Origin of the sequence: Thermodesulfobacterium hveragerdense DSM 12571 (genome assembly GCF_000423845.1) — a bacterium.
GTDB lineage: Bacteria > Desulfobacterota > Thermodesulfobacteria > Thermodesulfobacteriales > Thermodesulfobacteriaceae > Thermodesulfobacterium > Thermodesulfobacterium hveragerdense.
This window is the reverse complement of the sequence record NZ_AUIT01000014.1, coordinates 1-46,109: the sequence shown is the minus strand read 5'-3', so window position 1 is coordinate 46,109 and position 46,109 is coordinate 1. Positions and strand designations below refer to the sequence as shown.

The window sequence follows — 46,109 nt, the reverse complement described above, 5'->3', positions numbered from 1 at the left end:
TAGATTAGTTTCTGGGAGGGTAGTCAGGTTGTTTAACGTGATAGATGTTTTTAGTCGAAGAGCCTTTGAGCCGCTGGTTGATTATTCACTGACTGGGAGAACAGTTGCTGAGTATTTGGACAGGCTTTGTGAGATTTATGGGTCACCGAGGATTTTTAGGCGGGATGATGGGCTTGAGTTTAGGGAGAAGGAGTTTAGCAGGGTGATTAAGAAGTGGAGGATTGAGGAAGAAGTGATACCGCCGGGGCAACCTTTTCACATGGGCATATAGAGAGTTTTCATCGGAGCATGAGGGAGGAATTGCTTGATAGGTAGAAATTTGTGAGCCTTGAAGAAGTTCGGGAAATAGTGAAGAAGTGGGTGGAGAACTACAACAAGCAGCGTCCTCATTCAGCTCTTGAATATAGGGCACCAATGGAGGTGTGGCATGTTTCAGAGGAGTAGTGACATAAAAGGTGTCTCAAGATGGGGACATCTCAAAAAATACTCCTCATCACTAAATAAATCCAGCTGCTTTTTCTTCTGCCTCAACACCACAAGCCTAAACGCTCCCTCCCTTTTGTTCATCACATGTACCGTCTCCCCTATCTCCCTTTCTGTCTTTATCCCATCTCTATCCCTGTATGGCCTCCATTCCCTTATCCTCTTTATCGCCTTCCTTACCGCTCTGTCTAAATCTGCTACTATACAAAATGTTACCCCTCTTTTCATCAAATAATTTAGCACCGAAGAACTGTAATACTCAGAATCAAGCGATGGATGCACTATCCTCTTGCCCTCAGGCAAAACCTCAAAAGCTGCTTATATCGCCCTTACATGTCCGTCATGCCTATTGCCTTCCTTAAACTCATGATAGACTATCAAAGGTATCTCTTTAAATGCCGTAATCATGGGTCTATATTCACGAAATCTCTTGCAAGTCATCTTGGCTGTCTTTTTTTCTGCTTGTATATTGCCAGGCGGTGTAAACTCTGTTTGAACCAGGTAAAGGCATCAACAAAAGCAAGCCCTGAACGAGAGGTTAGGTTTTCGTTAGTTCTAAGTATTTTGAAGTTAAGAGAGTTTTGAGGCATAACGAAATCCTCTTAGGTTTAGGGAATTTTCACCTAATGGGTGATATTATAAATCGTTTAGACAGATTGGAAAATGGGAAAAACATGAAAGGAAATTTTTATCGGCAAATTAGGGACTGGTTCAAGTTGTTGCAAAGGGCTTAAGTTTGACTATAATAACCAAAATTATCTAAAAATTTTTTATAAAAGGTCATGGATACAGCCTTTCTTATTTTTTCCTTTACATATTTATTGATGGCTATAGGACAACCTCCGTTATTTAGGATTGACCGCACAGGAGCAGCTATCATAGGTGCCTCTCTTATGGTAATCTCTGGGGTTTTATCTGTATATGAAGCTTATGAAGCCATAGATTATAAAACCATTTTAATCCTCTTTGGGATGATGATCTTGATCGCTAACCTAAGGTTATCTGGATTTTTTAACCTTGTGTTATCTTTTTTAGCCCAAAGAGTACAAAACCCTTCAAAACTACTTTACCTTTTGATTTTTACTTCAGGCATGTTATCTGCTTTTTTTATAAACGATACGGTTTGTTTAATCTTTACTCCTTTTATCCTTGTGTTAACAAAAAAAATGAACCTAAACCCTAAACCTTATCTTTTAGCCCTTTGCATGTCAGCTAACATAGGTAGTGTAGGTACCATCACAGGAAACCCTCAAAACATCATAATCGGAGCGGCTTCAGGTATCTCCTACAGTAAATTCTTTTTTCATCTATTCCCAGTAGCTTTAGCAGGACTTTTTATCTGTGCTGGGGTAATCCACTGGTTTTACAAAAAAGATTTAACCTCACCAGTAAAAACCCCCGAAGAAACCTTAAAATATAGATACAATAAGCCTTTGGTTATAAAATCTTCTTTGGTAGCCCTGATCACAGTAATTCTCTTCTTTTTAAACGTACCTATGGAAATTGTTTCTATAGGTGTAGGTTCCTTTCTGTTGATTACCAGGAGGGTTAAGCCTGAAAAGGTGTATAACCTGATAGACTTTAGACTTTTAATCCTTTTTATAGGGCTTTTTATCGTTATAAAAGGAGTTGAAAAATCTGTAGTTTTTTATAGGTTGGTAGAACATTTTCAGATGTTAGTAACTGCCCCTCTATCTTTGGTATTTTCTTCTCTCTTACTTTCTAACGTTGTAAGCAACGTTCCTGCGGTTTTGATCTTTAAGCCCCTTATAGTTAATTACTTTAACGACGAAAAAGCCTGGTTTTTCTTAGCGATGTCCTCGACTTTTGCAGGAAATTTAACCATCCTTGGGTCTATCGCTAACATCATCGTTATCGAAGGAGCCTCTCCAAAAGTAAAGATTGGCTTTTTTGAATACCTAAAAATCGGGCTTCCGGTAACCCTACTGTCCGTTTTAGTTGGACTTGTGATTTTAAGCTTATTTTGATTTTTACCTCTTGTTTAAAATCAATTTTTTAATAATATAGTCTTATATGAGTCGGACAGAAAAATGGGAAAAAATTGAAGAAGCGAGAAGGATTTTAAACCTACCTAAAAAAACTACAAGAAGGGAAATCAAAGAGGCTTACCATCGTTTGGTTAAAAAACACCATCCTGACGTTGGAGGAGATAATTCTACGATAAAAAAATTAAACGAAGCCTATACCCTTCTTATGGAATATTGTGATAATTACTTGATAAATTTAGAACCTAATGATAATATACTTAATCCAGAGGATTGGTGGTTTGAACATTTTGGAGAGGATCCTATCTGGGGTAAAGGGAGGTAAAATATGTTAATAGTTCAAAAATACGGTGGTACCTCGGTAGCCAACATAGAAAGGATTAAAAAAGTAGCAGAGAGGGTAATCAAGTATAAAAGAGAAGGGCATGACCTGGTGGTGGTAGTTTCTGCGATGGCAGGAGAAACAGACCGGTTGATCAATTTAGCCAAAGAAATCACCCCAACTCCCCCTTTAAGGGAATTAGACCTTTTGGTTTCGACAGGAGAACAGGTTACTTCCTCTTTACTGGCCATAACCCTTCAAAGCATGGGGTTTGACGCGGTAGCTTTCTTAGGTTACCAAATACCTATCTACACCACCAACCTTTTTACCAAAGCCAAAATAAAGGACATCAGGGTAGATAAACTAAAAAAAGAACTCAACCAGGGTAAAATCGTAGTAGTAGCAGGGTTTCAAGGAGTTACTGAAGAGGGAGATATAACAACACTTGGAAGGGGTGGTTCTGATACCACTGCAGTAGCTTTAGCTGCTGCACTAAAGGCTGACCTTTGTGAGATTTACACAGACGTTGAAGGTGTATACACCGCTGACCCACGTATAGTGAGTAACGCCCGTAAGCTTAAGAAAATATCCTATGAAGAGATGCTTGAGATGGCAAGTAGTGGGGCCAAGGTTTTAGAAATGCGGTCTGTAGAATTAGCCATGATCTATAAAGTAAATTTAGTAGTAAAATCAAGTTTTACAGAAGCAGAAGGAACCTTAATAACCGAGGAGGATGAAGAGATGGAAAAGGTAGTGGTATCAGGTATAACCTATAGTAGAAATGAAGCGCGTATAAGCATCTACGGGGTTCCAGATAAACCAGGCATTGCAGCTCAGATCTTTGGCCCTATAGGCGAGAAAGGTATTATTGTAGACATGATCATTCAAACTGTACACCCTGACAATAAAGCTGATATAACTTTTACTGTCCCAAGAACAGACTATACTCAAGCCTTAGAAATAGTAAAGGAGGTGGCTAAAAAACTCAAGGCTGAAAGGGTAGAAGGGGATGATAAAATCGCTAAAGTTTCTATCGTCGGAGCTGGTATGCGTACCCATTCAGGGGTAGCAACCAAGATGTTTGAAACTTTGGCCAAACATGGTATTAATATTATGATGATTTCTACCTCTGAAATCAAGATCTCCTGCGTGATCGACGAAAAATATACCGAACTTGCGGTGAGAACTTTACACGAGGCCTTTCAATTAGACCAAGAGCATATAAAAGAGGAAAAAACTCCTAAAAAAAGACCTAAAAAAACTAAATAAACACCATGAAACGGGTTGAAATATACGACACTACCTTAAGAGACGGCAGTCAAGCTGAAGAGGTTAATTTTTCTTTAGAAGACAAAATAAGGGTAGCCCTTAAACTTGATGAGTTTAAGATAGACTACATAGAAGGGGGATGGCCTGGTTCCAACCCCAAAGACTTTCAGTTTTTTAAAGAGATAAAAGACTATAATCTTAAACATGCCAAGATAGCGGCCTTTGGAAGCACTTACCATCCTAAAAAATCTCCAGAAACAGACGAAATATTTAAACAACTTTTACAGGTGAAAGTACCTATAGTTACCATCTTTGGTAAATCCTGGACTATACACGTAAAGGAAGCCTTAAAGATTTCTTTAGACCAAAACTTAGAGCTTATCTCTAACTCTATCAAATACCTTAAATCTCAGGTAGAGAAGGTTTTCTATGATGCGGAACACTTTTTTGATGGGTTTAAAGCAGATCCTCAATATGCCTTAGCTACTCTTAAAAAAGCAAAAGAAGCAGGGGCAGATTGTTTAATTCTTTGTGATACCAACGGAGGTACTCTACCCCATGAGATTGTAGAAATTATCACCCAGGTAAAAAAAGAATTAGGCGAGGATTTAGTTTTTGGGATACATGCTCATAACGATTCTGAGTGTGCCGTAGCCAACAGTTTAGAAGCTGTAAGATTAGGGGCCACCCAAGTTCAAGGGACGATAAACGGTATAGGAGAAAGGTGTGGTAACGCCAACCTCTGCTCTATCATACCTAACTTAGTTCTTAAGATGGGATATAGCTGTAGCTGTGCTGAAATGCTTTATAAACTTACAGAGGTCTCTAAATATGTCTTTGAAATGGCGAACCTTTCTCATCCTTCAAGACTTCCTTTTGTAGGGCGCTCTGCTTTTGCCCATAAGGGAGGGGTACATGTTTCTGCAGTTTTAAAGTCTCCTGCAACTTATGAACATATAGACCCGGTGCTTGTGGGAAATACCAGAAGAGTCTTGGTTTCAGAACTTTCTGGTAAAAGCAACATCATCTACAAAGCCAAAGAACTTGGGATTGACTTAGAATTAGATAGTCCACTTTTAAGTAAAATAGTAGAGGAAATCAAAAAATTAGAGGCAGATGGATTTGAGTTTGAAGCTGCAGAAGCCAGTTTAGAGCTTTTAATCTATCGTTTGATGGGAGAGCCTAAACAGTACTTTGAGCTTTTAAGTTACAAAGTGCTTGACCTAAAGTCTCACAACCAAGAGGCTCAGTCTGAAGCTACAGTGATCGTAAGGGTCCCACCTGGAGTAGGAGAAGTAGAACATACTGCAGCCTTAGGCAATGGACCTGTTAACGCCCTTGACAACGCCTTAAGAAAGGCCTTGGAAAGGTTTTATCCTCAAATCAAAGAGATGGAGCTTGAAGACTATAAAGTAAGGGTACTTCCAGGACTTCCTGGTACCTCCTCTAAGGTGAGGGTGTTTATCCTTTCTAAAAGTAAAGACAAAAAGTGGGGGACTGTCGGGGTATCAACAGACATTTTAGAGGCAAGCTGTCAAGCTTTGATAGACTCCTATACTTATAAACTTTTCCTTGACAAAAGAAAAAGATAAAATGTCTATTAAAATTTCACTGGTAGGTAAAGGAGGAACAGGGAAAACCACCGTCTGTGCTTTGCTTATCAATTATTTGATAGAAAAAAACTTTACTCCCCTTTTAGCCGTAGATGCAGACCCTAATTACAACCTAAACGAACTCTTAGGAATTAAGAGTTTTAAGACGTTAAGTGAAATAAGAGAAGAGGTGCTTGCTCATAAAGTACCTGAGTTTATGTCTCGTCATGAATTTGTTGAGATGAAAATAAACGAAATTTTAATAGAAAACCCAGGCTTTGACCTTTTAGTAATGGGTTATCCTGAACAAGCAGGTTGTTATTGTCCTATACACTCTTTTCTTTCGCAAGCTTTAGGCAGGTTGTTTAAAAACTATCCATACGTGGTTATAGACAACGAAGCAGGCATGGAGCATCTTTCCAGGTTAAACCTAACTCAAATGGACCATCTTATCATCGTTTCAGACCCAAATCCCCGAGGAATACTTACAGCCGAAAGGATTTGGAAGTTGGTGCAATCTCTTAAGGTTGAAGCAAAAAAAATCTGGTTATTAATAAACAAAGCGTCAACCAACATGGAAGAAGAGATAGAAGAATTGGTTAAAAAAAACATAAAAGATCCTCAAATTAGGCTATTAGGATTTTTGCCAGAAACAAATACTTTGATTGAATATGAGTTAAATTCTTATCCTGTTTTTGAATGGGATCAAAATTTTAAAAACCAAGCCTACAAAATTTTTGATAACCTCTGGGAGCACTGAGATGAAAGAAAAAACCTTAAAACTTTACAACACGTTAACCAAAAAATTGGAGGAATTTTCCCCTTTAAACCCCCCAAAAGTAACGATGTATGTGTGCGGTATCACTGCATACGATTCTCCTCATTTAGGACATATACGATCTGCTGTGGTTTTTGACGTTTTGACTCGAGTATTAACCTATTTAGGATATGAAGTAGTTTATGTAAGAAATATTACAGACATTGACGATAAAATCATCAATCGATCCAACCAGGAAGGTATCTTCTGGAAAGATTTGGTAGAAAAATATGTTAAAGAATATGAAACAGCCGTTGAAAAACTGAATTTATTAAAACCTACCTATACCCCTAAAGCCTCAGAACATATCCCAGATATAATAGCCATTATACAAAATTTAATAGACCGGGGATTAGCTTATAAAAGTAACGGAGATGTTTATTTTAGGGTAGAAAAATTTCCTTATTATGGAAAGCTCTCCGGGCGAAAAACTGAAGAATTACTTTCTGGGGTAAGGATCGAGGTTTCAGAAAAGAAAGAGAATCCTTTAGACTTCGCTTTATGGAAAGCCGCCAAGCCAGGAGAACCTTTCTGGGAAAGTCCTTGGGGATTAGGCCGTCCAGGATGGCATATAGAGTGTTCTGCCATGGCCTTAAAATATCTTGGAGAAACCATCGACATACATGGAGGTGGGCTTGATCTAATTTTTCCTCATCACGAAAACGAGATAGCCCAAAGCGAAGGGGCTACAGGAAAACCTTTTGTCAGATACTTTGTCCATCATGGATTGATCACCATAAACGGAGAAAAAATGTCTAAAAGTCTTGGAAACTTTGTAACGATGGAATGGCTTTTTGAACGTTTCCATCCCGAGGTCATCAAAACCTTTCTTCTTTCTATGCATTACAGAAGTCCCTTAGACTATTCAGAAGAAAGCCTGAAAAATATAGAAAAGGCTGTATATGGATTTTATGAAACTTTATACTGGGCTGAAAAAGTTCAAAGCTTAAAGGAAGGACTCCTTTCAGAAAAAGCAAGACGCTTAGAAAAAACATATCAAGAGTTTAAAGCCAAATTTATCTCTGCCCTTTTAGAAGACCTAAACACGGCAATGGCCTTGGGATATCTGTTTAACCTGGAAAAGGAACTATACAACTTTGTAAGTAAAACTCCTCAACTTACGTCTGAAGAAGAACTTCTGATTAAAACCTTCGCGAAAGACCTAAGAGAGGAGGCTTATAGAGTTTTAGGTCTTTTCCAAACTGACCCTACTTTTTTTTGGAAAACTGAAAGACAAAGGAAACTTAAACCTTTAGGTTTAACCTTAGAAGAAGTAGAAAGATTAGTAAGAGAGAGAGAAAAAGCAAGAAAAGAAAAAAACTTTGAGCAAGCAGACCTTATAAGAGAAGAGCTACAAAAAAAGGGCATTATTCTAAAGGACACAAAAACAGAAACCTTTTGGTGGGTAGAATAAAATGATATGGTTTGACTATGTAGCCTTAGCTATTTTGAGTTATTTTACGCTAAGAGGTTTTTTGTCAGGTTTTGTAAAAACCATAGCTTCTCTTTTAGGGATGGTGGTAGCCTTTCTTTACTCAGGATGGCTTTCTATAAAGATAGCACCCTTTGTAGGAAGTATCACCACCTCAAACTCTAAGGTTCTTCCGGTCCTAAGTTTTATCTTATCCTTTGCGATGATATATCTTAGTTTTGTGTTAGGAGGGTTTCTCCTAACAATCTTCTTGGGAAAATTGCATCTTACGTTGGCAGATAGAATTTTAGGAAGTCTATTAGGCCTTATTAAAGCCTCTCTTTTTATTACCTTTATCTATCTTCTCTTAGTAATTCCCTATCCAGCCTCTAAAAACATCTTAAAAACCGCTTTAACCTACCCTATCGTAGAAAAAACCCTAAAATTTTCTTCTCCCTTTATTCCTGAGAGCTGGAAAACCTTTCTTAAAAAAAGAGAGGTGTTAACTTAAAGGATACCTTTGGTGGAAAATACCTCTTGAGAAAGAGGGCTTAAAGCCTTTCTAAAAGCATGAGCTAAAGCTTTAAATACACTTTCAGCTATATGATGAGAATTTTTACCATAAAAATTTCTTACATGAAGAGTGAACCTACCGTTTACAGCTAAGGCCCTTAGGAACTCTTCTATAAGCTCTACATCAAAACCTCCTATCTTTTCAGTAGGAAAGTTAACCAAAAAAACAAAATAAGGTCTCTTAGCAAGGTCTATTACCACCTGAGTTAAAGCCTCTTCCATAGGGATGGTTGCTTCTCCATAACGGGCCATGCCACGTCTATCTTCCAAAGCTTCATCTAACGCTTCTCCTAAGGTAATTCCTATGTCTTCTACGGTGTGATGGTAGTCTACCTCAAGGTCTCCTCTTGCTTCTACTTGAAGTTTTATCCCTGAATGGTAGGCAAAAAGCTCAAGCATATGGTCTAAAAACCCTATCCCTGTGTTGATTACGTTTTCCTCTAACCACTCTCCGGTTAAATCTAACTTTATTTCTACTTCAGTCTCTAAAGTATATCGCTTCTTTTCGACGGTTTTCATGTTTAACTCCTTATACAGATTAGATTTTAACCTCAAAAGAAGGATAACTCTCTAACACCTTAACGTCAAGATATCCAACTTTTTTTAAAATCAAACCCTGAGGAGGAGCTGGAGGTGGTGCTACTTTTCGATCTTTTGCGTTAAGGATGTTTTCAAAATCCTCTACCGTAAGACGACCTTTTCCTACTTCAACCAAAGCTCCTACTAAGTTTCTCACCATATAACGCATAAAACCCCTACCCTCTATCGTAAAAACTATCATGTTAGGATTTTCTAATGATCTTTCTAAGGTTGTCTGATAAATCGTTCTAACCGTAGTTTTAACCTCAGTTCCAGCCTTTCTGAAACTGGCAAAATCTTTTTCTCCGATGATTAAAGGCAAACAGCTTTTCATGGCTTCTAAATCAAGTGGCTCCGGAACCCACCAAGAATAAAGTCTTAAAAGAGGATTTTTTATAGGATAATTATAGATCTGATAGACATAAGTTTTTTTATATGCATGCTTCTGTGCATGAAACTTAAAATCAACCTCCTCTACCTTCCAAACAGAAATGTCCTTAGGCAGGAGACTGTTTAAAGCTTTAAAGATTATCTCTAAAGGTCTGTCTGAGGTAGTCAAAAAATGAGCGACTTGATGAAGGGCGTGAACTCCCGCATCTGTTCTACCTGAAGCCTTCAACGTTACTTTATGTCCGAGGATCTTAGATAAAACTTCTTGGATGACTCCTTGGACTGTTGGCCCCTTAGGTTGTACCTGCCAACCTAAATAGTTAGTCCCATCATAAGCTATAAATAACCGAATATTTCTTATGTTGACCTCAGCCATTTTTAAACAAACACAGAAGAAAAAGGCAGTCCAGTTTCTTCAGGAAAACCAAACATCAGGTTAAAATTTTGTAAAGCCTGACCACTTGCACCTTTAACCAGGTTATCAATCACAGAGGTGATTACCACAAAACCTCTTTTTCTGTCTTCAAAAAGACCTATTTTGCAAAGATTGGTGCCTTTAACCTCTTTAATCGTGGGGACTGTGCCTTCAGGAGTTAAACGTACAAAAGGTCTATTTTGATAAAAAGTTTGTAAACAATCTCTTAAAACTTTTACCGGATGTTTAGCCTTTACATAGATCGTAGAAAAAATCCCACGGTTTATAGGTAAAAGATGGGGAGTAAAAACCACCTTTACCTGTTTTTTGGCAAACAAAGAAAGTTTTTCTTCTATTTCTGGATTATGTCTGTGAGAAGCTATCTTATAAGCCTTAAAATCTTCGTTTACTTCACAAAAACTGTAATAAAGGTCTGCCTTTCTTCCAGCCCCTGAGGTTCCACTTTTTGAGTCAGCTATGATGAAATCGGTCTCTATAAGTCCTTCCTTAACCAAAGGGATTAGGGGTAAAAGAATAGAGGTTGGATAGCATCCTGGGTTTGCCACCAAATCTGCCTTTTTAATGTCCTCTGTAAAAACCTCGCACAAACCATAAACTGCTTTATCGTTAAGTTCTGGATAGACATAAGGCAGTTGATATGTTTCTTCAAACAATGACGTATGTTTAAACCTAAAATCTGCTGAAAAATCGATAACTCTTACTTTATTGGTTAAAAACTGATAAGCTAACTCTTGAGCCTTACCAGCAGGAACACATAAAAAAGCCACATCTACCTTAGAAGCTATGTTTTCTACCACAGGAACTTCAAATACAAGATCTTTGTATTTTCCACTCCAACGGCAAACTTCTTTTAAAGATTTACCATGATTTTCTCGAGAGGTGATAACCTCGATCTGAAGTCCAGGATGTTTTTCAACTAACCTTAACAGTTCAAGCCCTGTATATCCTGTAGCCCCTACAATAGCTGCTTTTATCATAAAAGATAGTTTGAATTTTAAAAATTTTAAAGGGGCTACCTCAGGTAGCCCCAAATAGCCCTTAACGTTTGGAGTACTGTTGACCTCTTCTGGCTCCTCTCAATCCATATTTCTTTCTTTCTTTTTCACGTGGATCGCGGGTTATAAAGCCGGCTTTCTTAAGCACTACTTTCAACTCAGGTGAATATAGGACCAAAGCACGGGCTATTCCATGTCTTATGGCCTCAGCCTGAGCAGCCTTTCCTCCACCTTCTACCGTACATTTCACATCAAACTTGCCTAACAGATTGGTAATTCTAAAAGGGGCAAACAACACATCCTCTGCTACGATATGGTCATAGAAGTATTCAGTATAAGGTTTATCATTTACAATAATCTGTCCTGTACCAGGATAGATCCATACCCTGGCTATAGAGGTCTTTCTTTTTCCGGTGGCGTAAATTCTTTCCATGTTATACTACCTCCTTAAAGATCCAAAGGTTTAAAGTTTTGAGCTACATGAGGGTGGGTGGAACCAGCATATATTTTAAGTTTTTTAAGCAGCTTATTTCTCATCCTGTTGCGAGGAAGCATCCTTTTTACCGCAAGAAGGATAACCTTTGCAGGATCCTTAGCTAAAAGCTGCTTAGCTGTCTCCAATTTTAAACCACCCATATAGCCAGTATGACGCCAGTAAACCTTCTGATCAAGTTTTTTACCTGTAAGTTTAACCTGTTCTGCATTGATAATAACTATAAAATCAGCCTGGTCTACATGGGGAGAATAATCTGGACGATTTTTCCCTTGCAAAAAAGTAGCTATTTTACTGGCTAATCTACCAAGCACTTTGTCTTTAGCATCTACTAAATACCATTCTCTTTTTACCTCTTCCTTTTTTACCCAAGGAGTTTGAGGGGTTAATACTGAAGACATACTTCTTGCCTCCTGCCTTTAAAAATTAAAAATGTAGTTTTATAACTTTATGCCAAAAATTCATTTTGTCAAGCAAAGCTTGAGATTGTTTAACAAAATTTTTCTCTTTTTAGAAATGAGTTGCCAATACAAACCTTTTACTTTTGATGAAGCTCTCTATCCTTTCTTACAGGTTGATCTTTTTCTATAATTAAGCTTTCCTAATCCTATAATTTCTAACTCTCAGGGACATAGAATTTGATTTAACTTGGAGACATTTTTGATCGAATGTGCACCCTTGACCTTTTAATATTTTTACTAATAATTTTAAAGTATATATGATTAAAAACTGGTGCCTCAATTTTATCGATCCTTTATTCAACGCCTTTTATCTTAACCTTTATAAAGTCTTTAAACCTTTTATCTGGTTAAATGTTTTACCTTTAAACCTTAAAAAACCAAAAAACAGGAGGGTACTATGAGTTTTACGTTAATCTTTATTGTGGTTTTGATCTTACTGTTTTTACAAACCTCAGTAAAGGTAATTAATGAATATGAAAGAGCAGTTGTTCTTAGGTTAGGTAAATTTTTAGCGGTTAAAGGTCCAGGACTTATTATACTCCTTCCAATAATAGATAAAATGGTAAAGATAGACCTAAGAACAGTAACTTTAGATGTTCCTCCGCAAGAGGTTATTACTAAGGATAACGTTTCTATCAGGGTAAGTGCCGTAGTATATTATAGGGTTTTAGACCCAGAAAAATCATTTCTTCAAGTAGAAGATTATCATTATGCTACCAGTCAATTAGCCCAAACCACCTTAAGAAGCATCTGTGGTCAAGCAGAACTTGATGAGGTGTTAGCCGAAAGAGAGAAACTTAATCTAAAAATTCAAGAAATCCTTGATGCAGACACAGAACCTTGGGGGGTCAAGGTTTCCAAGGTAGAGATCAAAGAAATAGACCTTCCAGAAGAGATGAAAAGAGCTATGGCTAAACAAGCTGAAGCTGAAAGAGAAAGGAGAGCTAAGGTGATCAGCGCTGATGGTGAGTACCAAGCTTCTAAAACCTTACTCGAAGCTGCCCAAATCATGGCACAAAATCCAATAACCATTCAACTAAGGTACCTACAAACCCTTACAGAGATTGCAAGTGAAAAAAATTCCACAATACTCTTTCCTTTACCTATTGAGATGTTAAAAGCCTTAACCAACAACCCTAAATAAACCGACACAATGAGGTACAAATCCTTGGGTTAAAGATTTTTTTCACATGATATGTTTTTTAAAAATATACCTATTATCCTTTAAAAGGAGGGAAGGAAGATGGACAAGGAACTGGTTAAAAAATTTTCCGATAAGTATCCAGAAATCAGCGAGCTTCTTGAGAAACATCAGGAGATGGAAAACAAAGTAGCTGAACTTTCTCAAAAAGCTTATCTTACCCCAGAAGAAGAGGTTAAACTTAAGGAACTTAAAAAAGAAAAACTTTATATTAAAGAAAAAATATATAAAATAATAAAAACAAACGAAGGGATAGAGATAGACTAAAAATCTCTATCATTTAGAAAAAATTTTAAGGTTATACACTCTTTAGGGGGGATTGCTTTGAGTGAAGTTATGACTGGTGCCAAAATGGTGATAGAGGCTTTAAAACGTGAGGGAGTAGAGGTTCTTTTTGGATATCCTGGTGGGGCAATCTTAGATATTTATGACGAGCTTTACAAAGCACCAGAACTAAAACATGTATTAGTAAGACATGAACAAGGAGCTACTCATGCTGCCGATGGTTACGCAAGGTCTACAGGTAAGGTAGGGGTAGTTTTGGTTACTTCAGGGCCTGGGGCTACCAACACGGTTACAGGAATTGCTACCGCTTATATGGATTCTATTCCGATAGTAATACTAACCGGCCAAGTTCCTACCAGATTAATCGGAAATGATGCCTTTCAAGAAGTAGATATTACCGGGATAACCAGGCCTATTACCAAGCATAATTTTTTGGTAAAACGTATAGAAGACCTTCCTACCATCATAAAAGCAGCCTTTTACATAGCCAAAACAGGCAGACCTGGACCGGTTTTAGTAGACATACCGAAAGACATACAACAAGCCAAAGGAGAGTTTAATTATCCTGAAGAAATAAAACTAAGAAGTTACAACCCTGTTTATGAACCTCATATAAAGCAGATAGAAAGGGCTTATCAACTTTTAGAACAAGCAGAACGACCTATCTTGTTGTTAGGAGGAGGGGTAATTTCATCTAACGCTTCTGAAGAAGCGATAAAATTAGCGGAAAAATTAAAATTACCGGTGGTTATGACCCTGATGGGGCTAAGTGCTTTTCCTGGCGACCACGACCAGAGTTTGGGAATGTTAGGAATGCACGGTACCTATTATGCAAACATGGCAGTAGCCAACTGTGACGTACTTTTAGCCGTGGGAGTACGGTTTGATGACCGAGTAACTGGCAAAGTAGATGCCTTTGCACCTGGGGCAAAAATCGTTCATATAGATATAGACCCAAGTTCTATTCAGAAAAACGTAAAAGTTGACGTTCCTATAGTCGCAGACTGTAAAAAGGCTTTAAAACGGTTATTAGAGTTTGTAAAACAAGGAGGAAAAGATAAGAAATACTGGGAAGAAAGATTTACTGATTGGTGGGAACAGATTAACATCTGGAAAAGACGATATCCCTTGGTCTACAAACAAGAAGGAGATTACATAAAACCTCAGTTTGTGATAGAAAAACTATGGGAACTTACTAAGGGAGAGGCTATCATTTCCACCGAGGTAGGACAAAATCAGATGTGGACTGCCCTTTTTTATAAGTTTAAACATCCTCGGTCTCTTATTACCTCAGGTGGATTAGGAACGATGGGATTTGGGTTCCCGGCTGCGATCGGAGCCCAAATGGGTAACCCTGGTAAGTTGGTAATAGATATAGCAGGAGATGGTTCTATTCAGATGAACATTCAAGAATTAGCAACCGCTGTAGAGCAAAGGCTTCCTATTAAAATCATCATCCTAAACAACGGATTTTTAGGAATGGTCCGTCAATGGCAAGAACTTTTTTACGGTAAAAGATACTCTTCAGTTAGATTTCAGGTTATCCCTGATTTTGTTAAGTTAGCTGAGGCTTATGGGGCTGTAGGAATGAGAATAACCCGACCAGAAGAGGTTGAGCCAGCGTTAAAAAAAGTTCTACAAACGAATTCTCTGGTAATCCTTGATGTCCATATCGCTCCAGAAGAAGGGGTCTTTCCGATGGTACCTGCAGGAAAGGCCACCACAGAAATGATACTTTTATAACCTGGAAAAGGGGGAATTTATGCAAGAAAAAAGATATACCCTTTCAGTCCTTGTAGAAAACACCCCAGGAGCTCTTGCCAGAATAGCAGGACTCTTTAGCGGAAGAGGTTTTAACATAGACAGCCTTTGTGTGGCCGAAACTTTAGACCCTACCCTTTCTCATCTTACCTTAGTAACCCATGGAGACGATCAAATATTAGAACAAATCTTAAAACAATTGAGAAGGCTTATAGACGTTTATAAAGTGGTTAACGTAACCGAAGAAGGAGATCACGTGGAAAGGGAAATGGCCCTTATTAAAGTAAAGGCTGAAAAGGAAAATCGGGACGAAATCTTTAGAATATGCGAAATTTTTCGTTGTAAAATAGTAGACGTAAGCCCTAAAACCTATGTAGTAGAAGTCACAGGAGATAGAGACAAGTTGGAAGCAGTGATAGAATTACTTAAACCTATGGGAATCAAAGAAATCGTAAGAACAGGGGTTATAGCTATCAGAAGAGAAAAAAAATCTGCTTAAAAATTAAGTCTTTCCTCTTGATTTTTCCAGGTCTCAAGTTATAAATGTTAAATCAATTTTTATGGTCGAGGTGTAAACAATGCTTAAAATCGACGTAAAACAGAAAAGTCTTACTGAAGAACAGATAAAATGGTTTGAAGAAGCTTTTAAAAGATGTGCTAAAAGAATTATACTTTCTACCACTTTGGCAGGATGTGGACATCCAGGTGGGTCTCTTTCTTCTTTAAGTTTACTTTTGGTGGTCTATTCCTTAGCTAAGATTAACCCACAAGATCCTAGGGCTTTAGAAAGAGATAGAGTTGTTATTAGCCATGGACATATAAGTCCTGGAGTTTATAGCGTGCTTTGTGAATACGGCTTCTTTCCTGAAGAGCCCTTTCTGATGGAATTCAGAAGGGCTGGTTCTGCTTTCGCAGGGCATGTAGAACAATCTGTACCCGGGGTAGAATGGAACACAGGTAACCTTGGTCAAGGCCTTTCAGCGGCTTGTGGTATGGCTCAAGCCTTAAAACTTAAAAATCTTCCTAATCTTGTGTTTTGTTTTATGGGAGACGGAGAACAACAAAAGGGTCAAGTAATCGAGGCCAGAAGATGGGCGGTTAAATTTAAACTTAACAATCTTATTACTCTTATAGACTATAACCAGTTACAAATAGGGGGCAAAATTTCGGAAGTGATGCCACAGGACTTAAAGGCAGAAATAGAAGCCACAAAATGGAATGTCTTAGAAATCGATGGGCATGATTTTCAACAAATTTTTCATGCACTCAAGTTAGCCATCGAAAAAAGAGTATCTAATCCTGAATATCCTACAGCCATCATAGCCCATACGGTGATGGGCAAAGGGATCTCTTTTATGGAAAATGATCCTAAGTGGCATGGGATGGCTCTCCCAGAAGATTTAGCCAAAAAGGCTTTAGAAGAGTTAGGATTTGACCCTGGGGAGCTTGATGTTTTAAAAGAAAAAAGAAAAACCTGGAAGGTCAGTTTTGAACATCAAAATCATGAGCCCCTACCTATAAAACTAAAAATACCAGGCCCTACGATTTATCTCCTTGAGGTTAAAACAGATTGTAGAAGTGCATATGGCAAAGCCTTGTTAAACCTTGCTAAAGAAAACAACCCTCCAACAGGAACTCCAAAAATTTTAGGGTTAACCTGCGATCTTGAAGGTTCGGTAAAAATGACAGATTTTAAAAAATGGTCTCCTCAGGCTTTTTTTGAATCAGGAATACAAGAACATCATACAGCCTCTGTAGCAGGCGCCCTTTCTAAAGAAGGCTTTTCGGTATTCTTTTCTACCTTTGGAGTGTTTGCGATAGATGAGGTTTACAACCAACTAAGAATAAACAGTATCAATCGAACAGCGTTAAAGGTGGTAGCTACTCACCTTGGAGTTGACGTAGGAGAAGATGGGCCTACCCATCAATGTATAGATTATATAGGTCTTTTGTTAAATCTTTATGATTTTGAAATTTACCTTCCTGCTGATCCCAACCAAACAGACCATATCATAAGATATATAGCAGACAAACCAAGGAACATCTTCGTAGGAATGGGACGGTCTAAACTTCCTGTAGTTACCAAAGAAGATGGAAGTCCTTACTTTGACGAAAGTTATACCTTTATTCCTGGCAAGGCTGATTGGATAAGACAGGGTGATCAAGGAGTTATTATTACCTATGGTACGATGATGCCTTATGCTTTAAAAGCTTGGGAAATTCTAAATTCTGAAGGAATTAAGGTAAGTCTTTTAAACGTAGCTTCTATAAGGCCTTTACCAGAAAAAGACTTATTAAAAGCCTCTGAATTAAAAAATCTCATCGTAGTAGAGGATCATCTGGTAGAAACAGGTCTTGGAACAAAGATAGCCAGTTTTTTTGGTCTCAATCATGTTAAAGTAAACCTTAAACTTTTAGGCCATAAAACTATTTGCTCCTCTGGGAAGCCTTCAGAACTTTTTAAACAAGCAGGTTTAGACCCAGAAAGCATTGCTCATGCCATGAAACAAATGTTAAAATAATGAATTCTCAGATCAAAGAAGCAGAAGAGAAAAAACTAAGTCTAATCGAACACTTATTAGAGCTCAGAGCTTGTCTAATAAAGGCCTTTATTGGTTGGACTATTGCCTCTGTAATTGCTTACTTTTTGGGCGATCACATTATAGACTTGTTACTAAAACCTTTAATGAAAGCTATACCTCAACAGAATTATGTATTTTTCCGCACCTTTCCTGAAGTTTTTGCTTCTTATCTTAAACTTTCTATAATAGCAGGTTTTATTTTAGGCAGTCCTTATATCTTTTATCAACTGTGGTCTTTTATAGCCCCTGGGCTCTATCCTCATGAACAAAAATGGGTAAAAACTGCCGTATTTTTAACCTCTTTTGCGTTTATTCTAGGAGATCTTTTGGCTTATTTCTTTTTTTTACCTTTTATTCTTAAATTCCTTTATTCTTTTGGGGAAAAGTTTTTGGTTTTCAAACCTTTTTTAAAAGATTATATAAGTTTTTGTCTCCGTTTTTTTTTAATCATAGGGGCGGTGTTTCAAATACCGTCCTTTATGGTTCTGCTTAATCGGTTAGAAATAGTAAACTACGAAGGATTTAAAAAATTTAGACCTTATGCAATCCTTCTCGCCTTTTTTATAAGCGCTATCCTAACTGGTGGAGGAGATCCTTTTAACCAAATTATTTTAGCCATACCCTTGACACTACTATATGAAACAGGTATAATTTTAGTCAGGTTGTTTAAACCACTCAAATAAAAGGAGGTTTTCTGATATGCTACCCAGCTTAGGAGGTCAAGAACTTTTTATCATACTTTTCTTAGCTTTAATCTTGTTTGGAGCTAAACGTTTGCCTGAAGTAGGAGCAGGGTTAGGGAAAGGTATAAGATCTTTTAAAGAAGCTCTTCGTTCTACCGACGTGAAAGAAGATTTAGAAAAATTAGAAAACCAGAAAGAAGAAAAATCTAAAACTCAAGAAACTTCTAATAAAGTTTAAAGTTTAATAATCTCTTGACTGTCATCATTCTTTAAGTTTAAACTTTTTGTTAAAAAAAATAATAAAAAAGAGGGACTTAAAGTCCCCCTTTTTTATTAAACTATTGGCTTAATTATTCAGGTTTTTCTACTCCTGCTTCCAACCCCATTCCTACGCCAGGTAGTCCGAACATAACTGTACTACCGGTAGAGAAGTACTCCAACTTCCCTTCTCTTACTAACTCGTTAGCAGCATTTTTAATCTCACGAGGATTGGCATCAGGTATTTCTCTTTGTAAATCTTTTAGATAAATCTTAGTTTTACCACCTTTTTTAACCTTTTCTTCCATTATCTGAATTATCTTCTGTTTCAATTCTTCCTTGTCCATAACACACTCCTTTTTAAAATTTTATACTTTAATCTTACTTAAACTGTTCTACCTTATAAATTTCTGGAGCATTAAACACCTCATCTACATGTTTGGTAAACTTAAAGTGCATAGAAGTCCTGTAAGTAGTATAAGCAAGTCTGTAATCGTCGATACATTTTTCAGTAAAAGGAATACCGGTTAATTCAAAGAATCTTTCCCAACCAATTCTGTTAATCCAGGTACCAATCCTTTCATACTTATTAGCATACTGAGAATAGACTTCAATAATCTTTTTAAGCCATTTAACGGTGGTTGGCCAACGAGGTGGTTCGTTAGGAATAAAAGGTATTACTACTCTTGAGAACTCAGGAGGAGAAATCCTGTTAGAAACCTTTCCACCTACCACGATAGTAATACCATCACCTTCTCCATCAGAAATAGGTAAAGCTGGGCACATGGTATAGCAGTTACCACAGAACATACAACGATCTACATTTATCCTTACTGTCTTTTTCTTCTTACCATCTATTTCAGCAGTTGCAGGCTTAATAGCACCTAAAGGACATGAAGCTATAACCAAAGGTATTTCACAAACATGTTCTAACCTTTCATCTTCAACCAAAGGTGGCTTTCTGTGAATACCCACCAAAGCAAGGTCAGAACAATGTACAGCACCACACATGTTAAGACAACAGGCAAGGGCTAACTTAGTCTTTGCAGGAAGCTTGTGAGACCCAAAGTATTCAAAAAGTTCATCCATGATAGCCTTAACTATACCAGAAGCATCGATAGCAGGAGTATGACAGTGGATCCATCCCTGGGTATGAACTATGTTGCTAATACCTGCTCCAGTACCACCAATAGGGAACTTGTAAGAACCATTAGGATGTTTCCTGTTTTTCAAGTCTTCTATAAGGGCCTTTAAAGTTTCTTCATCTGTTACATGAAATTCTACGTTATTACGGGTAGTCCAGCGTACATACCCGCCACAATATTTATCTGCGATCTCACAAATTTCTCTGATATAGTCTGTAGTTTCCAAACGAGGGGTACCACATCTTACCACATAAACTACATCACCTGTTTCAGACTTATACTTTAAAACTCCAGGTTGGATTATCTCATGAGAAACCCATTTACCATAGTTTTTCTGAATAACAGGTGGCATAAACTGCCAGAAATAAGGAGGTCCTATATCGGTAATCCTGTTTTCCATCGGTTTTTCAGGGTTATACAACTTTTCTGCCAAAGTTGGATCATAAGGCTGTGTATAAATCGGGTCTAACTCTTTAAATTTTTCAATTCCCATTTTACCCTCCTTTTATTTTAAAATATTTAGGTCTTTATTCATCAAATCCATCCTCACCTTAAGCAGGGTGGCGTTTTCTAAATTCAGCCACGTCTCTGGTCCAACCACCTTCAACCTCTTCTTCCTTCCAGAAGATGTATGGGTTGTCACGAGGTACTCTTACATGCTGAGGAATAGGTGTAAGCCCCATAACCTCGGTGATAAACTTGTTCAAACCAATCCTCTGGATAAGTTCACCGATACGTTCACGGTTCTTTCCATTTTCCATCCAATAATCCCAGGCCTTATAGATAAAATCTTTAAGTTCATCATAAGGTGATTCCACCTTCATAAAAGGAACGATAAGGGTAGAAAGCTGAGCACCTTCTAAGATCGGTGCTTTAGCTCCGATCAAAATAGCAATACCGGTATCTTGACCAGGTCTTAAAGCCTCTGGCATAACAGCTATACAGTGCATACACCTGTTACATTCACTGTTGTTGATGTAAAGCTTTTGTTCGTTTTCATCCCAATACATACACTTGGTAGGACAAAGGTCGATAACTTCCTTCTTAATATCAAAAGGTCCCCAGTCTCTGTCAGAAAAAGCACCTGCATTAGGTTTAAGCTCACCCCTTACATAAGCCCTTACTGCTTCTTGGTCTATCCTAATATCGTCTCTCCAGGTACCGATAAAAGACATGTCAGCTCTTGCCACAGAAGCCACACAATCTAAAGGACATGCAGAAAACTTAAACTTAAACTTATATGGAAATGCAGGGCGGTGCAATTCATCTTGGAAAGCCATGGTTAACTCATAGTCTAATTCTTGAACGTCTACCAAAGCCCATTCACAACGGGACTTACCCATACAGCAAGCAGGACTTCTCAAGTTAGAACCAGAACCACCAAGGTCCCAGTGAAGTTGATGAGTTAAATCAAAAAAGATAGGCTCAAGCTGGTCAGTAACCGTACCTAAAAGAATAATGTCACCAGTAGAACCATGGAAGTTAACAATACCGCTACCCCTGTTATCCCACATGTCACAAAGCTTTCTTAAAGCTGCAGTATGATACCACTTTCCTGCGGTATGATGCACACGAACAGTATGGAATGCCCAGATAGCAGGGAACTTTTCTTGCTGGTCAGAATATCTTCCGATAACCCCACCACCATAACCAAAGACACCAACTATACCACCATGCTTCCAATGGGTCTCTCTGTTGATATAGGAAAGCTCCATCTGACCCATTATGTCAAAACAGGCCTGCTTCTTGTGCTTCTCAGCATAAGAATAAATGTCATCAACAAAACTTGGCCACGGACCAGTTTTAAGCTGGTCTACTTTTGGTGTATCATGTTTTTTCACCTCGCCCATTGTACCCTCCCTACAGTTTTTGTATAGAATACATTTTATTGATCTTGAATTATATGTCAAGAATAAAAAATTTAAATTAAGGTTGATTTTCTAATTAATTCTCTAAATTTTTCTTTTTTGCTTTGGTTTTTTAGTTTTTTTTACCTTTTGCTACTATAAAATTTTGGTTGCCATAGATAAATTTTTAGATATACTCAAAAATGTTATGGAAATTTTTGTTATAGAAAAGGTAACCAAAGTTTATAATCCCTATTTTAAAGTGCTGGATGAAGTATCTTTTATCGTAAAAGAAGGAGATTTTTTGGTCTTAACCGGACCGACTGGTGCAGGAAAAACAACCATTTTAAAGTTACTTTACCGAGAAGAAACGCCTACCGACGGAGAAATATTTTACAAAAACCTCCCTTATTCTAAGCTTAAACAACAAAATTTTTTACATCTAAGACGGAATTGGGGTATCATTTTTCAAGATTACAAACTAATACCAGACTTAACGGTTTTTGAAAACATAAAAATCTCTTTAATCCTAAGTCAAAAAAAATTACCTAAAATAAAATTTCACATCTTAAACTATCTTGAAAGATTTAACCTTGCTGCCAAGGCCTTCAAAAAAGTAAAAGAACTTTCAGGAGGTGAACAACAGAAAGTAGGTATTGTAAGAGCTATCATTAGAGACCCTGAATTGTTAATAGCTGATGAACCTACAGGAAATCTTGATCCTGAAAGCATAAGGGAAATTATTAAGATATTTCAAGAATATCAACAAGCAGGAAAAACGGTAATTCTTGCTACCCATGACCCAGTTATCCTACAACTTAACGCGGGAAAAATTCTTAGATTAGAACAAGGAAGGTTGGTAGAAAATGTTCAAACTTCTTGCTAAGTTAGAGATTAAAAAGGGTTTACTTTATTATCTTTTTTTTATCCTATTTTTCTTTTTTTGGAATTTTTTTTCTTTAGCCCTTATTTATGCTTATGGAATTTTATTTACCTTAGAAAAACACTGGAAAGATCAAATAACCTTAATCCTCTTTTATTATCCTAAAGACCAAGAACAGTTAGAACTTTTTATTAAAGAACTACAAAACAGTTTTTCTTCTTTCACAGAAAAAATTGAAGTAGTTACTCCAGAAATGGTCCTAAAACAAGCTCAAAAAACCCTTCCCAAGGAAATAACCCAAATTTTTACTGAAAAAGAGCTCAAGGAAAACTTACCTTTTCTCATCAAAATTTATCCTAAATCTTTGGGAAGTTATATAGAACTTACAGAGCGTTTAAAACTAATCGCCGCATCAACTCCTGCTTTAGAGCTTCAAACCCCTAAATATTTTAAGTTTCTAAAACTAAGCTTTTTTCTTAAATCAGGGATAATTGGGTTTTGGTTTAGCTGGATAATAGTTTATATCGGGGCTATATTTTTTATAAATACCTTATTGAACAACCTGCTTTATCAACAATATAAATTGATCCTTCTTTTAGGAGGTAACCCTTGTTATTTAAAATTCATCAGGTTTAGTTTTTTGGTTTTTATCATAACCTTAGGATTCTTTAGTTCAGGGGCTACCTTTTACTTAGCAGTAAATTCTTTAACAAGTATTATAAACTTTCCTCTTTTAGATAGCTTTTGGGTAAATTCCTGGTATCCTTTGGTGTATTTTATACTTTTGGTAGTATTAATACCTTTTTTAATTGTGTGGATAAGTTTTTGGGGTTATGAAATATAGAAAAATTTTAACCCTCTTAGGGTGTCTTATTCTGATGTTCTCAAAAAATAATGCTTTATGTCTTCCTGCTCAAGACTTAAATTTAAAGGATATCGAAAGAAAAATAACAGACATAGAAAAAACTAAGAAAGAGGTTTTGAAAGAATATCTAAAACTTTTTATCAAAAACCATCAGATCTCTTATCTAAAGGATGAATATCCTTTAAACAGGTTTTTAGAGAAAACTTTACTCAAAAAAATAATCCAACTAAACCAAGAGAAATTATCTTTAGAACATAAAAAAGCAGAGCTTATCAACATGTCTTTGTTTAACAAACAAATTATTTCTCAAGCTATAAATCCTGTTTCTGGAGAGGCTATTAAGCCAGGAGAATATAGTTTTAAACTAACCCCTCCTGTTTTTATTAGAGCTCCTATCTCTGGGATGATAACCAACATAAAATACTTGCCAGAAGGGGTTATGATTAAGATAGAAAATGAAAAATGTAATTCTTCTTTGTTTCCCTTAAGTACTATAAGGGTGAATTTGGGAGAAAAGGTGGTGATAAAAGAAATCCTTGGTGAAGTTAAAGCTCATAACTTTATCAGGGTAAAGATAAACTGTAGTTCTCAGTAATGTTTGGTTTTTTTAAAATCTTTGATATAATTACACATCAGGTAAATCTAAAAGGAGGGTGGTGTTAATGCCTATCTATGAGTTTAAGTGTGAAGACTGTAAAACAGAGTTTGAAGTTTTTTTGAAAAAAAAAGAGGAGTTAGGCTTAGTTGAGTGTAAAAACTGCAAAAGCAAAAACGTTAAAAGACTGATGAGTGTGGTAAACTCTATCGTTAGTGGTTCAGAGGGATCTTCAGACAAACCAAGGATCACAGAATCTCATTCCTGTCCGTCAGGAAGTTGCACCCATATAGAACTACCTGGTTATGGAGATTAATCTTTGGTATTTAAGTTAGATTGCTCCTTTTCTAAAAGTTCTAACCCTTCTTTTACCTTTTCTGCAAGTTCTCCAGCTCCCATCCCTTTGTATATTTTATAGGCTAAAGAATAAGCCTCTTTAGCTGCCTCAAAGTTGTTCTGAAATCTATAAACATCCCCTATACCCACCAAGGCACGAGCTGCTCGATGGGCATCTTTATATTTTTCTCCTATCTCTAAGTTTCTGTAAAGATAAGGAAGCATTTTATCGTATTCATTTTTTGTACGATAAACATGTATGATCTTTTCTACTATAACCGCCACACTAAATTCATCTTCTGCGGTTTCACATACATCTAAACAGGCTTTATAACACCTTAAAGCCTTTTCTATATTTCCTCTCATATGGTATACATCTCCTAAAAAGTCTAAGATGTTAGCCATTTCTTTATATGCCTGATGTTCTTGAAAAAACTCTAAGGCCCTTTCCATAAGTTCTATGGTATCAAGAACTCTCCCTTCAGTCCAACACTTATGGGCTTCTATACAGAGTTCATATCCTGGTTTCAACTCCTCTGAAATCCCCATCTGTTTAAAATAAAACTCTTTTCTTTTCTCGATAAAGTCCTTACCTTCCATGTTAACCCCTTTTTATTTGTTGTATGATGTCTTTTAATTTAACCTTCTCATATGAAAAGGTTTTGTGATTAAAAACTTCGGTTTCTTCCTCAGGATTTAGCTTATCTAAATAAGGAGATATCTCCTTAGACCCAAGATTAACAAAAGTCTTTAAAATCAAAGCTTTTATTTCAGAAGAGGAGTGTTCTATCAGGTCTAAAAGTAAGAAATAGCTATGTTTTTTTAAAACTTCAGGATTCTTTTCAGAAATCCGGTAAATCGCATAAATGACGTAAACATGATATTCAGGGAACCTCAAGAAAGCTAACAGGTTTTTTATAAAAATAGCATATCTGTCTCCTGTCTCTCTTATGATCTCTCCTACTGCTTCAAGAGCCCCCCAGGCAGAAGACGCAGAATCAGCAGCAGCATAAAGAAGCCTTTTTATAAAGTCTAAAAGTTTTTCTGGATAGACCTTAGCTAAGGCAGGAGATACTTTACCCAACGCAACCACCGCTTTTCTACGAAAAACAGGGTCTGGATGATAGAAAAACTTCTGAAGCACGTTGAGGTTTAAAGGTTCAGAAACTATATAAGCACTAAAGGTGTTGAAATCTTCCTTTTCGATTAACTCTTCTATTTCCCTCTTAGAAAGCTTCCTCTTAGGTTTGTTAAAGTCCACTTCAGAGAGAGGTTCCTTTTGCAAAGCTTGACTTAGTTTTAAGTGTTTTAATTCTCTGATATCATCTGCTACTTTTAAAAAACAAAGCGCTCCCTTAGAGACCACCCTTGAGGTAGCTGGCATAGGAAGGATGGTATGGGTTTTTAAATCATAATCTTCGACCCAAACTTCTTTATAGTCTTCTTCAGGAATCAACTCCCACATTAAATCCCAATCACCTGCAGTAGCAAGAAAGAGAGCCTCTATAAAAGCATTTCCTCGGTTGTGTCCGGTCACATCACACACATAGACACTCCCACATTCGCATACACCAGCCTCTAAGTCAGAAAAACCTATAGGTAAAAGCTCTGGTTTTTTGATAAACCTCCCACAAAAAGGACAGGTGGGAGGTTTAGGAACGGGCTTTTTCATTTAAAAGCTCCTCAAACTCTACGCTTACTGGATAACCTAAGCTTTTAGCTTGTGCTAAGTTTTCTCTGGCCTTATCTATGTCTCCCTGATAATAATAAGCTACGGCTAAATTATTGTAAAGAGTAGCCATTTGAGGAGCAAGAGATTTTGCTTTTTCTAACATAGTAATAGCCTCTGCAAAAAGCTCCTTTTCTATCAAAATGGTAGAAAGATTTATCATGGCAGGGATAAAATCAGGGTTTATCTCTAAAGCTTTCCTATAACATTTTTCTGCCTCATCCAGGTTACCTAATTGAAACTCTATCAACCCTAAGTTTACCCAGGCCTCTACAGATTTGGGATAAAAGTTAAGGGTAAAGCTAAAGGCCTTTTTAGCCTCTTCAAGTTCTCCCTCTTGAGCTAATATAATGCCAAGGTTAACCATAGCCTCAAAATGATAGGGATCAAGTTTTAACACCTTTTTAAACGCCTCTTTAGCCTCTTGTAATTTTCCTAAATTAAAGTAAGCTATAGCTAACTTATGTTGTGCAAAAGGGGAATGAGGGTTTTCTATGGCTTCTTTTTCTAAAATTTTTAGGACTTTTTCGTCTATCATCTTTTCCTCCTTTTAAAACTTTTTAAAGGATACCATCAATTATGAAGTTCTCAAGACGTAAAAACAAGAAATGGATGTTAACCTTTGGGTTGGTAATTTTTTGCAGCTTGGTCTTGTTTTTTTTGGGATACTATTTTGAAGGGTTAGAACCTGTGGTAAAAGGCCCTACCAAAGAATTTAAGGTTGTAGAAATCAAAAAAGGAGAGAGTGTCTGGAGCATAGCTAAAAAGCTTAAAAAACAAGGTATTATCAAAAGTTCCTTAGTATTCTATCTGGAAGCCTTAAGGAAAGGTTATTACCATAAACTAAAACCAGGAGAATACGGCTTTTACCTTAACCAGCCTCTATCAGAAATTCTTACCATGTTAGTAGAGGGAAAAGTTTTAGCTACAAAGATAACCATACCAGAGGGATACACTCTTTGGCAAATCGCTGATTTACTCGAAAAAAATGAAATCTGCAATAAGGAAGATTTTCTTAAGTTGGCTGAAAGTCCTCAAACAGCTAAACAATATGGATTACCTGGACCCACCTTAGAGGGATACCTTTTTCCTGATACCTATTATTTTTACCGAAACTCTCATCCAGGGCAGGTAGTAAAAACCATGGTAGATAACTTCTGGAAACACTGGAAAAAATACGAGGAAATAGCCAAAAAGCAGAAAAAATCATTAAAAGAAGTAATCATTTTAGCCTCTATAGTAGAAAAAGAAGCTTATCTAAACTCAGAAAAACCAGTAATCGCTGCGGTTTATTTAAACAGAATAAAGAAAAAAATGCCTCTTCAAGCTGACCCTACCATCAACTATGCCTTAAAATCTTTTAGACGTTTAACTTACAAAGATTATTACCAGGTAAAGAGTCCCTACAACACCTACTTAAATCCTGGCCTACCCCCTACCCCCATAGGTAATCCTGGAGAAGCAAGCATAAAAGCAGTACTTTTTCCGGCTAAGGTGCCTTATCTTTATTTTGTAGCTGCAGGTAACGGTTCTCACGTGTTTTCTGTAACCTATAAAGAACACTTAGAGGCTATCAACAAAATAAGAGAAACTCCCAAAAATCCTCCTTCTAACCAGACTTCAGAAAATTTAGTCTATAAACCTCTTTCTGAAAAACCCTCTAATGAACCCCAACCTGATACAAAGTTATAAAATCTGAAAGTTTAAGTTCTTCTACTCTTTTTTCAGGTAAAATAGAGGCTTTTTCTAAAATTTCAGGTGGTATTTTTTGTTTTAACATCTTTCTTTTTTGGCTAAAAAGTTTTACCAAAAAACTTTTATATTTTTTCAAATCTTTTATTTCATCAAAGCTTTTTCGGGTAAACTTAAGGTAGGCTGAATTCACCTTAGGAGGAGGAATAAAAAACCTCGGAGGAATACTCATCAGGTATTCAAGCTGATAGAAGGTGTTTACAAAAACAGAAAGCCATGATTTTTGCTGGATAAGTCTTTCAGCTACCTCTTTTTGAACCATATAAAAGGCTTGGTATACAAGATGTTTATGGTATATCGTATTTTCTATGATAAGGCTGGCAACGTTATAAGGAAGGTTACCTATGAGTTTGAGTTCCCTTTCATTTAAGGTGTTAAAATCAAAGGTGGTAGCGTCGGTCTGAAAGATAACCAACCGAGGGTCGTTTAGACTAACTTTAAGTTTCTCTACCATCTCTGGGTCTATTTCCAGAAGATAAAGGCGCTTTAGGGGGGTAGCAAGCAGTCTTTTGGTAAGGTTCCCTGTACCTGGACCAATCTCTACCACCACCTCTTCTTTTATCTCAGCAAGTTCAACCAAACGCTCTAACACCCCAGATGAAACCAAAAGATGTTGTCCCCATTTTTTCTTTAGCATGTTTCAAAGTTTAATTTCTTTCTGTCTTTTTTCCAGAGGATAAAAAACCCAAGCTTATTGTCAAACCTGAATTTTTTGGTAGATTTAGAGAAACTTTTTTAATTATCTGGGAAGGAGATCAAAATCATGCCTGATTGTCTTCCATTTTATGGCTGGAGATATAATCCCGAAAAAGTAAACATCGAAGAAGTAGTTGCCCCTCCTTACGATGTGGTGGGCGAAGAAGAAAAGGTTTTTTATCAGAAAAAAAGTCCTTATAACATCTTTCATCTGGAGCTTCCTGAAACCTACCAAAAAGCTAAACACCTTTTGGAAGAGTGGATAAGGTCGCAAATCCTTGTAAGAGAACCTAAACCCTGTCTCTATTTTTATGAACTATCCTTTGTAAGAGAGCAGAAAATCTTTTCCCGAAAAGGGTGGATTCTACTGGTAAAGCTCCACCCCTTTGAAGAAGGAGTAGTTTTACCCCATGAGAAGGTGTTCCCAAAGATAACAGAAGATCGGTTTAAATTGCTTAAGACTACTGGGTTTCAGTTCAGTCAGATTTTTGGGATATATGAAGATCCTTCCCTTCTCACACTTTCTTATAGTCCTAAAGATCTGCTTTATGAGGCAACCTTTGATCAACAAACCCATCGCCTTTATCAAGTCACTGAGTTAGACATAATAAGAGAAGTGACCGACTATCTTAAACATCAAAAAATATACATCGCAGACGGACACCACAGATACACCACTGCCCTGAGATATAAAGAATACATGGAAAATAAATTAGGCACAACCCCTCCAAGGGATTATCATTACATAGCCATGTATGTTTGCCCTATAGAAGAGCCAAACCTTCTTATGCTCCCTACTCATAGAATCTATCGTTTACCAAACGCTGAAGATTTAATTCAAGCCTTAAAAAATTGGGCAGAAAAAGTTTACACCACAGAGCCTATTAATTTTTCTCAGAATTTTTTTAAAATAAAAGAAAGGGATTTTGGTATTTGCTTTAAAAATAAAGTGATGATTTTCAGGATAAAACAAGAAGTGTATGAGCGCTTTCAACAGAAAGATCCAGTGCTTTCAAAACTAATCCTTTACAACTTTTTGTCCCTGATAGAACAAGCCTTTAAAATTAAAGAAGAGATACTAAAGGAACAAAATCAGGTTGAATTTTTGTCTGAGGTAAAACAGGTGTTTAACCATATCAAAGATCAAGAAATTGGAGTAATTTTCCCTGAGCTTTCTCCTTTAATCTTAAAAGAGGTTGCGTTGCAAGGGAAAAGAATGCCTCATAAAAGCACGTTTTTTTATCCTAAAATCCTTACAGGGTTGGTTTTAAATGAAGTAAGCGGAAAACCCATAGACTTTTCATTATGAAAGACAGTTTAGCCTATTTCAACCACTGGCTTTCCTTTTATTACGAAAAAAAAGATTTACTTTTAAAAGACCCCTTTATTCAGGAGAAACTCGAATTATTAAAAAAAGCCATAGAAAAAAGTCGTCAAGCCTTTATAGAAAAAGGGTCTTTTGCTTTTTGCAGTGCTTGTGCAAACTCAGGAGAAAAGTGTTGTAAAGCTGGGTTAGAATGGAAACTAAGTCCTGCTGAGTTTTTGATAAACCTTCTGCTTTCAGAAACCCATGGTTTACCCCTTGCTTTTAATACTTATCGAGAGGAAGACTGTCTCTTCTTAGGAGAAAAAGGATGTATCCTTATCCTTACCCCTGTTTTTTGTAGGAACTTCTTCTGCGATAAACTGGCCAAGCACTTAGGTCATGCTAACTTAACCTACATCCAGCAAGCGATGGAAGAGGAGGCTATTTTAGGTTTTATTTTAGCTAATTATATAAACACTAAAATGTTGCAAAAGGAGGTGATCAAACATGGAACTTAAGGGAAAGGTGGCTTTAGTAACAGGAGCCTCAAGAGGGATAGGTAGGGCGATAGCCTATCAACTTGCAAAAGATGGAGCGGAAATAGTTATCAATTACAAAGGATCTGAAGAAAAGGCAAGAAAGTTGGCTACCGAAATAGAAAAGCTTGGGACCAAGGCCTATCTTTCTAAGTTTGACGTAGCCAACCCTGAAGAGGTTCAAAAAGCTATAAAAGAAGTGGAAGAAGTTGTCGGACCTATTCAAATCTTAGTAAACAACGCAGGGATCACCAGAGATGCTTTGTTTTTAAGGATGAAAGAAGAAGACTGGGATTTGGTTATTAAAACCAACCTCTATTCGGTTTTTTATGTTACCAAAGCAGTTCTCCCGATGATGACAAAAGCTAAATGGGGGAGAATAATCAACATCTCTTCGGTGGTAGCCTTTAGTGGTAATGCTGGACAAACCAACTATGCAGCAGCTAAGGCTGGGATCATAGGTTTTACTAAAGCTTTAGCTTTAGAGGTTGCTTCGCGAAACATAACGGTTAATGCTATTGCTCCAGGCTACATAGAAACTGACATGACAAACCAACTACCTGAAAAAGTTAGAGAAGCTTTTTTGCAAGAAATTCCTTTAAAAAGACCTGGAACTCCTGAAGAAGTAGCCTATCTTGTTTCTTTTTTAGCCAGTGAAAAGGCAAGCTATATCACAGGCTGCGTGTTTCATGTTAACGGAGGTTTGTTGAGGGTTTAACCCCTTTTTTGATTTTTTAGGCATTGACTTTTTTAAATTTTAGGTATATAGAAAATAACATGGAAGTTATTACTGTTAAAACTCATAAAAAGGTTGAGTTGCTTGACATAACTGAAGAAGTCTTAAAAAAGCTCCCTCCTAAAGATGGAATTTGTGTACTTTATGTCCCTCACACCACAGCAGGTATTATTATTAATGAGGGGGCTGATCCATCTGTAAAAGAAGACCTGCTCATGGCTTTTGAAAGGATAGCACCAGAAAACCTTCCTTACAAACATCTGGAAGGAAACTCCCCAGGACATGTGAAATCTTCTATAACAGGACCTTCCTTAACCCTTATTGTAGAAAAAGGAAAGCCCGTTTTAGGTACCTGGCAAAGGATTTTTTTTGCAGAATATGACGGACCAAGGACAAGAAAGGTATTTTTAAAATTTTTAGAGGGTTAAGCCTATGAAAAAACATTTAGTGTGGTTAGGGTTAGGTGTTGTTTTTACTTTGGTTTTAGGAGGATGTAGAGCAAGTTCTCAGTATTTTGAGCAAAAAATCTCTTCTCATAAAGAAATCGCTCAGACGTTTATTCAAGAAAAACGTTATACCGAGGCTTTAAAAGAGCTTGAATTAGCGGAAAAATCAAGCCAGTGTGATATCTGTGACATAAGAAGAATTTTACAACTTTTAGAAAACGCCACCAATCCAGGAACGATAGAAGATCTCAAAAAAGCCTTGCAAAACAAAAAAGAAAAATGTGACCCAGAGGTTTATAACCTTTTAGGATTAGCCTACATAGGTAAAAAAGATTACGAAAAAGCCAGACAAGCTTTTAAAGACGCTATCAGCATTAAACCTGATTATTCAGAGGCCTATAACAACCTTGGCTCTTTGATGCTCTTACAACAGAATTATCATAAAGCCATAGAATATCTGGAAAAGGCGATTCAGAATCCTTACTATACCAATGCTTACATGGCTAAAACCAATTTAGGATGGGCTTATTTTCTCTTAGACCAAAAGGAAAAAGCTAAAAGCATTTTGATTGAAGCATTTAGAGAAAATCCAAGATATCCAAAGGCTATAGTCTATCTTGGTTATGTATATCTTAGTGAAAACGACCTTACCTCAGCCAAGTTCTATTTTAAAAAGGCCTTAGAAATAGACAAATATTCCAGTGAAGCACGCTTTTATTTAGGAGAAATAGCCTTTAGAGAAGGCGATCTTAAATTGGCTAAAGATTTATGGAATTCGGTTGTTTTACTTGAACCAAATTCTGAGTGGGCTAACAAAGCTTCTGAAAGGTTATATTTATTAGAAAGAAAATATCTTGAAAAACCAAACCCTTAGCCTCAAATTAACCTTATTTTTGAGGCTAAGGGCTAAAAACTTATTTTGCTAAGGTTAATACCTGGCTTTTCAGCTCTTTTTCTTTTATTTTTAAAACTTCTAACCGGTTTAAAGCCTTTAAGAAAGCCTTAATACTTGCTATAACGATATCTCCGTCTTTACCAAGCCCTGCGGTTTTTAACCCTGGTTCGTCTTCTATGATCACACTACAGACTCCCTCAGAAGAGGTCCCACCTGTAAGGGCACTGATGTTAAAATCTACGAGTTTGAGATTTTTTTTATCTTTTTCTTCTCCATTAAAACTATAACCTAAGGCTTGAGCTACTGCTTTATAGGCTGCATCTATAGGCCCTATCCCTAAACCTACAGCTACTTTATTTCCGGAAAGATTATCTCTTATCTCTACCTGAGCAACCGGCTTTAATGAGCCACTCAATACACTTATCACCTGAGAAGAAACTAACTCATAACGATACTCTTTTTCACAAAAGAGATCTAGAAGGATTCCTTCTAAATGTTCTTCTTCAATCTTTCTTAAAACATCCTTTATTTCTTCCCTAAACTTTTCAAAAACCTTAGTTAAAACGGTATCATCAAACTGCCAGCCTCTGCTTTTTAGTTTAAAAGACAGGGCATGTCTTCCTGAGTGTTTACCGAGAACGATAGCAGACCCAGTCCAACCTACCTCTTCTGGCTTAATAATCTCATAGGTCGTTCGTTCACAGATAACACCATGTTGATGGATACCAGATTCGTGAGCAAAGGCATTGGCTCCAACAATAGCCTTATTAGGCTGTACCAACATTCCGGTATATTTGGAAACAAGCTGGCTGGTAGGAACTATTTTTTTAGTAGCAATGTTTACCTCTAAAGGATATCCTAAGGACCTTTCAAAGAAGTCTTTTCTAATTTTTAGAGCCATTATAACTTCTTCCAAGGCAGCATTTCCTGCCCTTTCTCCAATACCGTTTATCGTACCTTCTATTTGAGTTGCACCGGCTAAGATGGCAGAAAGGGAATTAGAAACCGCAAGCCCAAGGTCGTTATGGCAATGAACAGAAAGTCTTAAACGCCCAGATTTCAGGTCTTCTTCGTATCCAGCAGCTATCAATTTTTCTACCAAAAATTTAAACAGGTTATAATACTCCTGAGGGACTGTATAACCCACGGTATCAGGAATGTTGATGGTGGTGGCTCCTGCTTTTACCACCTCTATCACCACTTGAGCCAAATATTCCCAATCACTTCTGGTTGCATCCTCGGCAGAAAATTCAACGTTAGGGCACAAAGAGCAGGCATACTTTACAGCTTCTCTGGCAATTTCTAATACCTGAGACCTGTCTTTTTTCAGTTTATACTTAAGATGAATGTCAGAAGTAGCTATAAAGGTGTGGATCCTGGGAGACACAGCGTGCTTGATAGCCTCCCAGGCTACCTCTATGTCTTTTTGATTAGCCCTGGCTAAGGCCGCAACAGTACATCTTTTCATCTCCTTAGCCACGTTTTTTACTCCCTCAAAATCCCCGGGAGATGTTATAGGAAACCCTGCCTCTATTACGTCTATACCTAACTCTTCCAAAGCCTTGGCTATCTCTATCTTTTGTTTTAAGTCCAATGATACCCCAGGAGACTGCTCTCCATCTCTAAGGGTGGTATCGAAAAACACTATTCTGGGATTCAAGGTAACCCTCCTTAATAAGATTTTTTAAGTAAAAATTTTATCTTAATTTTTGGTTTTGCCAACGTGTTCTCAAAAAATAAGGTTTTAAACTTAGTAAAATCAGACATCTCAATTTTTCTCTATCGAATGAAACACTATGACCTTTTCCTTTATGGAATTAAGTTTTATAATATTTTTATGTATAACTAAGTTATAAGAACTTTAAAATGGACACAAATCACCTAAAACCTAAGTTGGTTATAAGCACCTGCCTTTTAGGAGAAAACACGAGATATGACGGAAATCCTATTATTTTTCCTTTATCTAAAAAACTCTCTAATTTCTGTGAGTTTGTAAAGGTTTGCCCAGAAGTAGACATAGGTCTTCCTGTACCACGAGATAGGATTATTGTCTACAAAAAAGAGGGGAAACTTGGAGTCTTTCAACCAGCTAAAAAAAGAGATTTGACAGAAGAAATGTTAAACTTTTCTAAAAAATTTCTTGAGAACCTTAAAGATATAGACGGTTTTTTGTTAAAAAGTCGATCTCCTTCCTGCGGAGTTTCTGGAACCCGCTGGTATAAAGATAGAGAAGGCACCTTTCCTATCGGTAGAGGAAAGGGTATTTTTGCGATAGAGGCTGAGAAAATCTTTCCTGACATTCCTGTCGAAGACGACGGAAGGCTTCATGATCCTTTTATTAGAGAAAACTTTCTCACAAAGATTTTTAGTCTGGCAGACCTAAGAAACTTTTTAACCAAAGCAGAATCTTTCAAAGACCTTATAGCCTTTCATCAAAGATATAAATATCTTTTGATGAGCTATTCACCAGAAGGACTTAAAAAGTTAGGACAACTGGTTGCCTGGGGAAAAATTTTCCCTTTTAATCAAACCTTGGAAAACTACAAAACCCTTTTTAAAAAAGTCTTATCTCAACCTCCTACAAAAGGAAAGGAAATAAATGTATTACTTCATGTGTTTGGCCATTTCTCTTCTAAACTAACACCTGGAGAAAGGAAACACTTTCTATGGTTGATAGAACGCTACAAAAAAGGGAAAGCTTCCAAAAACACCCTTCTTGAAATTCTTAGAGCCTGGACGTTTAGGTTTGAAGACCATTACCTCAAAAACCAGGTCTTTTTAAACCCCTTTCCTCTTGAATTAGAATAATTTGTGTTTTATAATTTTTAAAAATAATAAAAAGGAGGGGCCTATGAAAGGGATTTTACAGAAAGTTGGATTAGGGTTGTTGATTTGTGTTTTATACTTAGGGCAGGGTTGGGGTTATGATGTAGAACTTGCTAAAAAGTTTGATAGTTTTTTCTCTAAGCTTACACCAGAGGTAATAGCTAAGAAACCCTGTATGATAAGTGTAAAAAATCTGTTTGAGATGATTGAGAAAAAAGAACCTTTTGTGGTTTTGGACATAAGAACCCCTCAAGAAAAAAATTTTGTTAGGGTGTCTATTCCTAACACGATAGAAATACCGATGCATGAACTTTTTAAAGAGGAAAACCTTAAGAACCTTCCTAAGGATAAATTAATCGTGGTAGTTTGCCACACCGGAGCCAGAGCGATTGCTGCCAGTTTACCTCTTAACATGCTTGGGTATAAAGCTATAGTCCTTGATGGCGGTATTTCTGAGCTTGCCAAAGCAGCCGGAAGAAGTGTGGTGGGGCTTAGCTGGTAAAAGTTGGAAGTAGATTTTTTATTTATTAATCCTTGGATATATGACTTTTCTGCCTATGATTTCTGGCTTAAACCTTATGGATTACTATATATAGGGGGTAAGTTAAGAAAGTTAGGATATAAAATTTATTATTTAGACCTGCTTGACCCCTTTGCAGAAGAACTACCTAAGCTTCCTAAGAGAAGGAGCTTTGGAACAGGTCATTTTTATAAACAACCTGTGCCAAAACCCTATTTTTTTCAAGACGTACCAAGAAGGTTTTATCGCTATGGACTTCCTTTCGAAACCTTTAAGCATAAAATATCTCGTCTTAAATTTAAAGCAGTCTTTATTACCACCACCCTTACCTACTGGTATCCTGGGCTTTTCTCTCTTATAGATTTTTTTGCTAAAAATTATCCTCAAACCCCGATTTACATAGGAGGAATCTACGCTAAACTCTGTAAAGACCACCTCTTACAGTTTTTATCACACTATCCAGACACAAAAACCTTTGTGGTTACCCAAGAAGAGGAAGAATTCCTCACCCAGATTAAAAGGGACTTTGCTCCTTCTAATCCACCTTTTATTCATGACTATCCTATTTTTGACCTGCAAACCAGAATACCTTACGTGGTTATCATGACCAGTCTGGGGTGCCCATTTAACTGTCCTTACTGTGCTTCTAAAAAGCTTTATCCTTGTTATAAAGAAAGGGCAGCTGAAGAGATTTGGGAAGAGGTATTTTTTTGGCACAAAACCTACGGAGTTAAAGATTTTGCTTTTTATGACGATGCCTTACTTTTTAATTTTGAAAAAAAATTAAGACCCTTTTTAGAAAAGATTATCGATTCCAAACTCAACATAAGGTTTCATACCCCTAATGCAGTGCATGCAAGGTTTATAGATAAAGAGGTTACCTTACTTTTAAAACAAGCAGGATTTAAAACCATAAGACTTGGGCTTGAAAGGGTAGAAAATCGGTTTGACCATAAAGTTACTCTTGAAGAATTCATAGAGGCAGCCTACTGCCTTAAGCAGGCAGGGTTTACTGCCAAAGAATTAGGAGCCTATGTTCTTTACGGAATCCCTGAAGAAAACTTTAAAGAAGTGGAAAAGGCCCTATTTTTCCTTGAAAAAATAGGAGTAAGTCCTTGTTTAGCAGAGTTTTCACCTATCCCAGGGACTCCTTTTTTTGAACTGGCTAAAACTTACTCCCGCTATCCCTTAGAAGATGACCCTATCTTCCACAACAACTCGGTGTTTCCTGCCTTTAAAAAACCTGTTTGGGAAGACATAGAAAGAATTAAAAATTTGGCAAGAACCATAAGACATAGGTTAACAACAGTTTAAAACTCCATCCACAGAAAGGCCCACTCTTTTAAAAACTTTTTTTCTAACAACCGATAACCTAAAGCTTCATATATTCTTAACATCTCCTCTGCATCTTCGGTTAAGATGCCTGTTAAAAAAATATTTGTTTTTCCTTTCTCAGAGATTTCAACCATCTTTTGAGAAAGATTTTTAAGCTCTCTATAGCCTATGTTGGCAAGTATCAACTCAAACTTTTCAGCAGGGACTTCCTTACTTACCAAAACCCTTCCTTCTACCTGGTTTAACTGAAGATTTTCCAAACAGGCTTTTAGAGCTTCTTCATCTATGTCTACTGCCCAGATTTTGGCTTTAGGTAAAAGTTTAGCACAGGCTATGGCTAAGATACCTGTTCCACAGCCAAGGTCAAGCACCTTATAAAGACTGTTTTGTCCCTTAGTCAAGGCAAAGTATTCTATGTACTCAAGCATCATCTGGGTTGTAGGATGATGCCCTGTTCCAAAGGCCTGCCCTGGTTCTATTACGATCACCACCTGACCCTGCGTGCTAAAACCTTCTTCCCAGGGAGGAATAACCCAAAGATGCTTCCCCACTTTTAAAGGCTTAAAGTTTGCTTTCCAAAGTTCTGCCCAGTTCTTTTCTTCAAAAACTTTATATTCTAACTCCACAAAAGGGTATTTAGCTAAGGCTTTCTCAATTTCTTCTAATGCTGGACTATCCTCTTTAAAGTAAAACCTAAAAACCACCTTGTCTTCTTGATAGGCTGTTTCCCAACCTTGAGAAAGCAACTGATAAAGCACTTCTTCTATTTCTTCCTCTTTTTCTCTGGGAACTTTTACGTTTATTTCATAAAGCATTTAAGAAAGCCTCCTAATTCTTTTTCGATCATATTTTAAAACATTTTTGGGTTTTACCCAGACAAAAAATAACGTGCCAATCTTAAAAATTGGTTGTAAAATAGTAGGTTATATGCGAAAATTCCCAGAAGAAACTCAAAAACTTATTTATCTAAGTCTTATCTATTTCTTTTCTGGCCTTCCTTTTGGGTTTTTCTATACCTTTATTCCTGTATTTTTAAGGACAGAAGGAATAAGTTTGCTACACATCGGACTTTTTTCTTTAGCAAGTTTGCCCTGGAGTCTAAGACTTTTCTGGGCTCCTTTGATAGACCGGTATTTTAATAAAACTTTTTGGATGGGAATATCTTTAATAAACATCGGGATAGTTATCTTATCTTTAGCCTTTACTCCTCCCCAAGGACTCACCTTTTTCATCTTGCTTATCCTGCTTTGTTTTTTTTCTTCGGTTTTTGATACCGCTGCCGATGGTTTTGTGGTAGAGTGGATCCCTACTGCTACCTTAGGAAAAGCCAATGGCCTAAGGATAGCAGCCTATCGATTAGCCCTGATTACTTTTGGAGGTGGGTTGGTTGCGGTAAGCCATTACTTAGGGTTTAAACCGGTATTTTATCTAATCTTTCTTATAGGTTTATCCATAGGGCTGTTTTTACTACTCAACCCTTTTCTTAAACACAACCCACCTAAAAAAACTTATTCTCTAAAAGAGCAGTTTATTCTACCCATCGCTGAGATACTAAAAAGGAAAGGGGTTTTCACCCTTCTCTTGTTTGTCTTTACTTACAAAATAGGGGATTCTTTGCTTGGGGCGATGGTTTATCCCTTTTGGGTGGACAGAGGTTTTTCCCGGTTAGAAATAGGGATGATCGCAGGGTCTATCGGAAGTATTCTTACCATACTGGGGTCCCTTTTAGGAGGATATCTTTCCAGCAGATGGACGGCCAAAAAATCCTTGCTAACATTAGGTTTATTTCAAGCCTTTTCCAACTTAGGTTATACCTTCGCCTCTATTTCAGCTCTTCCCAAAGAGACTGTTTATTTAGCCTCTGTAATCGAAAGCTTTACCGGAGGCCTTGGCACAGCAGCCTTTGTTACCTTTCTTACCAAACTCTGTCAGAAAGAGTTTTCTTCAACCCAGTATGCGGTTTTTTCTACTCTGTTTAGCCTTTCTTTAACCTTATCAAGAAGCTTATCAGGGGTTTTAACCACCTATTTAGGGTATACCTTATTTTTTGGTATAACCTTTCTGGTTTCTCTCCCTGCTTTTCTTCTAATACCTAAGGTTATTCAACATCTAAACTCAGAAGACTCTTAGAAATTGATTTGAAATTTTTTAGCATAAGGGCAAACCTTTTTAGGAGGCCATTTTTTAAAAATCTTATCCTTTTCAGAATGGCAGTTTAGACAAAAACCCACCCTTAAAATTTTTACCAGTTCCTCCTGACTAAAAGGACGAAGATTTGGCCGAGAAAAATTGACCAGCTTAGTTCCGTTAAGGGTAACCATCTGAGAAAGACAAACCCGCGGAGATTTTAGAAAAGGTTTTTCTAAGTTTACAACCTCTATAGAATTTTTACCTTTTACCACCTTTCCATACCCTAACCCTAAGGTTTTTGTGTCTTGATGGCAACTTTTACAAGAACGCCCCTGTTTCCCCGTGCTATGAGGGTTAAGTTTAGCAAAGGTAAGGCTTGTTATTTCTTTTTTTACCTCTCCTGTCTCTGAGAGGATGGTGATAAAATCCTGTCAGCCTGGGGTAACGGTAACCACTCTTTGATTATCTTCCACCGCTAAAGTAGGAAGTGCAAGTCTTCTATAAGATTCATGCTCTATCCAGAGCCCCTTCGTTTCCTTAGCAAGTATTTTGTCAAGATGGGTGTCTCTTGGGTCATATTTTATGTGACAGCCATAGCAATCAGGCATATGTTTGGCATGACAGCTCACACAGGTTAATCGTTTATGATAAGAAAGGCTACAAGCTCTAACCGATTTTTTGATTAAAAGTAGTTTTTCAGAACCTTTAATTTCTAAATAAGCCTGAGTCCCTTTTTTCTGAAAATTTTTTAGTTTCCTTCCTTTTTTAGTAGTCCCATCTCCTCCGTGACAGGTTTGGCATTCGATTTCTAAAGCCTCATGCAAACTGTAGTAAAAATTCCCATCTCCCATCACTTCTTCTTTAGTATGGCAGTCTACGCATTTTAACCCTTTTTGGAAATGAATGTCAGGAGAAACCCGATCTAACCATCTTCCGTCAACCCAAACTTCATCCCCTACCCCTCCTTGTTCATTTTCATAAAGTCCTTGGTAGGTAAAACCTATCCTCCCACTTCGGTTATGGCACCTTACACAGTTTTCCATCGGAGGATATCTAACCAGTTTAGGATGGGTTTTTCGAGAAGAATTGAGGCTCTCATCTTCCTCCTTTACCAAATGACAGGCAGAACATCCCCCTCCTTTTTCTTTCAAAAAATAGGGGAGTTTTCCCTTTTCTAACCAAAGATGACAACTGCCACAAAGTTTTCGGTAATAGTCTAAACCTAAGCTGTTTCTGGTTTTATGATAAACCTCCCTGTGATAAAGTTGAGATACACTCAACTTAGGATATAAAGATAAAACCTCTTTTTCTTCAAAAACTTCGAGGACTCTTTTTATCATTCCATGATTGGTAGCCATAAGAGAATTTTTTACCTTCGATATCTCAGTAGGATGACAGCCTAGTTGTCCACAGGTAAGATTAACATATCTCAGATCCCCGGGGTTTTTTACTATGTTTTTATGGGCCTCTTTAAAGTCTAACGTATAGGGATTCCCTAAATGACAGGAAGAACAACCAACGACCTTTTTTTCGTGCACCTTTTCAGGGACTACCTCCTGATGACAAGTGATACATAACTCTACCTCACCTGAGGTTAACTTAGCAACCTCTCGTCTGTCTTTTTTAGCTTCAGAATAGAACAAACAGAGGAAAATAGTTAATCCTAATAAAATCCAAAACGATTTAGTCTTAGCTAAACGTTTAAGTGTGGGCATCTCTGTAGATGATAAGGCTAAAAATAAAATAAACTAACAACCACAATATTAAAGCACCACCTATCCAGGGGCTAAACTTTCTTGCAGGCTTAAAACCTAAAAGAACAAGCCAAAAAACCGCTAAAAAAAGTACTCCCAAAGGGGGTAAAAACTTTAAAAGTCCCTGAGCCCCCCAAAAAAACCATGGACCAGTAACTACCGTTTTTCCTTTCTCTGACTCAAGAGGAACATAAAAGATGAAGGGCAAAATCAGGTTTAGGTAAAGATAAGGGGCATATTTAAGGCTTAGAACCCGTTTTATCGAGGCATGCCAAACAAAAAGCCCTATGGCTAACAAAAAAGAACCATAGATATGGGCTAAATAAACTCTATAAAGACCTCCTTTAGAAATTGGGAACAAAAGGTCTCTTAAAGCTTCTCCTACATAAGGTATGCTTAAGCAAAGATTTTCAGCTATGCTTCCTGCAAGCTTCCCTACCTCATCAAACCTTATCACATAACCGGTAAACGTTACAAAAATAAGGACGATAAAGCTTAACACCAAAAACAACCAGGCAACAAAAATTTTTTTATGATGCCATCCTCTGTAAAAGCTATCTAGCAGATGGAAAAAAGTTGAAATTAAGGCAAGTTGAGAAGAAAAATAGTGAAGGCTTCTAAAGAACCTACCAAAAGGCACCGATGACTCTAACTGAATTACACTGTAGAGAGGTTCGGTATAAAAGTAATGATAACTAACCACTATCCCAGATAAAATGGAGATTATAAGGCTTATCAAACAGAGATTGGCTATAAACAAGTTGAGCTTAGGAGAGGTGGAAAAGCTAAAAAACCTCAACCTCTAAACCCTGATAAGTAAGTCTGTAATTTAAGGTAGTAAGGTCTTTTTTTGCAGGTCCAGAGAGAAACTTTCCATAAAGATTAAACTTACTTTGATGACAAGGGCAGACGATCAAACCCTCTTCAAGAGAATAGCTAAGCAAACAGCCTAAATGAGGACACTTCCTGGAAAAAACCTTAAAATTAGTGCCTGTTTTTATCACAATAAAGTTTTCTTTAAAAAGGATATCTTTGGCTTTTTCTATCTCCTCAAAAAGAACCATAACCTTTTTAGGTGGGGGAGAAGATAAACTACTTAGGTTTTTAAAAACTCCATAAGTCAAAAAACCCAAAACGCCCAAAGAAAAAAAACTTAAAAATTTTCTTTTTTTTGAATTCATTGCTTTTTATTTAAAATAAACCGATAATTTTTTAAACTCTTCGGTTCCTGCTTTTTGTAAAAGTTGAAAGGTGATGGTTTCGGTATCAACAGGTAAAGCCCCTGAAAGGATGCTAAGCTGAAGGCCTGTCTTCCAGTTTTCCTCTTTACGACTACATACTGCATCCTTAGGTAAAAACACAAAATATCCTTTCGAAAGAAGGCTTAAGGCAGTTTGATAGATACAAATGTGGGTTTCCATACCTGTCAGAATTACTTTATTACGTCCATAGGATCTTAAGGTAGCTAAAAATTTCTCTTCTGCACAACAATCAAAGGTTATCTTTTCGATAGGATGATATTCCGGAAGAATCTGTTTTAAATCTTCTATGGTTTGTCCTAACCCTTTGGGATATTGTTCGGTAAGGATAACAGGTATTCCTAAGACTTTAGCTACCTCAACCAAAATGGTTATGTTTTTTATTATCTTAGAAACTATCTTTTCTTCCATCGCTCTCACCAACTTTTCCTGGACGTCTACCACAACCAAAACCGCTTCTTCAGGTTTGATAAAATACCTTTCCCAGTCCATCTTAATACCCCCTGTAGCTTTTAGTCAAACCTTTCTTCTTTAACACTTGGTGCAAGTTCCTTTAAAGCCCTTTTTATCAATTCGTCTAAGGTAGCCCCTTCTTCAAAAACGTTATATAAAACTGAGTCTATCTCTTTAGAACTAAACCCTAAGGATAAAAGACAGCTTTTAGCCTCTTCAAGGACCATTTCTTTTTCTGGAGGTAAGGTTATCCCTTTGAGGCTGGGTTTTAAAAATAGGCTCTTTAGTTCTAAAAACAGTTTTTCTGCCCTTTTTGGGCCTATACCTGGAACTTTTGCAAGTTCCTTCCAACGTGCTTCAAGGATTACTTGTCTTAGCTCTTCAGGAGAAAAAACAGAAAGTACGTTTAATGCAAGTTTAGGTCCAACCTTAGAAAGGGTGTTCAGTTTTATAAAAAGCTCCCTGGTTTCTTTGTCTAAAAACCCATAAAGCTCTAAAAATTCGTTTTTTCTTATAAAACTAACCAAATACATGGTTATCGGTTTATCAATAAACTTAGTTTTAAGTGACTCTACCAAGTTTAAAGGCACAAAAACCTCTATGGAAAAAACCTGTAAAATTTCTATGATAGCCTTATTAGGAGGATTTACGATTTTTAAAACCCCTGAGACTGCAAAAAACAAAATTAACCTCCAAGTTCAAAACCAAATAAAAGAGCCACTGCTAAAGCATCCACCTTATGAGAGTCTAACCCATCTTCCTCAAAATCTTCCACAAAAGATAAAACCCCGTGTTTATTCAACCACTGAATTTGAGAGACCATATCCTGTTTTTCAGCATTTCCATTCTGGGTCAAAAAATTTTTTATTTCCTTAGGGTTAAAAGTTTTAAACCTAAGGTTATAAAGACCGCAGAGAAGCAAAACCAAAGCTTGAGCCTGAGAAAGCTTTAGGGTCGCATTTCCAACCCCTCGTGTATAAACCTCTTCTAACGCCAAATAATCTGGGGAAAATTTATTTATGATTTCTTTAAGGTTCTCAAAGATCAAAGCCAGCTTTTGAGGAAGGGGTAAATGTTGAGGGGGACTGATGGTCCCCCAGGTTAACACCCTAAATTCTTGCTGAAGTTTTTCCACACAGGCATAACCTAAATGATTGAGCCCAGGGTCTATCCCTAAAATTTTCATCTATTAAGTTTTTCCATGATGTGTTCAGGGATATCAAAGTTAGCATATACCTGCTGAACATCGTCGTTATCGTCAAGTGCCTCTATAAGTTTTAAAAGGGTATTTGCTGTTTGTTCATCCGAGATCGGGACAACAGATTTGGGCACCAAAGTGAGCTTGGCAGAAAGGATCTCAACACCAGCTTCTTCTAAGGTTTTTTTAACCTCTTCAAACTGAGAAGGTTCTGTGATGATTTCGATTTCACTTTCATACTCTTTGGTATCCTCTGCCCCTTTTTCTATGGCTATCTCTAAAGCCTTCTCTTCATCCTTTTTAGGTACAACGATCAATCCTTTGTGTTCAAAGATCCAAGAAACTGCCCCTGGCTCTGCCAAATTACCACCATGTTTACTAAAAATATGTCTTACCTCAGAAACAGTCCTTCTTCTGTTATCGGTGATAGTATGGACCAAGATGGCAACCCCGCCAGGACCATACCCTTCAAACACCGCCTCTTCGTAGTTGGTCCCTTCTTCTTGCCCTAAGGCTTTTTTTATGGCCCTTTCGATGTTTTCTTTGGGCATGTTAGCTGCTCTTGCCGCCTGTATAGCTGCCCTCAACCTTGGATTTAGCTCAGGATCTCCGCTTCCCCCTGCCCTCACAGCAATCACGATTTCTCTTATAAGTTTAGTGAATATTTGACCTCTTTTAGCGTCTTGAACAGCTTTTTTTCTCTTTATTTGTGCCCAATGGGAATGTCCAGCCATAATACCACCCCTTAAAAATTTTTTTAATAAGTATAATAGGTCTTGCCAAAAATTCAAACTCTATTAAAATAGGTTTTGATAGATTTTTCCGCCGGGGTGGCGGAATTGGCAGACGCGGTGGACTCAAAATCCACTGGGGTTCACCCCCGTGCGGGTTCGACTCCCGCCCCCGGCATTTTCTCCTATACATAAACTATCTTTTTCTACATAAATAAACCTCTGTATAGAGCCCACACACAGCAATTTCAAAAGATTGAAATCTAAAAACCTCTACATCAAATCCTGTAGCACTTTGAATAAGGTATGGCAAATCATACCCGTATTTCCAGGTAACCAAAGAGCCCTGTTTTGGGTTCTGAGGATTACCATGATATTCGGGATTACCTATTATTTTTACCGTTCCGTCTGGCATCTTTAAAGCCACCTGCTTGCTCTCTAATAAGCCTGGTTGGGTAGGTGTGGTAAAGATACAAATTCCACCTTTCTTTAGGGTTCTATAAATTTCCCTAATAGCTCTAATTGGATCAAACACGTGTTCTAAAACGTCAAGATGTATCCATACGTCTACACTTTCGTCTGGTAGTGTAAGCTCTTCTAAATTTTCATTTCTCAAACCATTTACATACTCGCCAAAATTTCTATCGGGATAATAACCACAAGCATGGTAATGTTTAGCGTGTTTTTTTAGTAATAATGAAAGGCCTCTCAAGGCGGGAGATTGTTCATAGATAATTTTTTCTTCAAATAATTTTTGTTTAGGAATTTCTCTAAAAAGAACATAAGCAACTGCCCTCTCTCGAGTGACACAACGATTAAGAGGACAGTCAGGTGAAAACAAAACATCTCTACAAGAATAATAATCATCTGTAGATATAAACTTTACACGTCTTTCACAGATCGGACAATTGGCAAAAAATATAACCTCATATCTTTTAGAAAACTTTACAGAACCTAACTCTTTCTCTAAGTTTTTAATAACCACTTTAATCTCATATTCTTTGCCATCAGCAAATTTTTCTGGTATGTCTATTGCAAAAGCATGCTTACCATCTCCGATTCCAGCATCAAGTAGGTCCTCTCTAAACCGATCAGCTACCCCCTCAGCTACAGGTTCTTCGTCGATCAAAACTACCACCTCAACCCTTTCCTCTGGACTTTCTTCGTTAAAAACCCAACCAACTAATTTTAAATCTATAACACCATCCAGATTCCCGCATATCTTTTGGGAGTAGAATATAAATTGTGTCTTTTAATAAAATATTTTAGAGGCATAATAAAAATTTTTAATATTTTTTAAATTAATGATAACATAAAACCTAAAAGACTAAACTAACCAGGAGGTCTGTAAAATGGAAAACTTAGACTTAGATTTAGAAAAAGTTTTAAGTGAAATCTCAAAAATTGAATCAAAAGAGGGTATCAAAATGGCTGCTGCACTCCTCTTAAACGCTCTCATGAAAAAAGAAAGAGAAATATTCCTTAGAGATAGTATTGATAATAAAGCTAATGGTTACTATGAAAGACAACTTGCCTGTT

At 37.1% G+C, this 46,109-nt stretch carries 56 protein-coding genes, 1 tRNA gene and 1 pseudogene; 32 read left to right on the top strand and 26 right to left on the bottom strand.

Features of this window, described 5'->3' with window-relative positions; translation table 11 throughout:
* Together G580_RS10200 and G580_RS11970 are read left to right on the top strand one after the other, a co-directional pair.
* Positions 1 to 271 (top strand): integrase catalytic domain-containing protein (locus G580_RS10200; protein WP_156874799.1); only part of this gene is annotated, 271 nt, incomplete at its 5' end.
* 50 nt (positions 272 to 321) lie between these two features.
* Positions 322 to 444 (top strand): integrase core domain-containing protein, encoded by a 123-nt coding sequence (locus tag G580_RS11970; RefSeq protein ID WP_083960818.1) that lies wholly within the window; start codon positions 322 to 324, stop codon positions 442 to 444.
* Here G580_RS11970 and G580_RS0105980 read toward each other — a convergent pair.
* Genes G580_RS0105980 through G580_RS11470 form a run of 3 tightly spaced genes read right to left on the bottom strand, consistent with a single transcriptional unit; the run spans position 433 to position 1,073 of the window.
* On the bottom strand, positions 433 to 786 hold the full coding sequence (locus tag G580_RS0105980) for a hypothetical protein (RefSeq protein WP_156874798.1): 354 nt from the start codon (positions 784 to 786) through the stop codon (positions 433 to 435). The genes G580_RS11970 and G580_RS0105980 overlap by 12 nt on opposite strands.
* Before the next feature lie 15 nt (positions 787 to 801).
* Positions 802 to 924: a hypothetical protein gene (locus G580_RS11850; protein WP_281168583.1), complete on the bottom strand. Its 123-nt coding sequence runs from the start codon at positions 922 to 924 to the stop codon at positions 802 to 804.
* On the bottom strand, positions 921 to 1,073 hold the full coding sequence (locus tag G580_RS11470; protein WP_156874797.1) for a hypothetical protein: 153 nt from the start codon (positions 1,071 to 1,073) through the stop codon (positions 921 to 923). The genes G580_RS11850 and G580_RS11470 overlap by 4 nt, the downstream gene beginning before the upstream one ends.
* Before the next feature lie 192 nt (positions 1,074 to 1,265).
* Between G580_RS11470 and G580_RS0105970 the strand changes: the two genes are divergently transcribed.
* Genes G580_RS0105970 through G580_RS0105940 form a run of 7 tightly spaced genes read left to right on the top strand, consistent with a single transcriptional unit; the run spans position 1,266 to position 8,411 of the window.
* Positions 1,266 to 2,471, top strand: coding sequence for an ArsB/NhaD family transporter (locus tag G580_RS0105970; protein ID WP_028841434.1), 1,206 nt, complete (start codon positions 1,266 to 1,268; stop codon positions 2,469 to 2,471).
* A 46-nt stretch (positions 2,472 to 2,517) separates the two neighbouring features.
* Positions 2,518 to 2,814 (top strand): J domain-containing protein, encoded by a 297-nt coding sequence (locus G580_RS0105965; RefSeq protein ID WP_028841433.1) that lies wholly within the window; start codon positions 2,518 to 2,520, stop codon positions 2,812 to 2,814.
* A 3-nt stretch (positions 2,815 to 2,817) separates the two neighbouring features.
* Positions 2,818 to 4,080 (top strand): aspartate kinase, encoded by a 1,263-nt coding sequence (locus tag G580_RS0105960; protein ID WP_028841432.1) that lies wholly within the window; start codon positions 2,818 to 2,820, stop codon positions 4,078 to 4,080.
* A gap of 5 nt (positions 4,081 to 4,085) precedes the next feature.
* A complete protein-coding gene (gene cimA / locus G580_RS0105955; protein ID WP_028841431.1) occupies positions 4,086 to 5,672 on the top strand; it encodes a citramalate synthase in 1,587 nt (528 codons plus the stop codon).
* A 1-nt stretch (position 5,673) separates the two neighbouring features.
* Complete coding sequence (locus G580_RS0105950; protein ID WP_028841430.1) at positions 5,674 to 6,432, top strand: ATP-binding protein; 759 nt, start codon at positions 5,674 to 5,676, stop codon at positions 6,430 to 6,432.
* A gap of 1 nt (position 6,433) precedes the next feature.
* Positions 6,434 to 7,903, top strand: a complete 1,470-nt coding sequence (gene cysS / locus G580_RS0105945; RefSeq protein WP_028841429.1) for a cysteine--tRNA ligase — start codon at positions 6,434 to 6,436, stop codon at positions 7,901 to 7,903.
* A gap of 1 nt (position 7,904) precedes the next feature.
* Positions 7,905 to 8,411 (top strand): CvpA family protein, encoded by a 507-nt coding sequence (locus G580_RS0105940; RefSeq protein ID WP_028841428.1) that lies wholly within the window; start codon positions 7,905 to 7,907, stop codon positions 8,409 to 8,411.
* Here the strand turns inward: G580_RS0105940 and hisB are convergent.
* The 5 genes from hisB to rplM are packed head-to-tail and all read right to left on the bottom strand — an operon-like array spanning position 8,408 to position 11,767.
* On the bottom strand, positions 8,408 to 8,992 hold the full coding sequence (gene hisB, locus G580_RS0105935) for an imidazoleglycerol-phosphate dehydratase HisB (protein ID WP_028841427.1): 585 nt from the start codon (positions 8,990 to 8,992) through the stop codon (positions 8,408 to 8,410). The two genes, G580_RS0105940 and hisB, sit on opposite strands and share 4 nt — an antisense overlap.
* A 19-nt stretch (positions 8,993 to 9,011) precedes the next feature.
* Positions 9,012 to 9,818 (bottom strand): tRNA pseudouridine(38-40) synthase TruA, encoded by an 807-nt coding sequence (gene truA / locus G580_RS10195; protein ID WP_051173161.1) that lies wholly within the window; start codon positions 9,816 to 9,818, stop codon positions 9,012 to 9,014.
* Between the two features lie 2 nt (positions 9,819 to 9,820).
* Positions 9,821 to 10,909: an N-acetyl-gamma-glutamyl-phosphate reductase gene (gene argC, locus G580_RS0105925; protein WP_245542851.1), complete on the bottom strand. Its 1,089-nt coding sequence runs from the start codon at positions 10,907 to 10,909 to the stop codon at positions 9,821 to 9,823.
* Positions 10,910 to 10,916: 7 nt separating this feature from the next.
* The gene (gene rpsI / locus G580_RS0105920) at positions 10,917 to 11,306 is read right to left on the bottom strand and encodes a 30S ribosomal protein S9 (protein WP_028841425.1); all 390 of its coding nucleotides are present in this window, start codon (positions 11,304 to 11,306) and stop codon (positions 10,917 to 10,919) included.
* A 14-nt stretch (positions 11,307 to 11,320) separates the two neighbouring features.
* Positions 11,321 to 11,767, bottom strand: a complete 447-nt coding sequence (rplM, locus tag G580_RS0105915) for a 50S ribosomal protein L13 (protein ID WP_028841424.1) — start codon at positions 11,765 to 11,767, stop codon at positions 11,321 to 11,323.
* Between the two features lie 457 nt (positions 11,768 to 12,224).
* Here rplM and G580_RS0105905 point away from each other — a divergent pair, with 457 nt between their 5' ends.
* The 7 genes from G580_RS0105905 to G580_RS0105875 all read left to right on the top strand — a co-directional run bounded on the left by G580_RS0105905 (position 12,225) and on the right by G580_RS0105875 (position 18,577).
* Positions 12,225 to 12,971 carry a slipin family protein gene (locus G580_RS0105905; RefSeq protein WP_028841423.1) on the top strand — a complete coding sequence of 249 codons (747 nt, stop codon included), beginning with the start codon at positions 12,225 to 12,227 and terminating at the stop codon, positions 12,969 to 12,971.
* Positions 12,972 to 13,070: 99 nt separating this feature from the next.
* Positions 13,071 to 13,295 (top strand): DUF465 domain-containing protein, encoded by a 225-nt coding sequence (locus G580_RS0105900; protein WP_028841422.1) that lies wholly within the window; start codon positions 13,071 to 13,073, stop codon positions 13,293 to 13,295.
* A gap of 69 nt (positions 13,296 to 13,364) precedes the next feature.
* On the top strand, positions 13,365 to 15,056 hold the full coding sequence (ilvB, locus tag G580_RS0105895) for a biosynthetic-type acetolactate synthase large subunit (RefSeq protein WP_028841421.1): 1,692 nt from the start codon (positions 13,365 to 13,367) through the stop codon (positions 15,054 to 15,056).
* A gap of 19 nt (positions 15,057 to 15,075) precedes the next feature.
* Positions 15,076 to 15,573 (top strand): acetolactate synthase small subunit, encoded by a 498-nt coding sequence (gene ilvN / locus G580_RS0105890; protein WP_028841420.1) that lies wholly within the window; start codon positions 15,076 to 15,078, stop codon positions 15,571 to 15,573.
* A gap of 79 nt (positions 15,574 to 15,652) precedes the next feature.
* Positions 15,653 to 17,596: a transketolase gene (locus G580_RS0105885; protein WP_028841419.1), complete on the top strand. Its 1,944-nt coding sequence runs from the start codon at positions 15,653 to 15,655 to the stop codon at positions 17,594 to 17,596.
* Positions 17,596 to 18,339: a twin-arginine translocase subunit TatC gene (gene tatC / locus G580_RS0105880; RefSeq protein WP_028841418.1), complete on the top strand. Its 744-nt coding sequence runs from the start codon at positions 17,596 to 17,598 to the stop codon at positions 18,337 to 18,339. The genes G580_RS0105885 and tatC overlap by 1 nt, the downstream gene beginning before the upstream one ends.
* A gap of 16 nt (positions 18,340 to 18,355) precedes the next feature.
* Positions 18,356 to 18,577, top strand: coding sequence for a Sec-independent protein translocase subunit TatA/TatB (locus tag G580_RS0105875; protein ID WP_028841417.1), 222 nt, complete (start codon positions 18,356 to 18,358; stop codon positions 18,575 to 18,577).
* Between the two features lie 112 nt (positions 18,578 to 18,689).
* On the opposite strand, the gene G580_RS0105870 is transcribed toward G580_RS0105875, so the two are convergent.
* The 3 genes from G580_RS0105870 to dsrA form a co-directional block, all read right to left on the bottom strand.
* Positions 18,690 to 18,944: a dissimilatory sulfite reductase D family protein gene (locus tag G580_RS0105870; RefSeq protein ID WP_028841416.1), complete on the bottom strand. Its 255-nt coding sequence runs from the start codon at positions 18,942 to 18,944 to the stop codon at positions 18,690 to 18,692.
* Positions 18,945 to 18,978: 34 nt separating this feature from the next.
* A complete protein-coding gene (gene dsrB / locus G580_RS10190) occupies positions 18,979 to 20,142 on the bottom strand; it encodes a dissimilatory-type sulfite reductase subunit beta (RefSeq protein WP_051173164.1) in 1,164 nt (387 codons plus the stop codon).
* Between the two features lie 151 nt (positions 20,143 to 20,293).
* A complete protein-coding gene (gene dsrA / locus G580_RS0105860) occupies positions 20,294 to 21,592 on the bottom strand; it encodes a dissimilatory-type sulfite reductase subunit alpha (RefSeq protein ID WP_038041667.1) in 1,299 nt (432 codons plus the stop codon).
* Positions 21,593 to 21,797: 205 nt separating this feature from the next.
* Between dsrA and G580_RS0105855 the strand changes: the two genes are divergently transcribed.
* The 4 genes from G580_RS0105855 (at position 21,798) to G580_RS0105840 (ending at position 24,248) form a co-directional block, all read left to right on the top strand.
* Positions 21,798 to 22,475, top strand: a complete 678-nt coding sequence (locus tag G580_RS0105855; RefSeq protein WP_028841414.1) for a cell division ATP-binding protein FtsE — start codon at positions 21,798 to 21,800, stop codon at positions 22,473 to 22,475.
* On the top strand, positions 22,456 to 23,316 hold the full coding sequence (locus G580_RS0105850; protein WP_028841413.1) for a cell division FtsX domain-containing protein: 861 nt from the start codon (positions 22,456 to 22,458) through the stop codon (positions 23,314 to 23,316). Before G580_RS0105855 ends, G580_RS0105850 begins: the two co-directional genes overlap by 20 nt.
* On the top strand, positions 23,306 to 23,932 hold the full coding sequence (locus tag G580_RS0105845; RefSeq protein WP_028841412.1) for a hypothetical protein: 627 nt from the start codon (positions 23,306 to 23,308) through the stop codon (positions 23,930 to 23,932). The genes G580_RS0105850 and G580_RS0105845 overlap by 11 nt, the downstream gene beginning before the upstream one ends.
* Positions 23,933 to 23,999: 67 nt before the next feature.
* Positions 24,000 to 24,248 carry an FmdB family zinc ribbon protein gene (locus G580_RS0105840; protein WP_028841411.1) on the top strand — a complete coding sequence of 83 codons (249 nt, stop codon included), beginning with the start codon at positions 24,000 to 24,002 and terminating at the stop codon, positions 24,246 to 24,248.
* Here G580_RS0105840 and G580_RS0105835 read toward each other — a convergent pair.
* The 3 genes from G580_RS0105835 to G580_RS0105825 are packed head-to-tail and all read right to left on the bottom strand — an operon-like array spanning position 24,245 to position 26,535.
* A complete protein-coding gene (locus G580_RS0105835; protein WP_028841410.1) occupies positions 24,245 to 24,868 on the bottom strand; it encodes a tetratricopeptide repeat protein in 624 nt (207 codons plus the stop codon). The two genes, G580_RS0105840 and G580_RS0105835, sit on opposite strands and share 4 nt — an antisense overlap.
* Before the next feature lies 1 nt (position 24,869).
* Positions 24,870 to 25,940 (bottom strand): DVU0298 family protein, encoded by a 1,071-nt coding sequence (locus tag G580_RS11040; RefSeq protein ID WP_028841409.1) that lies wholly within the window; start codon positions 25,938 to 25,940, stop codon positions 24,870 to 24,872.
* Complete coding sequence (locus tag G580_RS0105825) at positions 25,921 to 26,535, bottom strand: tetratricopeptide repeat protein (protein WP_028841408.1); 615 nt, start codon at positions 26,533 to 26,535, stop codon at positions 25,921 to 25,923. The genes G580_RS11040 and G580_RS0105825 overlap by 20 nt, the downstream gene beginning before the upstream one ends.
* A 41-nt stretch (positions 26,536 to 26,576) precedes the next feature.
* On the opposite strand from G580_RS0105825, the gene mltG reads away from it, so the two are divergent.
* Entirely contained in the window at positions 26,577 to 27,689 is a 1,113-nt protein-coding gene (mltG, locus tag G580_RS10180) for an endolytic transglycosylase MltG (protein ID WP_051173159.1), read from the top strand.
* Here the strand turns inward: mltG and rsmA are convergent.
* On the bottom strand, positions 27,658 to 28,386 hold the full coding sequence (gene rsmA / locus G580_RS0105815; RefSeq protein ID WP_028841407.1) for a 16S rRNA (adenine(1518)-N(6)/adenine(1519)-N(6))-dimethyltransferase RsmA: 729 nt from the start codon (positions 28,384 to 28,386) through the stop codon (positions 27,658 to 27,660). The two genes, mltG and rsmA, sit on opposite strands and share 32 nt — an antisense overlap.
* A gap of 126 nt (positions 28,387 to 28,512) precedes the next feature.
* On the opposite strand from rsmA, the gene G580_RS0105810 reads away from it, so the two are divergent.
* From G580_RS0105810 to G580_RS0105790, 5 genes are read left to right on the top strand one after another with little or no spacing between them, the layout of a single operon-like run.
* Entirely contained in the window at positions 28,513 to 29,754 is a 1,242-nt protein-coding gene (locus G580_RS0105810; protein WP_028841406.1) for a DUF1015 family protein, read from the top strand.
* Positions 29,751 to 30,269, top strand: coding sequence for a hypothetical protein (locus G580_RS0105805; protein WP_028841405.1), 519 nt, complete (start codon positions 29,751 to 29,753; stop codon positions 30,267 to 30,269). The genes G580_RS0105810 and G580_RS0105805 overlap by 4 nt, the downstream gene beginning before the upstream one ends.
* The gene (gene fabG / locus G580_RS0105800) at positions 30,259 to 31,005 is read left to right on the top strand and encodes a 3-oxoacyl-[acyl-carrier-protein] reductase (protein WP_028841404.1); all 747 of its coding nucleotides are present in this window, start codon (positions 30,259 to 30,261) and stop codon (positions 31,003 to 31,005) included. Before G580_RS0105805 ends, fabG begins: the two co-directional genes overlap by 11 nt.
* A 59-nt stretch (positions 31,006 to 31,064) precedes the next feature.
* Positions 31,065 to 31,451: a secondary thiamine-phosphate synthase enzyme YjbQ gene (locus tag G580_RS0105795; protein ID WP_028841403.1), complete on the top strand. Its 387-nt coding sequence runs from the start codon at positions 31,065 to 31,067 to the stop codon at positions 31,449 to 31,451.
* 4 nt (positions 31,452 to 31,455) lie between these two features.
* On the top strand, positions 31,456 to 32,343 hold the full coding sequence (locus G580_RS0105790) for a tetratricopeptide repeat protein (protein ID WP_028841402.1): 888 nt from the start codon (positions 31,456 to 31,458) through the stop codon (positions 32,341 to 32,343).
* A 40-nt stretch (positions 32,344 to 32,383) separates the two neighbouring features.
* On the opposite strand, the gene G580_RS0105785 is transcribed toward G580_RS0105790, so the two are convergent.
* Positions 32,384 to 34,024 (bottom strand): 2-isopropylmalate synthase, encoded by a 1,641-nt coding sequence (locus tag G580_RS0105785; RefSeq protein ID WP_028841401.1) that lies wholly within the window; start codon positions 34,022 to 34,024, stop codon positions 32,384 to 32,386.
* A gap of 206 nt (positions 34,025 to 34,230) precedes the next feature.
* Between G580_RS0105785 and G580_RS0105775 the strand changes: the two genes are divergently transcribed.
* The 3 genes from G580_RS0105775 to G580_RS0105765 are packed head-to-tail and all read left to right on the top strand — an operon-like array spanning position 34,231 to position 37,024.
* Positions 34,231 to 35,172: a YbgA family protein gene (locus G580_RS0105775; RefSeq protein ID WP_028841400.1), complete on the top strand. Its 942-nt coding sequence runs from the start codon at positions 34,231 to 34,233 to the stop codon at positions 35,170 to 35,172.
* 43 nt (positions 35,173 to 35,215) lie between these two features.
* Positions 35,216 to 35,692: a rhodanese-like domain-containing protein gene (locus tag G580_RS11035; RefSeq protein WP_051173158.1), complete on the top strand. Its 477-nt coding sequence runs from the start codon at positions 35,216 to 35,218 to the stop codon at positions 35,690 to 35,692.
* Positions 35,693 to 35,695: 3 nt separating this feature from the next.
* On the top strand, positions 35,696 to 37,024 hold the full coding sequence (locus G580_RS0105765) for a B12-binding domain-containing radical SAM protein (RefSeq protein WP_028841398.1): 1,329 nt from the start codon (positions 35,696 to 35,698) through the stop codon (positions 37,022 to 37,024).
* Here G580_RS0105765 and G580_RS0105760 read toward each other — a convergent pair.
* A complete protein-coding gene (locus G580_RS0105760; RefSeq protein WP_028841397.1) occupies positions 37,021 to 37,860 on the bottom strand; it encodes a 50S ribosomal protein L11 methyltransferase in 840 nt (279 codons plus the stop codon). The genes G580_RS0105765 and G580_RS0105760 overlap by 4 nt on opposite strands.
* A 112-nt stretch (positions 37,861 to 37,972) precedes the next feature.
* Here G580_RS0105760 and G580_RS0105755 point away from each other — a divergent pair, with 112 nt between their 5' ends.
* Positions 37,973 to 39,175, top strand: a complete 1,203-nt coding sequence (locus tag G580_RS0105755; RefSeq protein WP_028841396.1) for an MFS transporter — start codon at positions 37,973 to 37,975, stop codon at positions 39,173 to 39,175.
* Here the strand turns inward: G580_RS0105755 and G580_RS0105750 are convergent.
* The 8 genes from G580_RS0105750 to G580_RS0105715 all read right to left on the bottom strand — a co-directional run bounded on the left by G580_RS0105750 (position 39,172) and on the right by G580_RS0105715 (position 44,573).
* Positions 39,172 to 39,447: a hypothetical protein gene (locus G580_RS0105750; RefSeq protein WP_028841395.1), complete on the bottom strand. Its 276-nt coding sequence runs from the start codon at positions 39,445 to 39,447 to the stop codon at positions 39,172 to 39,174. The two genes, G580_RS0105755 and G580_RS0105750, sit on opposite strands and share 4 nt — an antisense overlap.
* A 159-nt stretch (positions 39,448 to 39,606) precedes the next feature.
* The gene (locus G580_RS0105745) at positions 39,607 to 40,890 is read right to left on the bottom strand and encodes a cytochrome c3 family protein (RefSeq protein WP_156874795.1); all 1,284 of its coding nucleotides are present in this window, start codon (positions 40,888 to 40,890) and stop codon (positions 39,607 to 39,609) included.
* Positions 40,877 to 41,728 carry a cytochrome b N-terminal domain-containing protein gene (locus G580_RS0105740; RefSeq protein ID WP_028841393.1) on the bottom strand — a complete coding sequence of 284 codons (852 nt, stop codon included), beginning with the start codon at positions 41,726 to 41,728 and terminating at the stop codon, positions 40,877 to 40,879. The genes G580_RS0105745 and G580_RS0105740 overlap by 14 nt, the downstream gene beginning before the upstream one ends.
* Positions 41,715 to 41,993, bottom strand: coding sequence for a QcrA and Rieske domain-containing protein (locus G580_RS11030; RefSeq protein WP_169357089.1), 279 nt, complete (start codon positions 41,991 to 41,993; stop codon positions 41,715 to 41,717). Before G580_RS11030 ends, G580_RS0105740 begins: the two co-directional genes overlap by 14 nt.
* A gap of 123 nt (positions 41,994 to 42,116) precedes the next feature.
* Entirely contained in the window at positions 42,117 to 42,680 is a 564-nt protein-coding gene (locus tag G580_RS0105730) for a hydrolase (RefSeq protein WP_028841392.1), read from the bottom strand.
* A gap of 20 nt (positions 42,681 to 42,700) precedes the next feature.
* On the bottom strand, positions 42,701 to 43,324 hold the full coding sequence (gene ruvA / locus G580_RS10165; RefSeq protein ID WP_051173154.1) for a Holliday junction branch migration protein RuvA: 624 nt from the start codon (positions 43,322 to 43,324) through the stop codon (positions 42,701 to 42,703).
* A gap of 2 nt (positions 43,325 to 43,326) precedes the next feature.
* Positions 43,327 to 43,827, bottom strand: coding sequence for a crossover junction endodeoxyribonuclease RuvC (locus G580_RS0105720; RefSeq protein ID WP_028841391.1), 501 nt, complete (start codon positions 43,825 to 43,827; stop codon positions 43,327 to 43,329).
* The gene (locus G580_RS0105715) at positions 43,824 to 44,573 is read right to left on the bottom strand and encodes a YebC/PmpR family DNA-binding transcriptional regulator (protein ID WP_028841390.1); all 750 of its coding nucleotides are present in this window, start codon (positions 44,571 to 44,573) and stop codon (positions 43,824 to 43,826) included. The genes G580_RS0105720 and G580_RS0105715 overlap by 4 nt, the downstream gene beginning before the upstream one ends.
* Before the next feature lie 90 nt (positions 44,574 to 44,663).
* On the opposite strand from G580_RS0105715, the gene G580_RS0105710 reads away from it, so the two are divergent.
* A tRNA-Leu gene (locus G580_RS0105710) sits at positions 44,664 to 44,748 on the top strand.
* Between the two features lie 18 nt (positions 44,749 to 44,766).
* Here G580_RS0105710 and G580_RS10160 read toward each other — a convergent pair.
* Positions 44,767 to 45,708, bottom strand: a complete 942-nt coding sequence (locus G580_RS10160) for a class I SAM-dependent methyltransferase (protein ID WP_051173152.1) — start codon at positions 45,706 to 45,708, stop codon at positions 44,767 to 44,769.
* A gap of 214 nt (positions 45,709 to 45,922) precedes the next feature.
* Between G580_RS10160 and G580_RS10155 the strand changes: the two are divergent.
* Positions 45,923 to 46,109 (top strand): annotated as a pseudogene (locus G580_RS10155) (IS256 family transposase); the annotation flags it as partial.

Coding starts and splice junctions, on each gene's coding strand:
- G580_RS11850 (WP_281168583.1), bottom strand. CDS start 924: ATGACTTGCAAGAGATTTCGTGAATATAGACCCATGATTACGGCATTT.
- G580_RS11470 (WP_156874797.1), bottom strand. CDS start 1,073: ATGCCTCAAAACTCTCTTAACTTCAAAATACTTAGAACTAACGAAAAC.
- G580_RS0105970 (WP_028841434.1), top strand. CDS start 1,266: ATGGATACAGCCTTTCTTATTTTTTCCTTTACATATTTATTGATGGCT.
- G580_RS0105965 (WP_028841433.1), top strand. CDS start 2,518: ATGAGTCGGACAGAAAAATGGGAAAAAATTGAAGAAGCGAGAAGGATT.
- G580_RS0105960 (WP_028841432.1), top strand. CDS start 2,818: ATGTTAATAGTTCAAAAATACGGTGGTACCTCGGTAGCCAACATAGAA.
- cimA (WP_028841431.1), top strand. CDS start 4,086: ATGAAACGGGTTGAAATATACGACACTACCTTAAGAGACGGCAGTCAA.
- G580_RS0105950 (WP_028841430.1), top strand. CDS start 5,674: ATGTCTATTAAAATTTCACTGGTAGGTAAAGGAGGAACAGGGAAAACC.
- cysS (WP_028841429.1), top strand. CDS start 6,434: ATGAAAGAAAAAACCTTAAAACTTTACAACACGTTAACCAAAAAATTG.
- G580_RS0105940 (WP_028841428.1), top strand. CDS start 7,905: ATGATATGGTTTGACTATGTAGCCTTAGCTATTTTGAGTTATTTTACG.
- hisB (WP_028841427.1), bottom strand. CDS start 8,992: ATGAAAACCGTCGAAAAGAAGCGATATACTTTAGAGACTGAAGTAGAA.
- truA (WP_051173161.1), bottom strand. CDS start 9,818: ATGGCTGAGGTCAACATAAGAAATATTCGGTTATTTATAGCTTATGAT.
- rpsI (WP_028841425.1), bottom strand. CDS start 11,306: ATGGAAAGAATTTACGCCACCGGAAAAAGAAAGACCTCTATAGCCAGG.
- rplM (WP_028841424.1), bottom strand. CDS start 11,767: ATGTCTTCAGTATTAACCCCTCAAACTCCTTGGGTAAAAAAGGAAGAG.
- G580_RS0105905 (WP_028841423.1), top strand. CDS start 12,225: ATGAGTTTTACGTTAATCTTTATTGTGGTTTTGATCTTACTGTTTTTA.
- G580_RS0105900 (WP_028841422.1), top strand. CDS start 13,071: ATGGACAAGGAACTGGTTAAAAAATTTTCCGATAAGTATCCAGAAATC.
- ilvB (WP_028841421.1), top strand. CDS start 13,365: ATGACTGGTGCCAAAATGGTGATAGAGGCTTTAAAACGTGAGGGAGTA.
- ilvN (WP_028841420.1), top strand. CDS start 15,076: ATGCAAGAAAAAAGATATACCCTTTCAGTCCTTGTAGAAAACACCCCA.
- G580_RS0105885 (WP_028841419.1), top strand. CDS start 15,653: ATGCTTAAAATCGACGTAAAACAGAAAAGTCTTACTGAAGAACAGATA.
- tatC (WP_028841418.1), top strand. CDS start 17,596: ATGAATTCTCAGATCAAAGAAGCAGAAGAGAAAAAACTAAGTCTAATC.
- G580_RS0105875 (WP_028841417.1), top strand. CDS start 18,356: ATGCTACCCAGCTTAGGAGGTCAAGAACTTTTTATCATACTTTTCTTA.
- G580_RS0105870 (WP_028841416.1), bottom strand. CDS start 18,944: ATGGACAAGGAAGAATTGAAACAGAAGATAATTCAGATAATGGAAGAA.
- dsrB (WP_051173164.1), bottom strand. CDS start 20,142: ATGGAAAACAGGATTACCGATATAGGACCTCCTTATTTCTGGCAGTTT.
- dsrA (WP_038041667.1), bottom strand. CDS start 21,592: ATGGGCGAGGTGAAAAAACATGATACACCAAAAGTAGACCAGCTTAAA.
- G580_RS0105855 (WP_028841414.1), top strand. CDS start 21,798: ATGGAAATTTTTGTTATAGAAAAGGTAACCAAAGTTTATAATCCCTAT.
- G580_RS0105850 (WP_028841413.1), top strand. CDS start 22,456: ATGTTCAAACTTCTTGCTAAGTTAGAGATTAAAAAGGGTTTACTTTAT.
- G580_RS0105845 (WP_028841412.1), top strand. CDS start 23,306: ATGAAATATAGAAAAATTTTAACCCTCTTAGGGTGTCTTATTCTGATG.
- G580_RS0105840 (WP_028841411.1), top strand. CDS start 24,000: ATGCCTATCTATGAGTTTAAGTGTGAAGACTGTAAAACAGAGTTTGAA.
- G580_RS0105835 (WP_028841410.1), bottom strand. CDS start 24,868: ATGGAAGGTAAGGACTTTATCGAGAAAAGAAAAGAGTTTTATTTTAAA.
- G580_RS11040 (WP_028841409.1), bottom strand. CDS start 25,940: ATGAAAAAGCCCGTTCCTAAACCTCCCACCTGTCCTTTTTGTGGGAGG.
- G580_RS0105825 (WP_028841408.1), bottom strand. CDS start 26,535: ATGATAGACGAAAAAGTCCTAAAAATTTTAGAAAAAGAAGCCATAGAA.
- mltG (WP_051173159.1), top strand. CDS start 26,577: ATGAAGTTCTCAAGACGTAAAAACAAGAAATGGATGTTAACCTTTGGG.
- rsmA (WP_028841407.1), bottom strand. CDS start 28,386: ATGCTAAAGAAAAAATGGGGACAACATCTTTTGGTTTCATCTGGGGTG.
- G580_RS0105810 (WP_028841406.1), top strand. CDS start 28,513: ATGCCTGATTGTCTTCCATTTTATGGCTGGAGATATAATCCCGAAAAA.
- G580_RS0105805 (WP_028841405.1), top strand. CDS start 29,751: ATGAAAGACAGTTTAGCCTATTTCAACCACTGGCTTTCCTTTTATTAC.
- fabG (WP_028841404.1), top strand. CDS start 30,259: ATGGAACTTAAGGGAAAGGTGGCTTTAGTAACAGGAGCCTCAAGAGGG.
- G580_RS0105795 (WP_028841403.1), top strand. CDS start 31,065: ATGGAAGTTATTACTGTTAAAACTCATAAAAAGGTTGAGTTGCTTGAC.
- G580_RS0105790 (WP_028841402.1), top strand. CDS start 31,456: ATGAAAAAACATTTAGTGTGGTTAGGGTTAGGTGTTGTTTTTACTTTG.
- G580_RS0105775 (WP_028841400.1), top strand. CDS start 34,231: ATGGACACAAATCACCTAAAACCTAAGTTGGTTATAAGCACCTGCCTT.
- G580_RS11035 (WP_051173158.1), top strand. CDS start 35,216: ATGAAAGGGATTTTACAGAAAGTTGGATTAGGGTTGTTGATTTGTGTT.
- G580_RS0105760 (WP_028841397.1), bottom strand. CDS start 37,860: ATGCTTTATGAAATAAACGTAAAAGTTCCCAGAGAAAAAGAGGAAGAA.
- G580_RS0105755 (WP_028841396.1), top strand. CDS start 37,973: ATGCGAAAATTCCCAGAAGAAACTCAAAAACTTATTTATCTAAGTCTT.
- G580_RS0105745 (WP_156874795.1), bottom strand. CDS start 40,890: ATGCCCACACTTAAACGTTTAGCTAAGACTAAATCGTTTTGGATTTTA.
- G580_RS11030 (WP_169357089.1), bottom strand. CDS start 41,993: ATGGTTCTTTTTGAGGAGATAGAAAAAGCCAAAGATATCCTTTTTAAA.
- G580_RS0105730 (WP_028841392.1), bottom strand. CDS start 42,680: ATGGACTGGGAAAGGTATTTTATCAAACCTGAAGAAGCGGTTTTGGTT.
- G580_RS0105720 (WP_028841391.1), bottom strand. CDS start 43,827: ATGAAAATTTTAGGGATAGACCCTGGGCTCAATCATTTAGGTTATGCC.
- G580_RS0105715 (WP_028841390.1), bottom strand. CDS start 44,573: ATGGCTGGACATTCCCATTGGGCACAAATAAAGAGAAAAAAAGCTGTT.